Consider the following 57671-nt stretch of genomic DNA (forward strand, 5'->3'; position numbering starts at 1 on the left):
GCCTTGGCGAAGGCCAGCGCGAACTGGTCGGGGTTCTCCAGGAAGCGGCGGGAGATCTTCTCGTACGCCGGGTCGACGCGCAGCGACAGGTCGGTCGTGAGCATCGTCGGCCGGTGCTTCTTCGCCGGGTCGAAGGGATCCGGGATGATCGCCTCGGCGTCCTTGGCGACCCACTGCTTCGCGCCGCCGGGGCTGGTGGTGAGTTCCCACTCGTAGCCGAAGAGGATCTCGAAGAAGCGGTTGCTCCACTGCGTCGGCACGTCGGTCCACGTCACCTCGAGACCACTGGTGATCGTGTCGGCGCCCTTGCCGCTGCCGTGGGTGCTCAGCCAACCCAGGCCCTGCGCCTCCAGCGGAGCGCCCTCGGGCTCCGGGCCCACGTGGTTGTCGGCGACGCCGGCACCGTGGGTCTTACCGAAGGTGTGACCACCGGCGATGAGGGCGACGGTCTCCTCGTCGTTCATCGCCATCCGGCCGAAGGTCTCGCGGATGAAGTGCGCCGCCGCGGCCGGGTCCGCGTTACCGCGCGGGCCCTCCGGGTTGACGTAGATCAGCCCCATCTCGGTCGAGCCGACGCCGGCCGCCATCTCCTTCTCGGAGGCGTAGCGCTCGTCGCCCAGCCAGGTGTCCTCCGGGCCCCAGAAGATCTCCTCGGGCTCCCAGACGTCCTCGCGACCGAAGCCGAAGCCGAAGGTCTTGAAGCCCATCGACTCCAGGGCGACGTTGCCGGCGAGCACGAGCAGGTCGGCCCAGGAGATCTGCTGGCCGTACTTCTGCTTGACCGGCCAGAGCAGCCGGCGGGCCTTGTCCAGGTTGGCGTTGTCCGGCCAGCTGTTGAGCGGCGCGAACCGCTGCCCACCGTCGCCGGCGCCGCCGCGGCCGTCCTCGATGCGGTACGTGCCGGCGGCGTGCCAGCTCATCCGGATCATCAGGCCGCCGTAGTGGCCGAAGTCGGCCGGCCACCAGTCCTGCGAGGTGGTGAGCACCTCGACGATGTCGCGCTTGAGGGCCTCGACGTCGAGCTTCGCGAACTCCTTGGCGTAGCTGAAGTCCTCGCCCAGCGGGTTGCCCTTGGACGAGTGGGCGTGCAGCACCGACAGGTCGAGCTGGTTGGGCCACCAGTCCCGGTTGGTGCGCGGACGACCGCCGGTCTTCGGGGTCGGCGAGTCGATCGCCGGGTTCTCACTCTCGCTGCCGTGCGCGGTCACCGAGTCGTGCGCGACCGGGCAGCCGGCCGCTGCCTTCTGGTCCACGCCCTGCGCACTGACGGGGCCGTTGTCCTGGGTGTCGCTCATGTACTTCCTTCCGAGCTTGCGGATCTCTGGGGCGTGCGGTCGGTCGCGCAGTCGGGGCAGGTGCCCCAGTAGACGACCTCCGCCTCGTCGACCGTGAAACCGTGGTCGCCGGAGGCGGTGAGACAGGGGGCGTGACCGACGGCGCAGTCGACGTCGGCGATGGCGCCGCAGGAGCGGCACACGACATGGTGGTGGTTGTCAGCGATCCGGGACTCGTAGCGGGCGGTCGCCCCGGCCGGCTGGATGCGCCGCACCAGGCCGGCGTCGGTGAGCACGCGCAGCACGTCGTACACCGCCTGGTGCGAGACAGTGGGTTGATCCGCGCGGACCAGCGCGATCACCGCGTCGGTGCCGACGTGCGGGTGGTCGCGCAGCGCCGCGAGCACCGCCAACCGGGGCCGGGTCACGCGCAACGAGACGGCCCGCAGCTGCGCCTCGAAGTCGGACATCACGGGTACGAACATTAGCTCACTATTTTGGAACGAATCAAGTTTTGCGCCCCCCGAGGTACCCCAACGGCGGACGATTCACCCGAGGTTAACCTGCGGGAGGAAAAAAATCGGACAGCGATGTCGAGAAGTGCCGACCGGCTTCGTCCCCGCAGTGAACGTGACCACGATGGGTCGCAGCCAGCACCAAGGAGCATCACGATGGCCAAGTACCTGCTGCTCAAGCACTACCGGGGCACCCCGGCCACGGTGAACGACGTGCCGATGGACCAGTGGACGCCGGCGGAGATCTCGGCCCACATGCAGTACATGCGCGACTTCGCGGCCCGACTCGAGGGCACCGGCGAGTTCGTTGACGCCCAGGCACTCGCCCCGGAGGGGACGTTCGTCCGGTACGACGGCGAGGGCCGCCCGCCGGTCACCGACGGCCCGTTCGCCGAGACCAAGGATCTCATCGCCGGCTGGATGGTGATCGACGTCGACAGCCACGACCGGGCCGTCGAGCTGGCCGGGGAGCTGTCGGCCGCTCCCGGGGCGGGCGGGAAGCCGATCCACGAGTGGCTGGAGCTGCGCCCGTTCCTGAGCGAGCCCCCCACCATCACTGAGTGACGGTTCTGATGGACGAGACGCTGCTGCGCAGCCTCACGCCGAGCGTCCTCGGGATCCTCGTCCGCCGCGGAATCGACTTCGCGGCGGCCGAGGACGCCGTGCAGGACGCCCTGGTCGAGGCGGTCCGGGTCTGGCCGGCCGACCCACCGCGCGACCCGTTGGGCTGGCTGACCACTGTGGCGTGGCGACGGTTCCTCGACGCGGCCCGAGCCGACACCGCTCGCCGTCGGCGTGAGGATCTCGTCGACGAGGAACCGGCGCCAGGGCCCGCTCCCACGGTGGACGACACACTCCAGCTCTACTTCCTGTGCGCCCACCCGTCGCTGACGCCGTCGTCCGCTGTCGCGCTCACGCTGCGCGCCGTCGGTGGGCTGACCACCCGGCAGATCGCGAACGCCTACCTGGTGCCCGAGGCGACCATGGCGCAGCGCATCAGCCGGGCCAAGCGCACCGTCTCCGGGCTGCGATTCGACCGACCCGGCGACGTCGCCACCGTGCTGCGCGTCCTCTACCTGGTGTTCAACGAGGGCTACTCCGGCGACGTGGACCTCGCCGCCGAGGCCATCCGGCTCACCCGGCAGCTCGCGGCCGCGATCGACCACCCCGAGGTGGCGGGGCTGCTCGCCCTCATGCTGTTGCACCACGCCCGGCGCGCCGCCCGGACCGCGCCCGACGGCAGCCTGGTGCCGCTCGCCGAGCAGGACCGCAGCCGCTGGGACACCCGGTCGATCGCCGAGGGCGTCGAGATTCTGCAGGCCGCCCTGGCCCGCGACCAGCTCGGTGAGTTCCAGGCCCAGGCCGCCATCGCGGCGCTGCACGCGGACGCGCCGGCCGCCGCCGAGACCGACTGGGTGCAGATCGTGGAGTGGTACGACGAACTGGCGCGCCTGACCGGGAACCCGGTCGTCCGACTCAACCGCGCGGTGGCGGTCGGTGAGGCCGACGGCCCCCGGGCCGGCCTGAAGGCGCTCGCGGCGGTGGACGACGCGCTGCCCCGGTACACGGCGGTGGCGGCGTACCTGCACGAGCGCGACGGCGACCTGGCAACGGCGGCGCGGCTGTACGCCGAGGCTGCCCAGCAGGCCCCCAACCTCGCCGAACGCGACCACCTGACCCGCCAGGCCGCCCGACTCAACGCCCTGCTGCGTCGCTGACCCCTCGGGCAACGGGGGCGTCTACCCGCGCCGCTGGCCATGGCCGGGGCACCTGGTCCGGAAATACTCCGGAACTTTCGGCAACCCCCACCCCGACCGGTGTGCAGGTGTTGCGACGCCGCGGTGACCGCCCCGGACTCTGATCGACTACTGACCTGGACGGATGCCGCTCCGGTGACGACAGCGGTGTTGCCACCCTGTTTCCGAAAATTGTTGACAAGTAGACGGCTGGGTTAATACGGTCGCCATCGACGGCACTCGATTGTCGTCAGCACCAGCCACCACTACCCCCTTCTCCGATCGTCGTGCAGGACGACCGGCCCCACCACCACCGAGCGGTACGACGCCGTGGCCCTTACCCGACCACCGGCAGCCTGTCGAGGCGTACCGCGCCGCTGGCCCCCGCCAGCCGTCAGAGGAGGCAACAGTTCCATGACCGACACCAGCCACACCAAACCGAGAGGCCGCGGCCGCATGCGGCTGCTCCTGGGCGCCGCATGCGCCGCCGTCGTGGCCGTCGCCGGCACGATGACGGCCACCAACGCGTACGCCGAGGCCGACCGCACCCTCACGTCGAACCTCACCGGCACGCACAACGGGTACTACTTCTCGTTCTGGAAGGACAGCGGCAACGCCAGCATGACGCTGCGCGCCGACGGCCGATACACCAGCAGTTGGGACAGGAGCACCAACAACTGGGTCGGCGGCAAGGGTTGGGCCACCGGCAACCGACGGACGGTCACCTACTCGGGCAGCTACAACCCGGGCAACAACAACACCTACCTCGCCCTGTACGGATGGACGCGCAACCCGCTCATCGAGTACTACGTGGTGGAGAACTTCGGCACCTACAACCCGAGCAGCGGCGCGCAGCGGATGGGCACGGTCACCACCGACGGCGGCACCTACGACATCCTCCGCAGCCAGCGGGTCAACGCCCCGTCGATCGACGGCAACCAGACGTTCTACCAGTTCTGGAGCGTCCGCCAGCAGAAGCGCTCGAGTGGCACCATCACCACCGCCAACCACTTCGACGCCTGGGCCCGGGCCGGCCTGAACCTCGGCACCAACCACAGCTACCAGGTCATGGCCACCGAGGGTTACCAGAGCAGCGGAAGCTCCGACATCACCGTCCGGGAGGGCAGCGGCGGCGGTAACCCGACCACCCCGCCCCCCACCGGCAACCCGGGGACCGGAAACTGCAACGCGACGATCTCCGCCGGCCAGCAGTGGGGTGACCGTTTCAACCTCAATGTCGCGGTCAGCGGCACCAACAACTGGGTCGTCAGCCTCGGCCTCGGTGGCGGCCAGAGCATTCAGAACAGCTGGAACGCCGCCGTCAACGGCAACAGCGGCACCGTCACCGCGACGCCGAACGGCAACGGCAACAACTTCGGCGTAACGATCATGGCCAACGGCAACTGGAACTGGCCGACGATATCCTGTCGCACCAGTTGACCCCGATAGGTTCCTGACACATCGCACCTCTGGCGTGGCGGCCTCGGTCGCCACGCCAGACTGCGTCGCAGGCAACCCCCGTCCGCCTCGGCGTCCATGACGGCCTCGGGCCGACCCCGCTCGACCCGCCCTTTGCTCTGCACCCGCCGAGGCACCACCGGCCTACCGCTGAATGGCGCATCCGCGGGTGCAGAGCAAAGGGCGGACCTTGCGGCACGGCCCAGTTGCGAGAGCATGGCCGCTGCCGCCGTCCGCTACACCTGCGGCACCGTGGTCTCTGCTCCGGCCGTCGATTCCTCCGCCGACGGTTGCGAGGTTGGGTCCGCCGCTGGGTTCTCCGTCGTCCCCGAGGTCGGCGGCGCTGTCGTTCCGCCTGTCGGGGCTGCCGTCGGGGCTTTCGTCGGCTCCGCAGGAGCGCTCTCGGACGCGGTGGGACCGGGCGCATCCGTAGTGCCCCCACCGGACGGCGTCGACGGATCCACCGTCCCCTCGCCCGGGGTGGGCGTCGGGGTCGGAGAGCCGGGCGCCCGGACCGGCATGCCGGCAGAACTGCGGGTGACTGGTTCACCGCCGCCGACGCCGGGGCCCGGTTCCCGCTGGGGCGGCACCGTTGGCGACACCGCGGGCGGCACCACGGGAGGCGTCGACGGTCGCCCGGTCGGGCCGGGCATGATCCCGATGGGATCGACGAGCACCAGGACGGCAGCCGCGGCGGCAAACGATCCGAGAAGCACCGCGAGCGCTCTGGGCCCGGAAGTGACGGCCCGGCCCACCGTGCCGCCGAGGGCATACCGCCGGGCGGCCGTTACCTCGGTTCGCACCCCGACCTCGGTCGCCCCGGTCGCGGTGGACGGCAGGTGGTCAGACGGGGCCGCGAGCGTCTGCGCCGCCCTGGCCATGGCCGCTGCCGTCGGAAAGCGGTGGGCGGGCTCCTTGGCCATCGCGGTGGCGACCACACGCCGGACCTCCGGCGGAACGTCCTCGGGCAGCGGCGACGGTTCCTCTTCGAGATGCCGCAGCGCCACCGCGACGGCATTCTCGCCCTCGTGCGGTGGCCGACCGGCGAGGCAGTGGTAGACGACAGCCCCCAGCGCGTAAATGTCGATCGCCGGTGTGGTCTCGTTCTTCGCGACCTGCTCGGGCGCCATGTACAGGGCGGTGCCGACGATCTGGTTCGTTCCGGTCAGGCTCGTCGCTTCCCGCGTCACCGCAACACCGAAATCGACGAGTACGACGTGCCCGTCCGGCTCGATGATCAGATTGCTGGGTTTGACGTCCCGGTGCACGACACCGGCGTCATGCGCGGCCTGCAACGCACGGGCGGACTGCGCGGCGATGGACATCGTCTCGGCCACGTCCAGCCGGCCGACCTCGGCGATCCGCTCCGACAGGGGCTGCCCCTGCACGCATTCCATCACGATGTAGGCGAGGTCCAGCGCTCCGGACTGGGACACCTCACCGTAGTCGTAGACCTGAGCGACACCTGGGTGACGCAGGGCTGCCATGGCCCGCGCCTCGCGCCGGAACCGCTCGCCGAAGCCGCCGTCGGTAACCAACCGAGGTTGCAGCATCTTGATCGCCACGCAGCGGTCGAGGGTTTCGTCGACCGCCCGCCACACGTCACCCATTCCGCCGCTGGCGATGCTTTCGACCAGGCGGTAACGGTCTCCGACGACTTGCCCCACATTCGGCATAGCTTTCGGTACCCCGGACTCCTCGATCTCAAGCACAGCGAGGCTGGGCACCGCGCCGCGTCGGCGCACCGCACGAGAAACCCGCCCCGCCACTGCCGGCGGGGCGGGTTCGTCGGCCGTCTACGACCCGGTCAGCTGTTCAGCCTGGCAATCAGGGCGGTGGCCATGCCCTGCTCACCTCGGGCGTTGGGGTGGAACGGCGCGGCCGAGTTCTGCGGCACCAGACCCTCGACCCACCGGGTGCCGCTGCCCTTGCACGCGTCGCGGCCGATCGACGGGGTGTAGACGTCGGCGTAGGTGGCGCCATTGGCGCTCGCGACGCTGGCCAGCATCGCGTTGAGCGACTTCTCGACGCCACGCAGGTACGGCACGTCCTGGTAGGCGATCGGAACGACCGGCCAGCAGCCGTAACCGCTGTCCGGCAGGATCGCCGGATAGCCGAGCACCACGACCCGCGCGCCCGGTGCGGCCTGCCGGACCGCCTGGAGCACGGCGGTGATCTTCGGCGTGGCGGCGACGATCCGCGCCTGCAACTGGTCGACACCTCCGGCGGTGTACCGGTTCTTGCACGGAGATCCGAGCGGGCTGCTGACGCTCGCCTCCGCGCAGTCGCCGATGATGCCGGAGAAGCCGATGTCGTTGCCGCCGATCTGCACCGTCACCAGCGACGTGTTCGACGTGACCGCGTTGAGCTGCGGCGGCAACGTGATGCCCAGTTGACCGCTACCGCCATAGAGGATGTCGTCAGTGGTGGCGCCGGAGCAGCTCACGTCGGCGAACGACGACGAGCCGGCGGACGCCGCCACCAGGGACGGGTAGTTGCGGTTGGACCGCAGGCAGTTGAGGTCGACCTGGGTGGGGATCAGCGGACCTGCGGTGTACGAGTCGCCCAACGCGACGTAACGGCCGGTGGGCACGGCGGCGCTGGCGGGGGTGGCGACGGTGAGCAGCACGCCGGCGGTGGCGACGGCGAGTGCGGCCAACCGGGTGGCTGCCCGCAGGCGGGGCAGGCGGGGACGGGTCATGGCGCCTCCCAGGAGGGGATCAGGGTGGTGGTGCCCGAGATCCTGTCGCCGCCGACGTCAACCGTCAATATCGATAGACCTCACTAAATGCCCGTCCGAAGTGTGGGATACATCAGTGGCGATCAATCAAGCGGTGCGTAACCGACCGAAGTCGGTGCCGTGCCCGGCGCGTAGATCAGGCGAAGGACGCCGGTCGGGAACGTCTCCGACGCCACCAGTCGCAGGTGGTACGCCGCGTCGCCCTCGTCGAACAGCTTGCGACCCTTGCGCGCGGCCACCGGATGCACCAGCAGACGCAGCTCGTCGACCAGGCCGGCGGCGAGCAGTTGCTGCACCACGGAGATCGACCCGGGGATGAGGATTCCCCGGACGTCGGCATCGGCCTTGAGCGCGGTCACGGCGTCGATGAGGTCCCCGTCGATCAGCTCGGAGTTGCGCCAGGAGAACTCCAGCGGCTGGCGCGAGGCGACGACCTTGCGCATGTCGCCGAGTTGCTTGGCGAACGGTGCGTCGTCGCCACCGGCGGCCTCCCGGTCGGGCCAGGCCCCGGCGAAGCTGTCGTACGTCTCGCGGCCGATGAGCAGCACGTTGGCGGCGTCATAGTCCTCGGTGACGGCGCGGCCCATGTTCTCGTCGAAGTACGGGAAGTGCCAGTCAGGGTCGATCTCGGCCACACCGTCGGCCGAGATGAACAGCGTGGAGATGACCTTTGCCATCGCGGGGGCCCCTTCGAGTCGGGTGATGTCGGTAGGTCGACCGGCGCATCGTCCCAAACTCGTCAGCCACAGGCCGCCCCGCTGCTGCGTGTCGTATCCCGTCTTTGTCCGGGGCGGGCTCGGCGTGACGCCGAGCCCGCCCGTTACGGATCAGTCGAGCGTGATCAAACCGGGCGCTGCAGGGTCAGCAGACCCGGCCGGTACGGCAGGAGGCCGTAGTCGCCGCCGGAGTTGGGGGAACGACCTTGGTAGAGCAGTTGCAGGTTGCAGGGGTTGACGGTCATCGTCTGGTCGGCGTTGGTGCGCAGCAGCTCACCGTGGCTGATGTCGTTGGTCCAGGTGGCACCGCTGTTGGCCTTGCCGGCGAACGGGTTGCTCTCGCTGGTGGCCTGCGGCGTCCACGAGCCGCCCAGGCTGGTGGCCGTGAACGAGCGGAAGTAGCGTCCCTGCGAGCCGATCGCCTCGACGATCATGAGGTAACGGTTCTGGCCCTGGAGCTTGTAGACCTGAACGGCCTCGAACAGGTTGTTGGTGGTGTCGCTCATGATGGTCGTGTAGTTGGAGCCGAAGCTGCCGGGGAAGTTGCCGATCGGCATGCTGGCCCGGTAGATCTTGCCGTTGTCCCCGGCGAAGAACAGGTACATGTTCTGGTCGTCACCGATGAGAGCCTGGTCGATCGGGCCGGTGCCAGAACCGGTGATGCTTCCGCTGAACAGGGTCTGTGCCGCGGACCAGCCGTTCGGGTTGGTCGGGTTGGTCGAGGTCCGGTAGGAGAACGCGGGCCCACCCCACTGGTAGGCGAGCACCCAGATGTTCTTCGGCGCGAAGAAGAACAGCGACGGCGCGACGGTCGCGTTGTTCATCGCGTTCTGGCTGGCCGAGGCCATCTGCGAGTAGTTGGTGAAGAGGCCGAAGTTCATCGAGCCCCACCGGGTGCCGTTGTCGTGGGTGGTGGCGTAGACGAGTTGCTGGCCGTTGTAGGGGGCGACGGTGAAGTCCTTGAGCGACACCCAGCCGGACCTCGGGGTCGCCAACACCCCGGTGGAGGACCACCGGTACGTCGAGGGAAGGTTGCACGTCGGCGGCGGGTCGGTCGGCGGTGGGGTGGTCGGTGGCGGGGTGGTCGGCGGCGGGTCGGTCGGCGGCGGAGTCGTCGTGCCACCGGTGCAGGTGACACCGTTCAGGGCGAAGCTCGTCGGGTCGGGGTTGCTGCCCGTCCAGGACCCGTTGAACCCGAACGACACAGTGCCGTTGGCCGGGATCGCGCCGTTGTAGCTCACGTTCTTCGCGGTCACCGCCGACCCGCTCTGCGTCAGCGACGTGTTCCAGGCCTGCGTCACCGTCTGTCCGGCGCCGTACGACCAGGTCAACGTCCAACTGCTCAACGGGTCACCCAGGTTCGTGATCGCCACGTTGGCGCCGAAGCCGCCCTGCCACTGCGACGACACGGCGTAGTTCACCGAACAACCCTCGGCCGCGGCACCGGCCGGCAGCGCCGCGACAACTGTCGACGACACCAGTAAGCCGACGCCGGCCGCAACCAGACCGACATTGGTGGCTCTGGATCTGGTCATATAGCACCCTCCTCGCGGGACGGCGGCCTATACATTGGTGGTGGTCGCTGAGCGGTGACCGATTGTGAGCGTTAACAGGCCGCGTCAGGTATGTTACGGGAGCGCTCCCATGCACTCAACAGCATCTATCTCCCGTTCTCAGCTACGTCGACTTCGCCGGCGCGGCTGGCCCGCCAGCGACCTTCCTCAGACGACCGTGAGGGTGAGAACACCGAACTGGTTGCCCCGCTGCACGTAGTGCGGCAGATAGAGCTTCCACGTCACGCTCAGCTCGCGCCCGGCCCGCATCGAGGCCGGCACCTCGGCGACCATTTCGAACACGGCACTGCCGCCGGCGGGGATCTGCGGGAGCGCGCGGCAGTTCAGCCGGTACAGCTGGGCCGAGTTCACCGCGTCGTTTGTCGCGTCGCCGAGAGAGAACCGTTCCATCAGGTAGCCCGGGCAGGGGTCCAGCACGAGGGTGCCGTCGGTCGGGTTGCCCAGCCTCACCCGGAAGGTGAGCCGCGACCCGGCGACGGCGGTCGTCGGCCCCTGAACAGCGACGGTGAGCTTTTCGAGCGGCGACGACGGGGGCTTCGACACCGTCACCGGCTCGGTGAACCCGCTGGCGGACCGCGTCGACGTCCCAGTCCGCCCACCGCAGCAACCGCTGCATCCCGCCCGGCGACACATCACCGGCCTGCTCCGCGAGGGTCCAGCCGTTCTTCCGGCCCAGGCCCGACACCAGGCCGCACAGGTACTGGCGCACCCGCCGCCGCGGTTCCGACCGGCGAAATCGAGGCCCGATCCGGGCATGCAGGCTGTCCAACTCCCCGTGCCAACGATCAACATCAACGTCCGTCACAGGCACACCAACGAACCTGACCCGAAGGCGGTTAGCTACTGCCGTTGCCGCGCTAGCCAACTACGGGGCAGGCAGGTAGTCCTGCCTGCCCCGGCATGGCCCAGCCGTGCTGGCCGGGTTGCGGGCTAGCGCAGCGATCGGAACGTCTCGCGGACGTCTTCCGAAAGCAGCTGCGGCTGTTCCCACGCCGCGAAGTGGCCGCCCCTGTCGTGCTGGGCGTAGTGGACGAGGTTGGGGTACGCCTGCTCCGCCCAGCTCCGGGGCACCCGGTAGATCTCGTCGGCGAAGGTGCTCACGCCGACCGGGACCGTCACTCCCTTGACGGCGAAGAAAGGGAGTTTGCTCTCCCAGTACAGCCGCCCCGAGGACACCCCCGTGTTGGTGAGCCAGAAGAGCGTGATGTTGTCCAGGATGTCGTCGCGCGTGAGGTCGCTCGGATTTTTCAGACGCTTCTCCAGGACCTGCTGAACGATGCCGGGCTGACCGGCCCCGTCGCCGTGGTCGATCATGAAGGCGGCGAGGTCGATCGGTGAGTCGGCCAGCCCGTAGAGCGTCTGCGGGCGCGTCCCCATGATCAGCCCGTACGCCACGTGCGACCCAAAGAACTTGAGCAACTGCTCGTACGTGCTCGACTCCTCGTCGGAGAGACCGGACGGCGCCGGAGTGCCGACGAAGGACGCCACGAAGAGGTCCGGCGGAATCGCGCCGGCCATGTTGGTGTGGATGCCGATCAGCTCCGGCGGCGCCGGCTCGGCGGCCGCCGGGTCAGCGCGGCCGCCGGCCATCGCGTCAACGACGATCGCGCCCCAGTCACCGCCCTGCGCCACGAAGCGCGTGTACCCGAGCCGCTTCATGATCTCGACGTAGGCCTTCCCGATGTGCACGGGATCCCAGCCGGTCGTGGTCGGTTTGCCGGAGAACCCGTATCCGGGCATGGACGGGATCACGACGTGGAAGGCATCTGACGCGCTCGCGCCATGCGCCGTCGGATCTGTGAGCCGGCCGATGAGTTTCAGTTGCTCGATGATCGATCCTGGCCAGCCGTGGCAGACGACGATTGGTAGCGCGTCCTCGTGCTGCGAGCGAACGTGGATGAAGTGGATGTCCAGACCGTCGATCTCGGTGACGAAGTGGGGGAACTCCTTCAGCCGTGCCTCGCACTTGCGCCAGTCGTAATCATTCGCCCAGTAACGAGCGAGGTCCTGCATGAGCGCGAGCGGCACGCCCTGCGAATCATCATCAACGGTCTCCTTCTCAGGCCAGCGCGTGGCCTTGATGCGCGCGCGTAGGTCCTCAAGGTCCGCCTCGGAAACCTCTATCTTGAACGGCCGCACTTCTGCGCCGCCTGTTCGCGCTTGCGTCTTGCCAGCCACGCAGGCTCCCTCCCGCCTAGAATGCCCTTGAAGTCGCCGCCCGACCTTGTGTCAGGCCAGCGCCCCCATTTGCTCAGAGCGTAAGACGCGATCTCCTTGTCCGGAGCCATACGAGCAATCCGCCCGGCCTCGCGGGGAGTCCGGGCATCTCATAACGCAACGGCAGTAGGCGAATCGTCTTCGGGTCGGTCCGTTGGTTGCCTGTGACGGGCGCTGATGATGATCGTTGGCACGAGGAGTTGGACCGGTCGCATGCCCGGATCGGGCCTCGGGTTCGCCGGCCGCGCCGCCTGGTCGCGATGGCGCCGACGACACCAACACCATGCCCGAAACTGCCACTACCGACGACATGGCTACCCCTGACCAACTGCCGTGCAGTACTAGGGCACGCTCGGACCTCGACGGCCCTCCCGCGCAGGCTTTCACCACCGCCCTCAAGGGCAGTACAGCTAGCCCGCATATCGGCAGCCGTGCTCAGCGCCGGTCAGTCTCCGGTGGGCCCGGGGCCCTCGGCGATCGCGACGGGAGTGCCGAGCTCGACGGTACGGGAAACGGTGCACAACCGATCGTGCGACTGCTGCAACGACCGGGGCAGCGCCGCACGGGCCGCGTCGCCCTCCGCGCCCTCGGGGAACGTCACTGTGAACTCGACCCGCAGGTTGCGCATCCGGTTTCCGCCGGCCTCGTCGCGGATCTTGTCGCCGGTGACGGCGACGGCGAACCCGGTCGGCTCGGCACGACGACTGGTGATGTGGTCCACATCGACAGCGGTACAGCCACCGATGGCGGCCAGCAGCAACTCCACCGGCGTGAAACTGCCGTCCTCGCCCGTGCCCAACGACACCGAGCCGCCACGGGAGTTCCGCACGACGTAGTTGCCCAGGCTGGTGCGCTCGATCGCCACCGAACGGAAGGTGTCCTCAGTCATGACAGAAAACTACAGGCCGCCGCGATCACGAGTACATGAGATGCAGCGTCATCCCGGCGTCGGCGTGCGCCAGGTTGTGGCAGTGATTGGCCCACATTCCCGGGTTGTCGGCCCGGAACGCCACCTCCCACACCTCGCCCGGACGGACGTCGAACGAGTCCAGCCACAACGGGCTTCCGGCCGCCGGTTCTCCGTCGCGGGTCAGCACCAGGACGTGGTGGCCGTGCAGGTGCCACGGGTGCACGACCTGCGACCGGTTGACGATCGTGAACCGTACGACGTTGCCCAGGCGTACGACCTGCGGTGGGATGTCCGGGTCGGCCGCGCCGTTGACGGTGTGGGCGTACCGCGGTAGCAGTCTGCGCAGGTCGAGGCCACGATCGAGGACGAGGGTGAACGTCTTGTCGAACCGGGACCAGGGCACCGGAGCGGTCGCGCCGTAGCCGAGCGGATCGAGCACCGGCCAGGCGCCGGTCGCCGTCGACACCGGGCCGGTCGAGTAGACCGCCCGTCCATCGACGAACAGCGCCACCGGGGTCGCCGGCGCGTCGAAGACCAGGTCGTAGCGGCCCCCGGCCGGGATCAGCACGGCGGTGTCCACCAGTGGCGTCGGGCCGCGCAGGTCAACGCCGTCGATCGCGGCCACCCGGAACGCGGTCCCGGCCAGGGCGTACCGGTGCGTCGTGCTGTCGGTGTTGATCAGCCGCAACCGCACCGGCAGGCCGGCGTCGACCTGCTCCACTCTCGGCGCGGGCAACGGACGGCCCGCCAGGGTGTGCACCGGCACTGTGACGTCGAGGCCGGTCACCGGGCCCGGTCGCACCACCAGCACACCGTAGAGACCCATCCGCACGCCGACATCGGAGGCCGAATGCGTGTGGTACCAGTACGTTCCGGCCTGGTCGGCGCGGAACCGGTAGACGAACTCCTGCCCGGGCCGCACCGCCGCCTGCGTCACCCCGGGTACCCCGTCCTGATCGTTCGGCACGTCGTACCCGTGCCAGTGCAGTGTGACCCCGCGCCCGATGTCGCGGTTGCGTAGCGTCACCTCCAGGACGTCGCCGACGGTGGCGGTCAGCTCCGGTCCGGGGACCTGCCCGTTGAACGCCCACGCCGCGACGTTCCGGCCGCCCGCGTCCACGGTGGCGGTTGCGGCGGTCAGGGTGAACCGCCGGGTGGGTTCGTCGGCGATCCGGGCCGCCGGGAAACCATGATCATGCGGTACGGCGGGTGCGGCGCCCGGGGCGACGGTCAGCCCGGTTCCGGTCAGCAGCGCCGCGACCGCCACCACGAGGGCCACCCGGGACACCGTTCGGGACGGGCGCGCACCGAGCGCACGCGCCGAGATCACCGTGGCCGCCACGACCCCGGCGACCGCGAGCAGCCCCGCCCCGGCCGACGCCGGGTAGCCGTGCAGGATCGTCACGAGCAGGGCGCTGCTCGTGGCGTACCCGGCGAAGAGCAGCGGAACCGCGACGGCCCGGATGTCGCCCGGGGCCCGCAGCAACCGCGGACCGGCGACGCCCACCGCCGCGAGCGACAGTGGGGCCGCGATGAGGACCTTCTCCGCGGCGAACCACCAGCCGGCGCGGGCGAGGGCGGTGATCGTGATCGCGCGGGCGAGCGTGGCGAGCAGCGCGACGGCCGCCAGTCCCAGTGCGAGCGGGCGGCGACGGGCGGCGGACGCGGCGCCACCGCCCAGCCAGGCGGCGGACGCGAGGACCGCGATCACGAGGTCGGCCACGAGCAGCGACCCGGTGGTCACGCCGGCTCTCCTTCCCGGGTGACCAGCCGAGCCGCGCCGGCGGGAGCCGGGACGGCCAGCTGTCGCGCCGCGCGATGGACGCCGACCACGACGTGCACCGCGATGATTCCGTTGAGCGCGTGCAACCCACCGATGGTCAGGCCGAGCGGGGTGCTGACACCCGACGCGTCGGTGGACGCCTCGGCCAGCATGGCGATGATCGGCTGGAGGAGGACGAGGCCGATCGGCACGATCGCCAGTCCGATGACCTTTCCTGGCGCCTTCGCCAGCGCGGCGAACACTGCGGTGAGCACTGTGAGAATCGGGATGACCGCCATGCCGTTGACGCTGTGCAGCGCGTACGCGTCGTCACCGGCGGGTCTGGTGAACCCGCCCACGGCGGCGAGGACGAACTGCACTGCGAACGCGACGAGCAGCACGGCGCTGACGATGACGAGAGCCTTGCGCATGGGTTACCTCCTAGAGGCGCGCCGAGGCGAGGGCCCGGGCGACGTGATCGGTGGCCGTGATCGCCCCGTACGCGACCAACCGCACGAGGTCGGCATCGGCGGGGTGGGAGAGCCGCCAGAGAGCGACGTCGCCCGGGCTGATCGCGCTGGGCGCGAACGCCGCCAGCAACGCGATCCGGGTCCCGATGCGGTCCCTGCCGGGCACGTCCCGGACCAGGTCGACGGCCCAGTCCGCGGGCCGGGCCGGGAACCGCCCGTCCTCCCAGCGCACGGTGGCCGTGACGGTCCGGCGCGCCACGTCGCCCAGCAGCAGGTCCCCACCCAGGTTGGCGGCGTTCCGCAGCGACGCGTAGGCGACGCCCACCGGGCTGTCCCCCGCCCAGGCGGGAGGTGATGCCGCCGGGTCGGCGTCGAGAAGCGGAAGGCTCCGGCCGGGCTCCTTCGACTCCCGGGCCGCCTTGGCGTAGAGCCGGCCGCCGACCGAGCGCACCAGCGGGGAGCGTTGCAGGCCGCCGGGGAGCAGATCGGGGTCGAGCAACGCGGAGACGACCCGGTTGATGAAGTGGAAGGCGAGCAGGGTGCCGGTGATCTCCGGGCCGTGGGTGCTGGTCCAGTCGGCGGCTCTGGGGCTGCGGCTCGCCTGCGCCCAGCCGACGAGCGCGGCGTGCCTCGGCTCGGCGGGCGTCTCGCCCCGGGCGACGGCCTCGGCCAGCCTCGGTGCGCCCAGCGCATGCAGCAGCAGCACGTGAGCGTCGACGCAGAACTGACAGCGGTTGGCCCGGGACACCGCAGCCGCGACGAGTTCGCGGTCGACCCGGGGAGCGTCCCCGGCGAGCAGCGCCTCCCGCATCAGCGCCCAGGTCGCCGCCAGCACCTCCGGCACGGCCGAGAGCGCCTGGAAGGTCGGTAACGGCCCGAGAAAGTCGTCGCGCAACTGTTGGTAGACGGCCGCGGTGCGGCCGGTGACCGCCCTCGTCGGCGTGGGGGTGAAGAAGCGGTATGTCATGGGCTCGATGCTTGTTCCGGCGGGCCGGGAAAACGTCGTGCCACCGCAGACACTTGCGCTGCCGCTCATACCGCATCCGTGGTACGCCGCGGGTACCACGCGCGCGGGATGCTCCACCGACGACGGCCGTTCTACAGTGCGACCATGCGCCGTGACCTCCCGTACGCCCTCGGCGGTCTCGCCCTCGGCGTCCTTCTGCTCGGCAACGCCGTGCTCACCCCGGACGCCGGGCCGGTCGAGGTGCTCGACGTCGCCCTGGTCCTGGCCACTGTGGTGGCCCTGGCGGTGTGCCGGCGCTACCCGGTGGTGGCGCTCGGCGTGGTCACCGTCGCCATGCTGGCGGTTCACGTCCGGGTGCACCCCGGGGTGTCCGCCGCGTTCCCCGTCCTCTGCGCGGTCTACGTCAGCGCCTGGCAGGGACACCGGGCGGCCGCCGCCGTGGCCAGCCTCGCCTTCCTCGGCAGTTTCCTGGCCCGCGACATCTCGATGGCGCCGGCCGGCCGGCCAGGTCAACTGGTCGCCGAGCGGACGGCCCTGCTGCTCGGCTGGTTCGTGGCGGCCAACGTCGCCGGGCTTGTCGCCCGGCAGCGTCGGGCGTACCTGGAGCAGGTCGAGCAGCGGGCCATCGAGGCCGAACGCACCCGCGAGGAGATGGCGTTGCGGCGCGCCGGGGAGGAGCGCCTGCGCATCGCCCGAGACCTGCACGACTCCCTGACCCACAGCATCTCGGTGATCAAGGTGCAGGCGGGGATCGCCGTGCACCTGGCCCGCAAACACGGGGAGGAGCCGTCGGCAACGCTGCTGGCGATCCAGGAGGCCAGCGGTGCCGCGATGCGGGAACTCCGCACGACCCTCGACGTCCTCCGCGCACCGACCGACGGCGATCGGGTCGGGCTGGCCCGGGTGGACGAGCTGGCCGAGCGGACCCGGGCGGTCGGCGTACCGGTGCAGGTGACCGTCACCGGCCAGCGCGGGGACCTGCCCGACGAGGTCGACCAGGCCGGGTACCGGGTCATCCAGGAGGCGCTCACCAACGTGGCCCGCCACGCAGGGCCCGCGTCAGCGCACATCCAGGTGGAGTACGCCCCGGCGGGGCTGACCGTCGCGGTCAGCGACGACGGTCAGGCGTCGCCGGCTGAGCCGCTGACCCCGGGCGTGGGCCTGCGCGGCATGCGGGAGCGGGTCAGCGCCCTGGGCGGCACGCTGCGGACCGCCGCGCGCGAGGACCACGGGTTCACCGTACGGGCCACCTTCCCGCTGGACGGCCCGCGATGACCGTCCGACTCCCGGAGGAGCCGGGATGATCCGGGTGCTGATCGCCGACGACCAGGCGCTGATGCGAGCCGGCTTCCGGGCACTGCTCGACGCCGAGGACCATCTGGAGGTCGTCGGTGAGGCGACCGACGGCACCTCGGCCGTCCACCTGTCGCGGTGTCTGCGCCCGGACGTCGTCCTGATGGACGTGCAGATGCCGGGCCTCGACGGTATCGAGGCCACCCGGCGCATCGCCGCCGATCCCGACCTCGCCGCGATCCGCGTTCTCATCCTCACCAACTACGGGCTCGACTCCTATGTGTTCGCCGCCCTTCGCGCGGGCGCCAGCGGCTTTCTTCTCAAGGACGCCGACCCCGCCGACCTGCTGCACGCCGTCACCGTCGTCGCGCGCGGTGACGCGCTGCTCGCGCCGACCGTCACCCGCACCCTGATCAGTGAGTTCGTGGCCGGCCCACCGCCGGCCGTGCCGACGGCCGGACGCGACGTGCTGACCGCCCGGGAGCAGGAGATCGTCGAACTGGTCGCCCGAGGGCTCACCAACGACGAGATCGCCGCGCGCATGGTGATCAGCCCGCTGACCGCCAAGACACACGTCAACCGGGCGATGACGAAGCTGCACTGCCGCGACCGGGCCCAGCTCGTCGTGTGGGCGTACGAGTCGGGGCTGATCACGCCCCGTCGGCGGTGATCGCCGTCTCCGAGACAGGAGTCGACCAACCCCCCGTGGGAACATGAGGGAGGGTCGACGCACTAGCATTGCCGCCGTCCGCGACGGCTCTGCTGAATCGAGGCGACATGCGTTGGCTCCGTCGATTGCTGGGCGGTAGGCGAGTCCAGCTCGACCCGGGACGACAGCAGGCGCTGCTGCACGACGTCCAGTCCCGGTACGGCCCCCACGCGCGGATCCGGTTCAACGAGCAGGTCGAGGCGCTCACCGGTTCACTCGACAGTGACGACGGCCTGGTGGTGGCGACCAGGATCGTGAGTCAGGTCGCCGACGAGGCCCACGTGGACCTTCAGGCCCAGGCCCAGGACATCCACCGACGGACCGGCCGGCGACTGCTGGTGCACCGCCGTAACTACCGGCCGCTGTGGAAGGAGGCGGGCCCGGCCCTGCGCTGGCCGCTGTTCGCACTGCCGTGCGGCTTCCACCCGTACGCGCAGGTGGCCGCCGCCGTCACAGTGCTCGGCAACCGGGCGCCCCGGCTCGACCGGGTGACCGACCCGAACCCGCTGGTGACCCGCGTGTTCGAGGTGCTCGACCTGACCACCTCCGGCTGGGAGTACGGCCGGGTGCGGGTGGACACCGATGCCGCCACCCTGGCCAATCGACTGATCGTCAGTGCCGGGCAGGTCCTCGCGGCCATGGACGATCCGCCGCGACTGCCGCCCGCGGTCCGTGAGCTGATGCGTCGTAACAACACCGTCGCCGTGCACGATCCGGCCGGCCCTCGGGCGGTCGGCGGGATCAACCTGGGCGCGCGGATGCGGGAAGAGTTCCTGGTCTGAGCGCCAGCGGGCGCTACTGCTCGGGGCGCCGGCGGGCGAGATGCACGAGGATGTCGGCGGAAAGCTCGACCGTCTCGGGCAGGATCCGCTCGATCCGACGGAAGACCTGCTCCTGCTTCGAGGTCGGCAGCTCAAGATACGCCGAGATCGTCGACAGGTGCCCGACGTAGTCGCGCGCACTCATCGTCAGTCGACGCTCGATCACGGTCTGCCGCACATCGGTGAACCATTCGGAGCGTTGGAGTTCGGTGCCGGGCCACTGCATGGCCTGCCCCGGGGGCGTGCCGTCGGGAGAGGGAATCTCGTCGCTCTCCAGGAAGGGTGCCCGGACGAGACGGACAGCGTCCGCCACTGCCGGGTCGACCAGCTGGGTTGGTCCACCGAACGAGGCGAACACGCCGCCGGGTTCCAGCAGCGCGGCCACCCGCGACCATCGCCCCTCCGGTGTCGTCCAGTGCAGAGCCGCCGCCGCGTAGACCAGGTCGTACCTCGCGCCCGGCCGCAGGTCCTCGAACGCGGCCCGCACGGTCTCGACGCCTGCTGGCACGTGCTTGCGCAGCTCGGCGAGCATTGCCCCGTCCGGCTCGGTGGCGGTGACAGTGACGCCCGCTGCGGCGAACAGTCGGGTCGCCTTGCCCGTTCCGGCCCCGATCTCCAGCGCCGTTCGAATCGGCCGACCCGCGTAGCTCAGGACCAGGTCGACAAGCTCGGCGGGGTAGCCCGGTCGGTACCGTTCGTACTGCTCCGCCACCATCCCGAAGCTCAGTGCGCGAGCAGGCATGCCGCCAATCCTGTCACCACTCGCGTCGGTGATACCCGATCTTCCAAGCAAACGCACCGCCGTGACGACAACTGCCCGCAACCGCTTGCCGGTCCGTCGAACACCGCTCGACCATGTGCGGATGGGGCCGGAGCGTCGGGTGATCGTCGGTGTCGACGTGGGCCCCACTGCCGTGCGGGCTGTCGCGTTCGCGTTGGACGGCACCGCACGACACGTCGCGACGCGGGAGTACCCACTGCTCGAGCCGATGCCCGGCTGGCAGGTACAGGAGCCCGACGTGCTGATGGCGGCCACCATGGCGGCGATGTCCGCGTGTGTGGCCGGCACCGCCGGGGCGGAGGTGGTAGCCGTCGCGCTGAGCTCCGCCAGGTACGGCCTGATCGGGCTGGACGCGGCGATGACGCCGGTGACGCCACTGCTGACCCGGCGCGACACGCGGTCGTCGGAGGCGGCCCGTGAGTTGCGGTCGTCCGGCCAGAGCCGGGAGCTGCACCGGTTGACTGGCACACCCGTGCACCCGATGAACCCGCTCTGCAAGCTCCTGTGGTTCGCCCGCCACGAGCCGTACCTGTGCATGGCGACGCGGTGGTGGATCGGCCTCAAGGACTACGTGGTCCATCGGCTCACCGGGATGTTGGTGACCGAGTTGTCCTCGGCATCCGGCACGGGGATGTTCGACGTGCACCGTCGGCTGTGGAGTACCGCCGTACTCGATCTTGCTGGGGTGTCCGAGAGCCAGTTGCCCCCGGTGCTGCCGACGACGGCGGTGTTGCGGTTGTCGCCGACGGCCGGGCGAGCGGTCGGCCTGCCGTCGGGCACACCGGTGGTCGTCGGCGCGGGAGACGGCCCGTTGCGCAGTCTGGGCGCGGCGGCGATCGACCCCACCGTGGGTGGCCTGACGCTCGGGGCCACCGGGGCCCTGCGGACGGTCGTCGAGGCTCCCCTCACCGACCCGGCAGAGTCGTTCGCCTGCGGTGCGTTGACCGACGACGCGTGGGTTGTCGGCGGTGCGCTCAGCAACGGCGGCAACGTCGTACGGTGGGCGGGGCGTGTCCTCGGTGACGACAGTGCCGCGCCCGCGCTCCTGGATCTCGCCGAGCGGATCGCACCGGGCAGCGATGGTCTCGTGATGCTGCCCTACCTGCGGGCCGATGAGGCGACGCCGCAGGGCTGCGCCCCGCCGGGCGCGTTCCTCGGGCTGCGCAGCGAGCACTCGCGCGGCCACCTGGTCCGGGCCGCCGTGGAAGGCGTCTGCCTGCAACTCGGTGGTGTCCGGGACCGGCTGGCCGAGCTGACACCGATCGGCAGCGTCCGCCTGACCGGTGGCGCCTTCCGGTCTCCGCTGTGGCGCGCGGTGATGGCGGCGGTGCTGGACTGTCCGGTCCGCGTCGCGGGGGTGGCCGACCACGTCACCCTCGGCGCGGCGGCGCTCGGGCTCTTCGCGATCGGCCACACCTCCGATCTTCAGGAGGCGGTCACCCAGCTCGATCCCGGGGTCGCCGCCGGCGAGCCCGTCGCGGTGGACCCGGCTCTCGCCGCGGCGTATCGCGGTCTGCGGGCGAGGCTGCCCGCGCTCCTCACCGTCGCGAGTCGCCTGGGCGAGATCCTCGACGCCGGCGCCGACCTCAGTGCTCCGGCTCGTCCTTGACCCGCGCCACCAGTTGGGTCGGGTTGACGTAGCGCAGCGCGACGATGAGGAGGACCAGCATCATCGAGGTGTAGATGACCGCCATGGCGTCGACCGACTGCTGGGCCCTGATCCCGGACGCGGACATCGAGTAGTAGAGCGCCACCACCAGGGTCTGCGAGTCCGGACCCGCGGTCAGGAAGGTGAGCTCGAACATGCCCACGGTGCGGACCAGCACGAGGATCGCGGAGGCGAGGATGCCCGGCACGAGCAGCGGCGTGAGGATCCGGAGGAACACCGTCCGCAGGCCCGCGCCGCACATGCGCGCGGCGCTCTCGATCCTCGGGTCGATCTGCTCGATGAACGGGGTCATGGTCAGGATGACGAAGGGCACCGACGGCACGAGGTTGGCGAGCACCACCCCGGACATGTGCCCGGCCAGGCCGAACTTGTAGAGGACTGTCGCCAGCGGGATGCCGTAGGTGATCGGGGGCATCAGGATGGGCAGCAGGAACACCAGGAAGATCAGCCGTTTGCCCGGGAACGAGCGCCGCGCGAGGGCGTAGGCGGCCGGCACGCCGATCACCAGCGAGAGGCCCACGACGAGTACGGAGACCTCCAGCGTCACGACGATGACCTGGAGGAGCGCGAATTCGTCCCAGGCTCGGGCGTACCAGCTGGTGGTGTAGCCGTCCGGGAGCCAGGTGTCGAACCAGCGCTGGCCGAACGAACTGACCAGCACGGACGCCACGACGCCCAGCAGGTTGAGGAAGAAGAAGATGACGACGCCCCAGACGATCCAGGCGGCCGGGCGCGCGACGATGCGCCGCCGCCGGTCGGTGCTGGTGGCGGGGGGCCGCGCTGGTGGGGCCTGGGTGGTCGTTGCCATCAGCCCTTGCCTCCGGTGGAGCCGGTGTAGAAGCGGCTGCGAGCGGCCAGCACCACAGCGATGATGACCAGCTCGACGAAGCCCATGATCATGGCGATCGCCGACGCATACGGGTAGTCGTACTGCTCGTAGGCCGCCTGGTAGGCGGCGAGGGAGATGACCCGGGTCTCCCCGGCCGGGTTGCCGACCAGAACGGCAGACGGGAACACGCTGAACGCCAGGACGAACGTCAGGCAGAAGGTCGTGGCGAGGCCGGGCATCAGCAGCGGCAGGGTGATCCGGGTGAACCGGCGACGCCAGTCCGCGCCCAGCGTCGCGGCCGCGCGTTCCAGGGTCGGGTCGATGCCGGACAGGTACGACAGCACCAGCAGGAACGCGAACGGAAAGCCGGTGATCACCAGCGAGAAGAACACGCCCCAGTAGTTGTGGGTCAGCCGCACCGGCTCGTCGACGAGGTTGCTGGCCAACAGGATCCGGTTGAACCAGCCGGTCGGGCCGAGGAAGTTCAGCAACCCCTGTGCGGTGAGGACCGTGCCGAGCGTGATCGGCACTACCAGCAGCGTGGTGACCAGCCGCTTGCCCCGGAACCGGCCACGCATGCGGTAGGCGATCGGCACCGCGGCGAGGACGTTCAGGAGCGCGGCGGGCAACGCGATCCGCAGCGTGATCCAGATCGTGCCCCGCTCGTAGGAGTCGGAGAAAAACCGGGCGTAGTCGCTGAACGGCCCGCCGTTGGTCGGTTGGAACGAGAGCGTCAGCCCGTAGAAGAACGGGTAGAGGAACAGGGCGACGACGAAGACCAGGGCCGGGACCAGTAACCAGAGCTGACTGTCGATGCCCCGCTCGGCGAGACGGTGCTGCCAGTGCGCCAGCGGCCTCCCGGGCCCGCTCACCGGGTCGTCCCCGCAGCCTCCGGGAGGCGGTCGGTCTCCCGCGCCGCGTCGGCGGGATAGACGAGCAGCCGCTGCGGGTCGACGGCGAGCTTGACCTGGTCGCCCGGCGCGATCCGCTGCTCGGTCCGTAGGTGCAGCAGCAGCCCGGTGTCGGTGCGGGCCTCGGCCGCCAACTCGCGGCCCTGGTACTCCACCACCTCGACCGTCGCCGACATGGCGTTGCGGGTCTCGCCGGGCTGGTCGACGCGGATGTCCTCGGGCCGTACCGCGACCACGGCGTCCGCCCGGGGCTGAAGATCCCCCACCACCTCGCCGAGCAGGCGATGGCCGGACGACTCGACGATGGCCCGGTCGCCGTCGGACTGCTGAACCCGCCCGCGCCACAGGTTGCGGTAGCCCATGAAGTCCGCGACGTGCCAGTTCGCCGGTCGGGTGTGCAGGTCGCGGGGGGAGCCGATCTGCTGCACCCGGCCCTCGCGCAGCACCACCAGCCGGTCGGCCAGGGAGAGCGCCTCCTCCTGGTCGTGGGTCACGTAGACGGTGGTGAGCCCCAGCGACTGGTGCAGCCGGCGGATCTCGGTCCGCATCTCCAGGCGCAGCTTGGCGTCCAGATTGCTCAACGGCTCGTCCATCAGCACCAGCGACGGTTCGAACACCACGGCGCGGGCGATGGCGACGCGTTGTTGCTGACCACCCGAGAGCTGACCGGGCAACTTGTCGACGTGGTCCTCCAGCCGCACCAGCCGCACCGCCTCCTCCGTACGGCGGCGCGTCTCCTCCTTGGGCAGCCGCCGCATCCGCAGCCCGAAGGCGATGTTCGCCCGGACCGTCAGGTGCGGAAAGAGGGCATAGCTCTGGAACACCATCCCGAAGCCGCGCCGCTCCGGTGGGAGCGTGTCGATACGGCGCTCGTCCTGCCAGATGCTCCCCTCCGTCAACGGCAGCAGCCCGGCCAGGCAGTTCAACGCCGTCGACTTGCCGCAGCCGGACGGGCCGAGCAGGGCGATGAACTCCCCCGCCTCGATCGTCAGGTCCAGCTCGGTGAGTGCGGCCTGGCCGCCGAACCGGCGGGACACCCCGTCCAGCCGCAGCTGGGTGAAGGCGCTCATCCCTGCTTGACCTTGCCGCCGCCGATCTCGCGGTCCCAGCGGCTGAACGCCGCCACCAGACTCTTCGCGTCGAGCGGGACCTCGGTCGGGTTTCCGGCGATCAGCGCATCGTACTCGGGACGACCGAACTCCCGGATCGCGTCCTGGCTCTTCTGCGGCGCCGACGAGAGCTGGACCTCCTTGATCGCCGGGCCCGGGTAGAAGTAGCCCTCGTCGTACGCCTTCGCCTGCTGTTCAGGGGTGAGCATGAACGCCAGCAGGGCCAGCACGGCGGCCTGGGTGTCGGTCGACACGCCCTTGGGCAGGACGGCGTAGTGCGCGTCGGTGACCCAGTGGAAGCCGTCGATCGGGGTGATCCTGGCCTCCTTGGGCACCGTGCCGAGCACCCGCGGGTTGATGTCCCAACCGGTTGTGCTGACGATCAGGTGCGCGGTGCCGTTGGCGAGGTTCTTCATCGTCTCGGTGGTGCCGGACGGGTAGTAGTCGACGTACTGGCCCAGCTCCTTGAGGAAGGCCCACGTCTTGTCCCAGCCCGCTGCGGGGTCCTTGGGGTTAGAGTCGCCCAGGATGTAGGGCAGACCCATCAGGAACGTCCGCCCCGGGCCGGAGTTGGCCGGCCGGGCGTACTGGAATTTGCGGGGGTTGGCTCTGGCCCAGGCGAGCAGCGCGTCCGCGCTGGTGGGTGGCGTCGCCAGTCGGGACGGCAGATATTCGAGCAGCGGACCTGACGGGTAGTAGGTGACGGTGACGCCCGCGTTGCCGGCGAGCTTCTGCATCGCGGCGGCCGGCTCCAGGTAGTTGCTCATGCCGCCGAGACGGTCCTGGAAGGTCGGCAACACGTCGATCCAGAGCCCCTGCTCGATCCCGGCGGCCAGGCCGTCGACGCCGGTCAGCACGAGGCCGATGTCCACCCGGTCCGCCCCCTGCTGGGCCTTGATCTTTCCGGCCAGCTCGGGCGCCGGAGCCTTCGAGTAGGTCACCCGGGAGATCACGTCGGGGTTCTTCGAGACGAACTCGTCGATCATCCCCTGGGTCAGCTGGAGGTTGCCCGCCACGTCGAGGACGTTGAGCGTGACGGCCTTACCGGGCCGCTGTGGCACCTCACCGGTGCTGTCGCCAGTGCTGTCGCCGGGGGCCTCGGGTGCCCCGCACCCGACAGTGCCCACCAGGAGCGACGATGCAGTGACCAGGAGAGCGCCGCGCCGCGAGATACCCATGAGCCGTTCCCTCCGCCAGGTGTCATCAGTGCTGATTGAGGCAGCCGGCGCGCCGGGGCGGCAACGGGTTGCCATGTATTGCCTCGCGCGAATGTGATCGGAGCGCCGGATTGTTGCGGGGGCATTGCCGAGTATTCACGGCCGCCATACCATGATCACGGCGCGTAGCCGGGAGGAGCATGCAGATGCCCGACCACACCAGGCCGCCGGGAAAGCGAGTCACGATCTACGACGTCGCCCTCGAGGCGGACGTCTCGCCGTCCACTGTGTCCCGCGCCTTCTCCCGACCGAGTCGCGTCAACTCCGAGACCGCCGAACGGATCCGGCGGGTCGCCGAGCGGTTGGGCTACCGGACCAACCCCCTCGCTCGCGCCCTCACCACGTCCCGCACGCAGATGATCGCGCTGGTCATCGCCGACATCACCAACCCGGTGTACGCCGAGATCGTGCGCGGCGCGCAGGAGGTGGCGGCCGACGGCGAATACACCACCGTGCTGATCGACGCCCAGGAGTCCGACCGCCTGGAACGGGCGGCGGTCGAACGCACCATGTCGACAGTCGACGGCATCGTGCTGGCCAGCAGCCGGATGTCCGACTCGGCCATCCGGATGGTCGCCAAGCAGCGGCCGGTGGTGGTTCTCAACCGCGCTCTCGCCGACGTGCCGTGCGTCGTCACGGACGACCCTCGCGGCGTGCGGCGGGCCGCCGAGCACCTCGGTGAGCTGGGGCACGACCACATCACCTACGTCGCGGGGCCGCAGGCGTCCTGGCCCAATGGTGTGCGCTGGCGCTCGCTGCTCGAGGCGGGGATGGAGCTGGAGATCAAGGTTCGCCAGATCGGGCCGTTCAGCCCCACCCTGGCCGGCGGTGAGCGGGCCGCGCAGGAGCTGTGCACGCGTCCCGCGACGGCGGTCCTGGCCTTCAACGACCAGATGGCCATCGGGATCATCCGCGGCCTCAGCCGGATGGGCGTCAACGTTCCGGGCGACGTCAGCGTCGTCGGCTTCGACAACATCCTCGCCGCCGACATCGTCACCCCCGGGCTCACCACCGTCGCGGCACCGCTCTACGCGGAGGGCTCGGCCGCTACCCGGCACCTGCTCACGATGATCGAGGGGGCACCCGGGCACACCGGCCGGCCGATGGTCCTGCCGGTACGCCTCGTGGTCCGCGACTCGACGGCCGTACGCAACCCGAGCCCCGGTCGGACCCGACCAGCCTGGGTACGACAGCGACCCGTTCCCGGCCCGGCGGCCCAGCTGCCGTGAGGGCCGCGCGGCCCCGCGACAAGAAACGACAACTCGTTGCCGAGGCGGAGCCACGCCGGGAAGGATCGACGCGCATCCATCCAGCAACGTCGTTGCGCTCGCGGGACGGGCCGAACGGCGTCCCCAGCGAACGAACGAGGAGATGGCGATGAACCGAGCTTCGGTACCCCGGCTACGGCGAACCCTCATCGTGCTGGGCACGGCACTGGCCACCGTCGCTGCCACCCTCACGGTCGCCACCACCACGCCGGTCGCCGCGGCCCCGTCGCCGGACGACTACAACGGCTCCGACCTGTGGCTGCGGTACGTGCCGGTCGACGACGCGAAGCTGCTGCGTGACTACCGCCGCGCGGCCACGGCGATCGTGGTCGAGAACGCCGACGCCACGAAGGTCCACCGGCACACGACGGACCTCGCCATGGCCCCCGATTCGCGCGAGAAGCTCGTCGAGACCACGCTGGGCGCCGCCCGGGACGAACTGGTCCGCGGTCTGGGCGGGCTGCTCGGTCGACCGACGCCCGTGGCGACTGTCGACGGCGGCACGGTCCCCGACGGCGCGGTCGTGGTGGGCACGCCGACGAGTTCCCCGCTGGTGGCCCGCACCATCGCGACCCGCGACCTGGCAACTGTGGGCGACGAGGGCTACCTCGTCCGGTCGGTGTCGAAGGGCAGGGCACGCTTCACCGTCATCGCCGGCAACAGCGACCTCGGCGCGCTGTACGGCACCTTCGCCTTCCTCCGGCTGCTGCAGACCCAGAAACCCATCGACCACCTCCGCGTCGCGGAGTCACCGAAGATCAAGCATCGGCTGCTGAACAACTGGGAGACCGAGCGTCTCTACGCGGGCAACAACGCCTCCGGGCTGGGCGGGCTGAACGGGGAGAGCGGGGCGATCTTCAACTTCGCCGCCACCGGCGCCAGCGCCGGCCGGAACCTGCCCGTCATTCTCGACCGCTACCTCGTCATGGCCCGCGCGTTGGCGTCCCTGGGCATCAACGGCATCACCATCAACAACGTCAACGCCGACAACGCGTACCTGACGAGCACCCGCATCGCGCAGGAGGCTGCCCTCGCCGACGCGCTGCGTCCGTACGGGATCAGGCTGGGCCTGTCGATCCGCTACACCGCGCCCACCGACAGCCGGTTCGCCCCCGACACGCTGACCAACAGCCAGCTCGATCCGTACGGCGCGGATTTCCGGGGCTGGTGGCACCGCCGGGCCCAGCAGATCCAGGCCGCGATCCCGGACTTCATGGGCCTCACCGTCAAGGCCAACTCCGAGGGCCAGCCGGGGCCACAGGACTTCGGGTACGACCACGGTGACGGCGCCAACGCCATCGCCGCCGCGGTGGCACCGCTCGGGATGACGGTGCACTGGCGGACGTTCGTCTACAACGCCGAGGTCGACAACGACCGGCTCAAGCGGGCCTACCTGGAGTTCGGGCCGATCGACGACGAGGTGCAGCCGGACGGCAGCCGGGGGCGCTTCGCCGACAACGTGTTCCTCCAGACCAAGAACGGGCCACTGGACTTCCAGGCCCGGGAGCCCATCCACCCGATGTTCGGCCGGATGGAGAACACCAACCAGGCCCTGGAACTCCAGATCACGCAGGAGTACACCGGCCAGAACTGGATGCTGGCCTACCTCGGCCCGATGTACGAGGAGATCCTCAAGACCGACACGTACGCGACCGACGCGAACGGAAAACCGCTCAAGAAGCGCCTGGTCGGCAACATCGTCGACGGGAGCGCTCAGCACCACCCGGACACCGCCATCGTGGGTGTCGCCAACCTCGGCAACGCGGACAACCTGACCGGGCACCACTTCGCCCAGGCGAACCTCTTCGCATTCGGACGTCAGGCGTGGGACTGGACGCTCGACTCGGCGGACATCGCGACCGACTGGACGCGGATGACCTGGAGCAACGACCGGCGCGTCGTCGACACCATCCACAGGATGATGATGGGCTCCTGGGAGTCACTGGTCAGCTACCAGACGCCGCTGGGCATCGGCCACCAGTTCGCCGAGGGCGCCCACTACCGCCCCGACCCCGCCGACTGGGCGGGCCGCGACGACTGGAGCCCGATCTACTACAACAAGGCCGACAGCGTCGGTCTGGGCTTCGACCGCTCCCCCACCGGCAGCAACCTGGCCGCCCAGTACTTCCCCCGGTTGCAGCAGCGCTACGGGAACATCAACTCGGTCCCGGAGAACCTGCTGATGTGGTTCCACCACGTGCCGTGGGGCCATCGGATGGACAACGGCCGGACGTTCTGGGACGAGTTGGTCTACCGCTACCAGATGGGCGTGCAGTACGTGACCTGGATGCGGGAGACCTGGGACGCGCTGCAACCCGACATCGACGCACGCCGGTTCGCGGAGGTACGCGCCAAGCTGGCGGTGCACGAGGCGGACGCCGCCGACTGGCGGGACACCTCGGTGAACTACTGGAAGGAGTTCAGCGGGCGGGACGTCCCGGTCGACGACGCCCCGCTGTCGGCGACGATCGTGGTGAACGGGAAGAGGTTCGGCGGCTTCAACCTGTCGGACACCGCGTACACGATCCCGCTGCCGGCCGGGGCGTCGCCGACCATCACGAAGGTGCGGACGGCCGACCGGAAGGCCCGCTACGAGATCGTCTCCCAGGCGGCCGGCGTACCCGGTCAGGCGGTCGTCAAGGTCACGACGGAGAGCTTCTTCGGGCCCCTGGTGAAGAACTACGTCTTCAACCTGGTGCCCGACACGACGCTGACGGCAGTGCGCGTCGACGGTAAGCGTCTGGAGTCCTTCGCACCGACGGTGCTGCGCTACAACGCCCTCACGCCGGCCGGCACCACGACAGTGCCGACGGTCACCGCCAGCGCCGCCGATCCCGCCGCCACTGTCGCGGTCGAGCAGGCGACCAGCCCCACCGGGCAGGCTCGGGTCACCGTCACCAACGGTGGAGCCTCGTCGGTCTACACGGTGGACCTGAACACCACCATCACCGGCAGCGACGAGTTCGACTCGGCCCAACTCGGCCCGCAGTGGCAGTGGGTCCGGCCGGACGAGAGCAGCCGGCGTCTGGCCGACGGGTCCCTGGTCATCACCGCGCAGCAGGGCGACCTCCAGGGCAACGCCAACACCGCGAGGAACCTGGCCCTGCAGGACGTCGACGGCGACTGGACGGCCGAGTCCAGGGTCGTCTTCTCCCGCCCACTGGCCACCAACAACGAGCAGGGCGGTGTGCTCGGGTACGCGGACGACAACAACTACGTGAAGCTCGCCTGGGAGATAGGCAACGCCACCGCAGCGGTCAACAAGACCCGGATCGTCTTCCTGCGCGAGCAGAACGGCACGGCGTCCACCCTGGAGATCACCGGAGCCGACGCCCAGCGCATCGTCGGGGCCGACGGCGCCATCTGGCTGCGACTGACCAAGATCGGAAACAGCTACCGCGCCTACTACTCCACCGACGGAAGCGTCTACCGCTACATCGGCTCCCAGACGCTGAACGCCGAGGCGACGAAGGCCGGGCTGCTGGCCTTCAACCGGGCCGGCACCTCCACCGACCTCGACGTCGCCTTCGACTACTTCCGGATCGAGAGCCGCGGCGAGCGCATCCGCTGAACCGGTATGTCGATGTGCTGCTGAGCGGTATACCTCAGAGTCATATTCATACCTCTGAGGTATACCGCTCAACACCGCATCCGCCCCGACCGAGGCGACCGACGGTCACCGCCGACCGCCGGCTGCGCCCACAACCCCAGCCAGGTCAGGACCACCGCAGCACCGCAAGCCGCGACCGGGCCCGTCCCCGGTTGGGGACGGGCCCGGTCGTGCTCCCCCGAGCAGGATTCGTTGCCGTCAGCCCCCGATCGCGATGGCGAAGATGTGCATGGTCGGCACGTTCGTGGCCGGCCGGGCGCTGATGTTGGGCAACACGACCGAGGCCACCGCCTTGCTCTGCAAGGCGACACCCACGTAGTAGATGCAGGCGGCGGTGGCCTGGCGGCCGTTGTTGGGCCGGTTCTGGTACGCGGACACGATGGCCGCGGTGCCCCCGGAGTGCGGCCCGCCGTACCAGTCGGGCGTGCTCAACGTGAACGTCTGGCGGGTGCCGTCGGCGTAGACCACAGTGCCGGTCCCCGACACCGCGCCGTAGGTGCCGGTCAGCAGGAAGCCGAGCGTGCTGCCGGTGCCGGTCACGCCGATGGTCTGGCCCGAGGCGATGGCGTTGTCGGCGGCCCCGGAGCTGACGTTGGGCCAGCGGAAGTTGACCCCGTTGCGGCTCACCGTGCCGCCCGGGCTGGCACCGGCCTGCGCCAGGGCCTGCGCGGAGAGCGTGGCCCCGCCGCCGTCGAAGTTCCCGACGTTGGTGTTGCTGTCGCTGGTGATGCCGACGTTGCTGAAGCTCTGCTCCAGCGTCGGCGTGGTGGCACCGGAACTGGTGACCCGGTAGGTGCGTCCGGCCTGCACGGTGACCTCGATCAGGTCGGACTCGATCCGGGTGGTCCGGGCCGCCGTACCGTCTGCGGTGTCGACCACCGTGACGGTGCCGGTCAGGATCCGGGAGCGCAGGCGGACGGTGCCGGCCCGGTCCGGTCGGATGAGGATCTCGGTGGCCAGACCGCTCGCCCAGGTGATGCCGACCGTGTGCCCACCCCGACCGCGCAGGCCGGTCACCCGCCCGCTCGGCCAGGCCGGCGGCAGCGCGGGCAGGACGTGCAGCTCGCCGGTGTGGCTCTGCAACAGCATTTCGGCGATGCCGGCGGTGGCGCCGAAGTTGCCGTCGATCTGGAACGGCGGGTGCAGGTCGAACATGTTCGGCGCGAGCCGCGCGGTGGTGGCGAGGTAGCGGATCAGGTCGTGGGCCCGCTTGCCCTCCTCCATCCGAGCCCAGAAGTTGATTTTCCAGGCCAGCGACCAGCCCGTGCCGTCGTCGCCGCGCAGCGCCAGGGTCCGCCGGGCCGCCTCGAACAGCTGCGGAGTGCCGCGCTTGGTGATCTGGTTGCTGGGAGCCAGCCCGTAGAGGTGCGAGATGTGCCGGTGGTTGGGTTCGGTCTCCACCCAGTCGTAGAGCCACTCCATGATGTTGCCGCGCGAGCCGATCTTCATGGGCGGGAGCCGGTCCCGGGTGGCGCGAACCTGCGCCCGGAAGGTGCTGTCCACGTTGAGGATCTCGCTGGCCCGGGCGCAGGCGTCGAACAGGTCCCGCAGGATCTGGTTGTCCATTGTCGGACCGGCGCACACGCTGGCGTTCGCGTGGTGGCTCAGCTCCGGCGAGTTCGACGGGTTGGTCACCAGGTAGCCGAGGGTCGGCTCGGTCACCAGGGTGTTGAGGAAGAACTGCGCCGCGCCCTTCATGGCCGGGTAGTTCGTCCGCAGGAACTCGATGTCACCGTTGAACAGGTAGTGGTCCCAGATCAACGTGGACAGCCAGGCGCCGCCGGTCTGCCACATGCCCCAGAACGCGCCGTCCACCACAGCGGTGGCCCGCCACGCGTCGGTGTTGTGGTGGGTGACCCAGCCACCGGCGGCGCCGTACTGCACCTGGGCGGTCCGCGCTCCGGCGACGGCGAGATCCCTGACCATGTCGAAGACCGGGTTGTGGCACTCGGCCAGGTTCGTGGTGTTGGCCGGCCAGTAGTTCATCGGCAGGTTGGCGTTGATCGTGTACTTCGAGTCCCACGCCGGGGCCAGCGAGTCGTTCCAGATGCCCTGGAGGTTGGCCGGCTGGGTGCCGGGCCGCGACGACGAGATCAGCAGGTAGCGCCCGTACTGGAACAGCAGCGTGGAGAACTGCGGGTCGTTGACGCTGTTGTGCTGGGCGATGCGGACATCCGTCGTCTGGTCGGCTGCGGACGTGCGGCCCAGATCGAGGGTGACCCGGCCGAACAGCGCCTGGTAGTCGGCCACGTGCCGGCTGCGCAGTTGGTCGTAGCTGCTGGCCCGCGCGGCGGTGAGGCGCTGTCGGGCGATGCCCTGGTAGTCGCCGCCGACGTTGCGGTAGTTGACGTAGCTGGAGCCGATGGAGATCAGTAGGGTCACGCTGTTGGCGTTGGTCACCCGCAGGGTGCCGCCGGAGCTGGACACGCTGCCGCCGCTGACCGTCGCGTTGGCCAGGGCCAGGAAGCGGACCGCGCCGGTGACGCCCTCCATGTTTCCGGAGACACCGTCGAGGCCGATCGTGGTGCCGTCCGGGCTGGACACCGTGGTGCGCTGCGGGCTGTCGAAGGTGGCGGTGAAGCTGATCGAGCCGGTGCGGTCGGCGGTCAGTCGCATCGCGATGACCTGGTCGGGCGCGCTGGCGAACACCTCCCGCTGGTGACGAACGCCGTTCAGCACGTACGACGTCGTCACGGTGGCGGTGGTGAGGTCGAGCGTCCGGTCGTACTGTGACGCTCCGCTGGCGGAACCGAAGGCGAGCCGCAGGTTGCCGACGGTCTGGTAGGCCAACTGGCCGCCGGGGTTGCCCATCATGGTCTGGTTGATCAGATCCTGGGCCTGGGTCCACTGGTTCGCGTTGACCAGCCGCCGGATCTCCGCGAGGGCTCCCGCGCCTCTGGGGTTGCTGGGATCGTGCGGCCCGCCGGCCCAGACGGTGTCCTCGTTGAGCTGAAGTCGCTCGGCGTCGACGTTGCCGAAGACCATGGCGCCGAGCCGGCCGTTGCCGATCGGCAGCGCCCGCAGCCAGTCGGTCCCGGCCCCTTCGTCGTACCAGAGGGCGAGGTCCCCGGCGGCCAACACCTGCGGCGGCGCCACCGAGTCCGCTCGCGCCGCGGCGGTCCAGGGCACCGGCAGGAGAGCACCGCCCGCGCCGGCTGCGCCGACCTTGAGGGCCTGCCGTCGGGTCAGGTCTGACATCGATCCTCCAAACGGTGACCAGTCCGGCCACCCCGAAGCGTGACAACTATGGGACTCGACATGGGGATCCGCTTGGTGGCGCCAACCGGGACCCTGCCTGAGCAGGCCGACGCCGGGCCTTGGCGAGCCAGACATCTGATGTGTTTCGGGAAGGTTACTCCGAGGCCACAGAATAGGCAACGGTCGATCGATGGGTGGACACCCCGCCCCTCTGGCCGGTCAGCGAGACGAATGGACGGGTGCGCAGCGGCGGACCGACGCGGCACAGCACACCAATCCGCCAGAATCACGCCGACGACCACCAACCCAGATGGACATACATCAGATGTACGTGAGCAGGTGGGATCGACGCGCCCGGCGCCCGTACGCAATCGGGTTGTTCTCTGCCGGCCCGCGGGTGACCATGGGCGGCATGGCGGGAGCTCGGGGGTGAGATCGCCTCTTCAAGGTGGACTACCGCCCGGCGGCGCGGTGGTGGTCGGGGCCGTCGTGGAGATCGCCTGCGACGAGTCGGGATTCTCGGGTACGAACCTGCTGCACTCGACAGCCCCGGTGATCACGCACGCGAGCGTCGACCTGGCCGTTCACGAGGCGGTCGCGCTCATCACCGCCCTGCGGTCCGGGTTCCGGTTCGCACCGCACGAGCTCAAGTCCGGTCGGTTCCTGCGCGGCTCGGGTGCGCAGGAGGCACTGGAGTGGTTCCTGGCGGCGCTGGCCGGCCGCGCGCACGTCCACCTCATCGACAAGGAGTTCTTCCTCGTCACCCGGATCGTGGACTTCCTGCTGACCGAGCCGTCGTACGCGGCGGGCACCCGCCTGGCTCGCGAGCACCATCCGGCGGCTCTCGCCCTGCACGAGGCCGGACGCTCGGCCGGAGGTGACTGGGCCGTCTTCCTGTCGGCGTTCGTCGATCTGGTCCGGATGAAGCGGCGGCTTCCGGTCGACCAGACCGTGCAGCGGTTCTTCCAGGCCCGCGACGCGCTGCGGCGACACGGCCTCGGCACGGTGGCCGACGCCGTCCTCGACGGGCTCCGCCCGAGCCACGTGCGGGCCGTGGTGGCCAGGCTCGACGTCGACGACCGCACGGTCCCTCCCCCACTGGAACCGCTGCTGCCGGCGCTGGCGGAGACGGTCCTGTCCTGGAGCGGCGGCCAGCGGCAGGTGCTGGTGACCCACGACGAGCAGAGCGCGCTGACGGCCGACCGGTTGACCCGCCTCCAGCGGGTGTTGGCCGACGACGGCCACCCACCGTCGGCCGGCGTCAACCGGGCCGGGGCGTTGCCGAACGGGGTGTCACCCCTGGCCGGGCTGGTGATGGTCGACTCCCGCGACGATCCGCGCGTGCAGGTAGCGGATCTCCTCGCGGGAGTGGCCCGGCGGATGCCCGGCATCATCGACGACGCGCTCCGTCAGCCGCCGCCCGCTCCCCCGAGGTGACGGACAGCGGCCGAGTCACGACGCGGCACGGGCCCGGAGGGTTTGCGTGGTGGCCGAGTCAGCGGGAAAGAACGCCTCGACGGCCAACCCGGCGACTGTGACATCCCGCGGCGTACCGAAGAGGGTCGTGGTGCTGACGAAGGACAGCTCCTGGTCACCGTGCCGGTAGCGCAGCGGGACGAGAACACGTGAGAGGGCATCGTCTGGCGGTGTCGTGTCGACGTCGCGACCGGGATAGCCGCGAAGCTCCTCGTGCAGGTCGTACAGGATCGGGTCGTTGGTCGTCGCCGCCTGCTGGTGCAGCCGTTTCAGCAGGTGGGCGCGCCACTCGGGCAGGTTGACGATGCGCGGTGCCAGACCGTCGGGGTGCAGGCTGAGGCGCAGCACGTTGATCGGTGGGGTGAGCAGGTGGGGCTGTGCGTCCATGGTGAACAGGGCGACGGCAGGGTTGGCGTCGACGAGGTGCCAGTGCTGGTCCACGAGCAGCGCGGGGTACGGGCTGTGACCGTCGAGGATCTGCCGTACGGCGGCCCGTACCGGTGCCAGCTCGGGGTCGCTCAGTTCGTGGCGGGCGTAGGCGGGCGCGTAACCGCCGGCCAGCAGCATCGTGTTGCGCTCGGCCAGCGGCATCTCCAGGTGTTCGGCCAGCCGCAGGATGAGGTCGGGGCTCGGCCGGGATCGCCCGGTCTCGACGAAGCTCAGGTGCCGGGCCGACACTCCAGCCTCGATCGACAGGTCGAGCTGGCTCATTCCGCGAGTCCGGCGCCAGTCGCGCAGCAGCTCCCCCACTGGTCGCCCGTGCCGGGTCGAGATCGTCACTCACCGACCCTAATTCCGCACCGACAGCCGGGCCATTACCTGCGAGGTAATCGACAGCCCACCACGACAGCGGACATAGTCCTTCCGGCACGACCGGTCCGGTGCCGCGACGCGGCGGCCCACGCCGCGCGCCACCACCGCGACCGACGTCAGAAGACCAAACGCAAAGGCAGGCAATCATGACCGCGTACGCGCTCGCACACCTCCGGAAGGCGCCCGTCCACGCCGAGGTACTGACGTACCTGGAGCGAATCGACGCCACCCTCGCGCCTTTCGCGGGCCGGTTCATCGTCCACGGCGGCACCATCGACGTCCTGGAGGGCGACTGGCCCGGCGACGTGATCGTCATTGAGTTTCCCGACCTGAACCGGGCCCGCTCCTGGTACCAGTCCAGCGCCTATCAGGAGATCAAGCCCCTGCGGACGAGGCACCTCACCGGCGAGGTGATTCTCGTCGACGGAGTCGAGCCGGGCCACGACTCGTCGCAGATGGCCGCGACCATTCGCCGCGGCACCGATCGGTAGCACCTGACCTTCGCCCCCGCCGGGGCACGAGCGCCGTCCCGAAGAACCGGATGGCTCGCCGCCCGCAAGGCACCACGACTCAGGCCAGCCGCCCGTAGTCTCATCGGATGCAGGACATCCAGACGCACACCCTGGTCATTCCCGGCGTCGACCTGGTCTACGACGTCCGCGGCCCGCTACCTCCCACTGGCGCCCATCGTGCGCTGCTCATGATCGGCCAGCCGATGGCGGCGGAGGGATTCGTCCAGCTCGCCCCGCACTTCACGGACCGCACGGTCCTCACCTACGACCCGCGTGGTCTGGGCCGTAGCGTCCGCAAGGACGGTCGGTCCGACCACACGCCGCAGCAGCAGGCCGCCGACCTGCACGCGCTCCTTCAGGCGCTCGACGTCGGTCCGGTCGACGTGTTCGCCAGTAGCGGCGGCGCGGTGACCGCACTCGAACTGGTCGCCACCCACCCCGACGACGTCGCCACCCTGGTGGCGCACGAAGCGCCGATCAACGCCGTGCTCCCCGACGCCACGGCCGCCGAGCGCGCCCGAGCCGGCTTCTACGAGGCGTACCAGGCGAAGGGCTCGGGGGCGGGGATGGCCGCGTTCATCGCCATGACGTCCTGGCAGGGCGAGTTCACCGATGCCTACTTCGCCCAGCCCGCTCCCGACCCGGCGATGTTCGGCATGGCCGCCGACGACGACGGCAGCCGAGACGACCCGCTGCTGTCGCAAAGCTCGTGGGCGATCACCGACTACCGTCCCGACGCGAGCGTGCTCACCGCCGCGCCCACCCGGATCGTGGTCGCTGTCGGCGAGGAGTCGGCCGGCACGTACACCGCTCGCACCGCCCTGGGCCTTGCGGCGCTGCTCGGCCAGGAGGCCGTGGTGTTCCCGAGCCACCACGGCGGATTCCTCGGCGGCGAGTTCGGCTACGCGGGCAAGCCCGAGGAGTTCGCCGCGCGGCTGCGAGAGGTGCTGGACGCCGGCTGACGTCGGTGCCGGCCTCGCACCCGCGCTTCGGCATCGCTCACGGACGGACGGACCTGGCCACGATCGGTCTCAAGTGGCCGACCGGCCGTATGGTGGGACACGGAGACGACGATCCGCCGTCTTCGATCAAACGCCACCTGCGGCGGTCGAGGAGAACGAGATGACTGGTCTGGCGACCGTCGGCGCAGTCGTGGGTGTCCTGCTCGTCGGGCTTGTGGTCCTGGTCCGTAAGCCGACCAACACCCGGTCGGTGCTCAGATGGTCGGCCCTGGCGATCACCGCGCTGGTGGCCGGCGCGCTGGCTCCCTTCACCGTGGACGACTCGGGCGCCGCGGCCAGCTATCTGCTCGGCGTTCCCGTCGTCGCGGCGCTGCTGCCCGTTCTCGCGCAACGGGCCGGTCGGCTGGCCCTGGTCGTCGATCTGGTGGCCGCGCTCGTCCTCACCGGATGGGGTCTGCTGCTCGGGCTGGGCATCGGTGTCGCGTTCCTGCCAGCGGTGATACTCCTGATAGCGAGCGCCGCAGGCACCTGGGCGCCGCGACCGTCCACCACGTGACCCGGTGACTCGCTGTCAGCCGTCCGGGGTGAACAGCCCCTGAACGCCGACGGCGATCGCGATGAGGCCAAAAATCGCGAGCAAGAGCCGGACGCCGGTGGCACCGTCCGACTGCTCGTCGCGGGGCGTCGACCGTCCGGTCAACCGGCCCCACAGCAGGGCGAGCCCCACACCGATCCCCACCACCTCGAAGTGGAACACCCGGGGCCCGGACACCAGGTGGACGATGAGGTAATAACCGCCGGTCACCAGGGCCACGAGGCCGACCACCCACGCGATCGGGGCGGCCCGACCGGCGAGGCGGCCGAGGTCGTCGCCGACCCGCGGCAGCAGCCGCAGCACCGCAACGGCGAGCAGGAAGCCACCGACGATGTTGGCGAGGTCGAGCAGCAGAGCCATAATCACGGGAGTCTCCGTCGATCGGGTGATCAGCCGGTGGGAGCGTACCCACGGACCCGGTCGGTTGAAACGGTCCGGACGACACGCCCCCACGACGGAGTTCGGGCTGGATCGCTCACCCCCTCAGCGTGCGCAGCGCCACACCAGCGGCCGATACGCCTGGTTCTCGTAGACGGCCCCGACCACCGTCAGACCGTCGTCGCTGATCCCCTCGGCCGTGTACGTGCCCGCCTCTGTCGCCCGGACCTCCGGTCGGCCCGGCAACCGGCGGGAGGTGCCGTCCGGGGCCACGACCAGCGGCGCGCCGTCGGCGACCAGCACGTCACCATTGCCGGCGATGCCGCTCGCTCCCGGGAAGGGCAACAGGCTCACCGCCCCGGTGGCGAGATTCCACCGCACCGGCAGCATCTGCACGGCGCCGCTTCGTCGGTCGCCGGGAACGGTGCCGATCGCCCATTCGCCCCGCGCCGAGTCGACCGACGCCCGCGGGTAGCCGTCGGGCACTGCCAGCGCCGCCCCGACGCCCTGCGGCGTCCACCGGTAGGGCCGTTCGCCCACGGTGCCGACGATCGTGCCGTCCTCGGTGATCCCGGTCGCGGACGACCCCCGCTGGCCGACCAGCCGGTGCTTCTCGGGGTGGTCCGTCGACCACCGCACGGCCTGGTGCGAGTCGTCGGACCTGCGGGCGGTGCCGACGATGTCGCCCCGGGCGTTGACGGCGTGCACGAGCACCGCGTCGTAGCCGGGCGGGGTGGCCAGGAAACGCAGCTTCCCGTCCCGGTACAGCCAACCGGTGCCGTCGCCGTTGGTGCCGACCACATCGCCACGGGTGTTGACAGCGGCCGCGTGCCGCGCGGCCGCCGGCAGGACGACCGGCCGGCCGTCGGTCCACAGCACCACCCGTCCGTCCTCGTGCCCGGTGCCGATGTCGCCGACGATGTGCCGTCCGGTGGGATCGACAATGTTGGCCACCGCGACCGGACCGCCGACCGGCTGCGGCAACCACGACGCCTGGCAGGTGACCGGCGGGCGGGGGGCGGCCGACCCGGTCTCCGCCGGTGACACCGCGAGCGCCGGCGTGGTGGGAGCCGGCGGGCTGGTGGTCCCGCCAACCTGGACGGCGCCCACGACACCGACCCCGGCCAGCACCGTCAGCGCGGCGATCCCGCCTACTCGGCGACGCTGGCGGCTCCGCCGGCCGTCGCGGACCGCCCGGCTCAGGTCGACCCGCGGCTCCGGTACCGGCGCCGACCGCAGCAGCTCGGCGATCCGCTGCTCGTCCACCGTGGTCATCTCGGACTCCTCACTGACATCTCGGCGACGTCGAGCACCTGGCGGACGGCCGCCAACGCCCGAGCCGTCTGCGACTTCACGTTGCCTTCGGAGCAGCCCATCGCGGCGGCCGTGTCGGTCAACGACAGGTCGCACAGGAACCGCAGGACCAGCACGGTGCGCTGGCCACGCGGGAGGCGGGCGAGCGCGGCGAGCAGGCTGTCCCGCTCGGCCACGTCGTCGTGCGGCGTGACCGGCGAGCGCTCCGGCGCCGGCGCCGACCCCAGCAGGCGAACCTTCGCCCAGCTCAACCGCTTCTCATCGACGAGCTTTTGCACCAGCATCCGATGTACGTACGCGTCGACGTTGTCGGCCCGGCTGACCCGGCGCCAGTTCACGTAGAGCGCCGTGACCGTCTGCTGCACCACGTCGTCGGCCAGATGGGCGTCGCCGCACATCAGGAACGCGGTCCGATGCAGGCTCGGCAGTCGCGCGGAGACGTACTCCACGAACTCACCCTCGGCATCCACCATCGAGGCTCCCTCCTCCGCAAGCTCGACGGGACCGGACGACCATCAGGTTGCGTCCCCGTCGAAGAACGCTCGAAAGCCCTGCCGCTCGGCCGGGCCGGGGGGGTGTCCCGCCCGGCCCCGGCGGCGGCGGACAGATCAGCCTCGAGTCACCACTGATGTGTCCACTGTGGTCGTACCGGAAGGATTCTCGGAGACCGTTATGGCATTGACCAGTGTCGTTGCGTTTGGTGTCCTCGTCCCGCTCGGAATGAACGGCGAAAGATTGCTGCGGGTGGCCCGCTCATAACCTAGGCTCCCGAATACCCACCTCGACGGCCCGCCCTCATGCCGTGCCAGCCACCGACCTCGCACGCCGGCCATCGCAACCCTCGACGCCGATTGGAGTATTCGATGACCTGGCGTCCAACCATTGCCGTACTGGCCGGCCTGTGCCTTGCGGTCAGCGCCACCCCACTGCCCGCCGGTGCCGCCGCCGACGCTGCGCAGGTCAGCGCTCACGTCGCGCTGGCCGGTCCGCCCGGCGCACCGCCCGGGGCCTGCCCGACGGGGGCCAGTTACGGCCCACCGCTGCCGGCCAGCACCGTGACGGCCCCGCGAATCCAGGGCGGGTTCACGTTCCTCGAAGGGCCGGTCTGGGTCGCCGACGGCGGCTACCTGCTGATGTCCGACATGACCGCCGGCACCGGGCCGTACAACGTCCAGCCGTCGACGATCCGCCGGTTCACCCCGACGGGAAGCTTCGACACGTTCATCGCCGACGCCGGCAGCAACGGCCTGGCACTCAGCGCCGACGGCCAGCAGCTCGTCGCCGCCACCCACGACCAGCGGAACGTGTCCGCGTACCGGTTGAGCGACCGGGCCCGCAGCACCGTCGCGCCGAACCACCAGGGCCGGGCGTTCAACTCGCCGAACGACGTCGCGGTCCGTTCCGACGGCGTCGTCTACTTCACCGACCCCAACTTCCAGCGCGGCAACCGCCCGGACCAGATGAGCGGGCGTACCAGTGTCTTCCGCGTCTCCAACGGGCAGGTGTCGCTGGTCGACGACCGGTTGCGCCAACCCAACGGCATCTCGCTCTCGCCGGACGGGACCGCACTGTACGTGGGCGCCTACTCCGAGAACAAGATTTACAAGTACGCGGTCCAGCCCGACGGCAGCATCGGCGCCCGCAGCGTCTTCGTGAACTACATCGGCGGCCCGGACGGCGGCACGATCGACTGCGCCGGCAACGTGTACTGGACCTCGGGCGGGGACTCCCTGGTCCACGTCTACTCCCCCGCGGGCACCCAGCTCGGCACGATCCGCTCCGGCAACTCCGGCACGACCAACGTGGCATTCGGCGGCCCCGACCGGCAGACCCTCTTCGTCACGTCGGGCCGGTGGGGCGACTCCGGGCTGTACAGCGTGCGACTCAACATCCCCGGATATCCGTACTGACCGACTGTTTGATGGCGCGCCGCTTTCGTCGTAGCCCGACGAGGCGGCGCGCTATCCGGCGGTCGCGGCGATGAACACCACCGCCCCGACCACCACCAGCGCGGCGCCCAGGAAGGTCTGCCGGCGGGCCCGGCGCAACGCCTCCCTGACCTGCCAGGCGTGCGCCGTGGCGAGCAGCCAGCGCAGGTACGGGTCGGTCCGGGCGATGTTGCGGCGCGCGGTGGCGAGCCCTGCCCGGAGGGCGGCCCGCTCCTGCGGCGGGGCCGTCGACAGGCGGCAGGTGATCTCCGCAGCGATCCGGCGATGACGCAGCAGGCCGTCGACGTCACCGGCGTACCCGCCGAAGTGGTACCAGGGCTCGGCTTCCAGCCGCTCGCGCAGGCCGCGCAGCTGCGGCCCGGTGAGCGTCGCCGGCGTGGTCATCGGCGGGACGAGCACCTCGCTGGTCCGCCAGATCGCCCCGGCCACGCCGAGCAGCGTCACCAGTAGACCGCCGCCCGCCCACGCCGCGTGGGCCCAGTCGGTGACCTTGCCGGCGGCGATCAGCGGGCCACCGCCGAGCAGCAGCGCGCCCACCGCGCCGGCCGAGGAGATGATCCATCGTGCCGCCGCCCGACTGTCCGCGACCGAGTCCAACGGGGACGGCAACGCGTCCAACCCCGCGCCGCCCGTCGGCGATTCCCCGGTCATCGGCTGTCGTCGCGGAAGACGACACCCAGCGGGCCGTTCTCGTCGTCGGGCAGATCGGTGTACGGCATCCAGCGCTGGCCGTCGTAGAACTCCAGCTCGCCGCTGTCGTTGATCCGCACGGCGTTGACCTGCACAAGCTCCTCAGGATCGTCAGCCATGGATACAGTATCGGTCAGCCCGGCAATCCATCCCGGCGTCGGGTCGTCCGCCGGGCGACCGCAGGGGGCCTTCGTGATCCGGTTGACAGTCAGCGCGACCGACGTGGTCCTAGCCGTCCGCGGCGACCGGCGCCGACACCCGGTGGGCCCCGCCGATCAACGCACCGCCGACCTGCTCTGGCGACTGCGCGGCGGCCCCTCGGTGGAGCTGTCGTACCAGGTCGGCGTCGCGCTCGGCCGCCGCTTCCTCGACGCCCTCGGCCCGGCCCTGCGCGCTGAACTGACCCGCCCCGGCCGGCACCGGCTCGGCATCGAGGTCGCCGACCCGGCCCTGGCCGACCTGCCCTGGGAGACCCTGGTACTGCCCGGCGAGGAACTGCCGCTGGCGCTGCACCCCGACGTCGACGTCTGCCGGACCGGCCCTGACACACCGGCACCCACGGTCCGGGTGGACGGCCCACTGCGGTTGCTCGCGGCGATCGCGAGCCCGGACGACTCGACCCAGCCGCTGCTGGACCACGAGCGGGAACTCGGTCGGATCCTCGGCGCTGTGGAACCCGGGCATCGGCACGGGGTGCGGGTGCGCGTCCTGGAGTGGGGCAGCGCCGCCGCGATCAGGGCCGCCCTCGCCGAGGAGCCGTTCCACGTCCTGCACGTCTCCAGTCACGCGCGCCCCGGCGCGCTGCTGCTGGAGACCCCCACCGGCGCGGAGGACCGCGTGGACGCCGCGCGGTTCCTGGCCGAGGTGCTGCCGCCGGGCCGGACCGTACCGTTGATCGTGCTGGCCGGCTGCTCCACCGCGCGACAGGATCAACGGGAGCTGCCCGGGCTGGCCGGCGCTCTGCTGACCCACGGCGCGCCGGCGGTGTTGGCGATGAACGGGACGGTCAGCGACGGGTACACCATCGAGTTCTGCGCTCGGCTCTACGAGCGGTTGGCCGCCCGCAGCGAGCCGGAGCTGTTGGCGGAGGTCTCCGCCGTACGCCGCGAGCTGGCCCCGACCTCCGCCGAGTGGTGGATGCCGACGCTGTTCCTGGCCGACCCCGGGCTGCGGCTGGCCGGTGGACGAGGCGGCGCTGCCGTCGCCGTGCCGCCCGGCCAGTCGATCGTCGGGGACGGCGTGGTGCGCGCACCCACGGACTTCGTTGGCCGCCGGGAGATCCTGCGTCGGCTGTCGCGAGGAAAGCTTCGGGTGCTCGTCCACGGCATCGGCGGGATCGGCAAGACGAGTCTCGCCGCCGAACTCGCGCGGCGGTTCCGCGATGTGTGTGGCATCGTCGTGGCGACCCACGGGGACGCCACAGTCGACGGGATCCTCGACGAGCTGCGCCGCCAGGTGGAGAGCCGGTGCGCGGCAGCGGCCCCGGACGACCCGCTGCGGCGATGGCTCGTCGCTCTCGCCGCGCCGGGCCAGGACTGGCGGCGACGGTTGGACTCGATCGGCGCCGGCGGCCCGCCGCTGCTGCTCGTCCTCGACAACGCCGAGGACGCCCTGGACACCGAGCACCGGTTGGCCGACACGGACCTGGCGGCGTTCCTCGCCGCCTGGGCGTCCCACCACGAGCTGGTCGTGACCAGCCGGCACCCGTTCCCGGTCGCCGGTCTGGAAACCTGTCACCTCGGTCCGCTCACCTGGCAGGAGACCCGCAAGCTGCTCTGGCGGCTGCCAGGCGTGGGCCAACTGGCGCCGGCGGAACAACAACGGATGTGGCACCGGCTGGGTGGTCACCCACGCGCGCTGGAATACCTCGACGGCCTGCTGCGCGGCGGCAACGCCCGATCCGACGAGGTGGCCGGCCGACTGGCCGCGGTCGGTGGCGGCCGGGACGCCGGGCCGGCGGAGGTTGGCACGCCGCTGGCCGAGGCCGGCGCGCTGGCCGCCGAGGATGTGCTGCTGCCCCGGCTGCTCGCCGGTCTGGAGGCCGTCCCGGCGGCCCGTCGGTTGCTGCTCGGCGCGGCGGTGTACCGCACCCCGGTCGACCGGACCGGCCTCGCCTGGCAGCTCGCCGACCCGACGGACGGCGACGCCCCACCACCGGAACCGGCGGGGCTGGACGAGTCGGTCCAGACGCTGTCGCAGCTGGGACTGCTCGCCCCGGTGACCGGGGGTCACCTGGTGCACCGGTGGACGGCGGCGAGCCTGCTGCGGATCGCCGGCAGCGACGCGGTGGTCGACGCGCACCGCCGGGCGGGCCGTTACTGGGGCTGGCGGGCCCGGTCCAGCACCGACCAGCACGACTTCATCCGCCGGGTCGTCGAGGCGCGGTACCACCACCTGGCCGCAGGTGACACCGACGAGGTCGTCACCTACTCCGAACTGGCCTGTCAGGAGTTGCACGCGGCCGGGCACTGGGCCTGGGAGGAGAAGATCTGGCGGGAGCTGCTGCCGATGGCGTCGCCGGGCTCGGCGCGCGGGGCGAGCTTCCTCAAGGGACTCGGCGACGTGCACCTCAGCCGGGGCGAATACCCGCAGGCGACGCAGCGCTACGAGGCGGCGCTGGCCGTCTACCGGGATCTCGGCGACGACAGCGGGGTCGGCAAACTCCTGCACCAGTTGGGCCTGGTCGCCGACAACCGGGGTGACCGGGTGACCGCGGACCGGTTGTTCCAGGATGCCTTGACGATCCTGAGCCGGCTCGACGACCGCTCGGCGGTCTCCCGGACCCTGCACCAGCTCGCCGGCATCGCCCGCGGCAACGGCGACGCCGAGCTGGCCATGTCGCGGTACCTGGAGGAGCTGGCGATCGCCCGGGACCTCGACGACCTGGAGGGGATCGCGGCGAGCCACCACCAGATCGGCGTACTCGCCTTCGAGGCCCGCGACCTCGTGAAGGCGGAGCAGTGCATCCAGGTGGCGATCAGCTCCTACGGACGGTTGGGCGTCCGGGTCCAGCAGGGCAGCGGGCTGGTGATGCTCGGGCGGATCGCCCTCGCCCAGTTCGCGTACGAGACCGCCGAGGAGCGGATCCGCGCCGCCCTGAAGATCTTCGAGGAGGTCGGCAGCAACGGTCACATCGCGGAGTGCTCGCTGCTGCTCGGTCACCTCTCGCGCGACCTCGACGACCTCGAATTCGCCGAGAGCTGCTTCGCCCGCGCGCGGACGATCGTCGCGGCCCTCGACGAGGACCCGCTCCTGCGCCGCTGCGACGAACTGCTCGGCGGCGTCCGAACCGTCCTCGGCCGGGCTGCCGAGGCGGTGCCGCACACCCTGAACGCGATCGGCGGGGACGACCAGCCGCCGTTCCAGGCAGCCCTGGAATGGCTGGCCGTGCAGCGCCTGGAACTGGGCGCGCGAGCCTTCTCCGCCCTGCTGGCCCGACACCTCGACCGGCGGCAGGCGGCGCAGCGGGCCGAGTGGGTCGAGGCGTACCTGCGGTTCCGGTTCGACGTTTCCCACCCGACGCCGCTCGGCAGTGGGTACGTCCTGCTCGCCATCGCCGCCGCCCAGGCGGGTGAGTTCGGCACCGCCCGGATGTGCCTGCTGCGAGCGTTGCCGATCTGCGCCGCCGCCGGCCACCAGGCGGGGGTCGCCAAGTGCCACGAGGACCTTGGCCGGGTGGGCCTGGAGACCCGCCGGCTGGCCGAGGCCCGGTCCCGCTACGAGCAGGCGTTGGAGGTCTACCGCGTGCTGCGCCACGAGCCCAACCAGGCCATCGTCCTGCACCAGCTCGGCCGGGTCTGTGAGGAGCAGGAGGACCTAGCCGGTGCGGATGGGTTCTACCGCCGCTCCATCGCGATCAAGAAGCGGCTCGGGAACCTGTCGGGCGTCTCCAACAGCACCTTCCACCTCGGCCGGGTGGCTGGGCTGCGCGGCGACCAGGCGCTGGCCGAGCGGTGCTACCGGACCTGCCTGCGGATCGACCGCGAGCAGGGCAACTGGGAGGAGGTGGCACTGGACCAGGTGGCGATCGGGCAGCTGCGCGTCGAGCAGGGCCACCCGGCGGAGGGCATCCCGCTGATCGTCGAGGCACTGAGCATCGACCGGCAGATCGGGTCGACGAACGCGGCGCTCGACCTCAACGCGCTGCGCGAACTGCGGGCCGGGCTCGGCGACGAGGCGTTCACGGCCATCCTCACCGACACCGTCGGCCCGGCCCACGCCGTCGAGGTGCTCGACCTGATCGCGGTGCTACCGACCACGGCCGAGCCGACCTGACCCACCCGTACACTTGGTTGATGGCGAACCGCCCGCGGCACCGGGGTCGATAGACCGATGAGGGCGTCGACCGCAGACACCGTCACCTGGTTTGGTGGCCAGGGCCCGGGGGTCCCCCGATGAGAGGCCGCTACGACAACCTGACCCGCACCCGTGCTCTCGACCCGGAGCGCGACTACCTGGTCATCTACCAGACCATGCTGCGCTATGAGTTTCCGTGGGACATGAAACTCGGGCTCAACCTCGCCTTCAACCGGTCGTTCTCCATCCCCGCCATTGCCGCCGTGCACACCGCCACTGGCGAGCTGACCGAACGCACCCAGAAGCGGATCGACGACACCGGCCTGCTGATGTACGAGATGGTGCTCAACGGCTTCGAACAGCCCCGGGGCCGCGACGCGTTGCGGCGCGTCAACCAGATCCACCGCCGGTACGACATCAGCAACGACGACTTCCGCTACGTCCTCGGCTGCCTGGTCGTGATCCCCACCCGATGGTTGCAGGAGTACGGCTGGCGCCCGCCCTGCTGCCACGAACGTCACGCCACATACCTGTTCTATCGGGAACTCGGCCGACGGATGGGCATCACCGACATTCCCGGGTCTTACGACGAGTTCGAGACCTGGTTCGACGCGCACGACGCAGCTCACCTTCAGCCCAACGACGACGCGGCGGCCATCGAACGCGCCACCCGCATGCTGATGCTCACCCGGATCCCCCCGATGCTCGCCCCACTGGGAAACGCGCTGGTCAGCGCCCTTTACGACGCGCCGCTGCGGCGTGCAACGCGGGTCGACACGCCGGGCTGGCCGGTCCGGGCGGGGCTGCACCTGGCGTTGAGGACGCGCTCGCGGTTGCAGCGGCGGTTCGGGGCGCCACGGACGACCGCGTTGTTCGCCGACGGCATCAAAGCCAAGAGCTACCCCGACGGGTACGAGATCAGCCAGCTCGGCCCGCACCAGGACCGCGTGCGGGAGTAGCACGTCGTCGTGCTGGCGTCGCCGGCCCAGCTGGGTGCCGGACCCGGTGCTGCCGTGCGAGGTCACCGCGGAGAACCGGCGCGCGAGTGGGGCCGGTCCGCCGACTGTCCGTTGGGGGCAATCGGCGGACCGGCTCTCAGCGCACGTCGGTGGTGGTCCAGCGTGGGGAGGTGTTGGTCACCCGGACGGTGTCACCGACCAGCGTGGTCACCGCCTGGGCATCCCGCCGCGCGCTGGTCCCGACCCACAGCTCGAGGTCGCCGGGCTCCACCACGCGGGTGAACGTACGGTCGGAGAAGGCCAGACGGGTGGTGGGCACCGTCAGCTCGACCGTGACGGACTGGCCCGGTTCCAGACGGACTCGCCGGTAGCCGAGCAGCTGCGCCACCGGTCGGGTCACCGAGGCGACCACGTCACGACCGTAGAGCTGGACCACGTCGTCGCCGACGACCGCGCCGGTGTTCGTCACCCGCACGGTCACCCCTACCGCCCCATCGGTGGGCGTCGTGCCGGGCACGGTGAGCTCGCTGTACGCGAACGTCGTGTAGGACAGGCCGTGGCCGAACGACGCCACGGGCGTCGCCGGCAGGTTGGTCCCCGCGTTGCCCGCACCGAGGGTGGGGTGCAGGTAGGAGTACGGCTGCGCGCCGGCCGACCCGGGCAGGGTGACCGGCAGCCGGCCCGACGGGTTGACCCGCCCGGAGAGCACCCCCGCGATCGCCCCGGCGCCCTCCTCGCCCGGGAAGAACGCCTGCACCACCGCCGCGCAGCGCGGGAGCGCCCAGCCGACCGCGTACGGCCGACCGGTGACCAGCACGAGGACGACCGGTGTGCCGGTTGCCAACACCGACTCGACCAGTTCGCGCTGGACGCCGGGCAACTCCAGGTCGTCCCGGTCGCAGCCTTCGCCGACCGTGCCGCGTCCGAAGAGGCCGGCGTGGTCGCCGACGACCAGGACGGCCACGTCCGCGGCGGAGGCCGTGGCGACGGCCTCGTCGAAGCCGGAACGGTCGTCGGTGTCCACGTCGCAGCCGCGTGCCCAGGTGACGAGATCGCCGCCGAACTCGGCCCGCACGGCGTCGAGCACGGTGGGGACCTCGATGCCGGTCTCCGCGCCGGGGTGCTGGACGAGGACGTGGTTGAGGAATGAGTAGCACCCGAAGAGCGCGCTCTGCCGGTCGGCGTTCGGGCCGATGAGGGCCACCCGTTGCCCGGCGGGCAGCGGCAGCACGTCCCGGTTGGCGACCAGTACGACCGATTCTTCGGCAAGCCGGCGGGCGATCGACCGGTGCTCGGGCGAGTCGAGGTCGATCGCCTGGGGCGGCTCGTCGTCGAAGGTCGCGTCGAGCAGACCCAGGTCCAGCTTCTGGCGCAGTACCCGCAGCACCGCGCGGTCGATGAGCGCCTCGTCGAGCTTGCCCTCCAGCACCGACTCCCGCAGGGTCAGATAGGCGTCGCCGGTCGGCAGTTCGACGTCGAGGCCGGCGCTCAACGCCTGCCCGGCGGCGTCCGCGTGATCGCTCGCCACGTGGTGCAGCAGGTTCAGGAACGCGACCCCGTAGTAGTCGGCCACCACCGTGCCGTCGAAGCCCCACTGGTCCCGCAGGATACCGGTCAGCATGGTCGGGTCGGCGGCGACCGGCACCCCGTCGATCTCGGTGTACGAGTGCATGACGCTGCGCGCGTCGCCGTCGATGATCGCCATCTCGAACGGGGGGAGCAGTACGTCGGCCAGTTCCCGGCGGCCGATGTGCACCGGCCCGAAGTTGCGCCCGGCGCGCGAGGCGGAGTAGCCGGCGAAGTGCTTGAGGGTGGCGTGCACCCCCTGCGACTGCAGACCACGCACGTACGACGTGCCGATGGTGCCGACCAGGTACGGGTCTTCGGCGATGCATTCGTCGACCCGACCCCAGCGGGGGTCGCGGATCACGTCGAGCACCGGAGAGAGCCCCTGGTGCACGCCCAGGGTCCGCATCGAGGCGCCGATCGCCGCGGCCATCTCGGTGACCAGTTCGGGGTCGAACGCGGCACCCCAGGCCAGCGGGGTGGGGAAGGTGGCCGCCTTCCACGCGGACAGCCCGGTGAGGCACTCCTCGTGAACGATCGCCGGGATGCCGAGCCGGGTCCCGGTGACCAGGTCGCGCTGGAACTTCCACAACCAGGCCGCGTGTTCGGCCGCGTCCACGGGGCGGGTGCCGTAGGTGCGGGTGAGGTGACCGAGCCCGTGCCGGGAGAAGTCGTCGAGCGTGACGGCCACGCCGAACTCTCCCTGCATCGGTGCGACCGCCTCGCCGTCCTCCTTTTCCCAGAAGCCGACGAGCTGGGCGATCTTCTCCTCGATCGTCATCCGGCCGAGGAGATCGCGTACGCGGGCCTCGCCGTCTTGCCCGTCCGGTCGTCCGTGCTCCGGCCCTGCCTGAGCCGGTGCCGGGCTGCCCACCACCGCGTGGACCTCAGTCATGCTGTGCCTTCCTGTGGTTGTGCTCGTACCGCTGCCGCTCAGCCCTTGACCGCACCCTGCAGACCACCGACGATCTGCTTCTCCGCGAGCGTGAAGAAGAGCAGTGCCGGCAGCATCGCCAGCGAGGTGAAGGCGAGGACGCCTGCCGTGTCGGTGGTGTACTGGCTGGAGAAGTTCTGCACGCCCAGCGGCAGGGTGTGCAGGTTGACGTCGCTGAGCACGAGCAGCGGCAGCAGGAACGAGTTCCAGCTCGCCACGAACGCCAGGACGCCAACTGTGACGAGCGCGGGCCGCGACAGCGGCATCGCGACGCGCCAGAGGAAGCCGAGCCGACTCGCACCATCGATGGCGGCGGCGTCCTCCAACTCTCTCGGGATGGCCGAGAGGAAGGGACGCAGGATCACGATCGTCAGTGGCAGTGAGAAGGCGACCTGCGGCAGGATCACCGCGTAGTAGGAGTTGATCAGGTTCAGGTCACGCAGCATGAGGTAGAGCGGCAGGATCGCCGCCCCGGCCGGAAACAGCAGGCCGAGGGTGAAGAAGGTGTAGAGCCCTTCCCGCCCGCGGAACCTGTAGCGGGCGAGCACGAACGCGGCGGCCAGTCCGAGCACCACCACGGCCAGCGTGGTGCCCAGGGCGATGACCGCGCTGTTGAACGCCTGTTGCCAGAAGTTGCTCTGGGTCAGCACCCTGGCGTAGTTGTCCCACACGAACGGGTCGGGCAGGCCGGCCGGGTCCGCGACGATCTGCGGGGTGGTGCGGAACCCGCCGATGACCACGTAGATGACCGGGGCGATCGACACCGCCGCGATCGCGAGGGCGAGCGCGTAGGTGAGCGGCGTGCCCCAGGAAACCTGACGGCGTCCGGTGGACGGGGGGAGAACCGAGTTCACGGCCATCGTCACTTCGCCCTTCCGGTGATGGCGCCCTCGATGTCGCGGCGGAGCAGGAACCGCTGGAACAGCAGCGCCGCCACGAAGGAGATGACGAACAGGATTACCGCCACGGCGTTGCCATAGCCCCACAGCCGGGCGAAGAACCCGTTGTCCACCATGTACGTCGCCATGGTGGCCGATGCGCCGAGGGACCGCACCGCGGGCACCGAGGTCACCCAGATCATGTCGAAGATCTGCAGCGAGCCGATCATGGACAGGAACATCCAGATCCGGATCGTCGGGCCGAGCAGCGGGATCGTGACGTGCCGTTGGATCTGCCACCAGCTCGCGCCGTCGATGGCCGCCGCCTCGGTCAGCTCGTCCGGCACATTGGACAGTCCGGCGAGGAGCAGAATGATGGCGAAGCCGACGTATTTCCAGGTGAGGATGGCCAGCAGGGTCCAGATGACCACATCCAGGTCCGCCAGCCAGGCTTGCACCAGGCCGCCCATTCCGAGGGACCGCAGCAGCGCGTCGACGGTGCCTTCGTCGGTCAGCAACAGCTTCCACATGATGCCGACGGTGACCTCGGCCAGCACGTACGGCACGAACACCAGCAGGCGGAACACGGCCCGCCCACGGAAGCGACGGTTGAGCAGCAGGGCGACGCCCAGGGCGATCGGGCCCTGGATCAGCAGCGACCCGAACACGATGATCGCGTTGTTGCGCAACGCGTCGAGGAAGATCGGGTCCTGGAAGGCGAGGGTGTAGTTCCGCAGACCGACGAACTCGGTGGGAGGGCCGACCCCGCGCCACCGGAACAGGCTGTAGTAGACCGCGAAGCCCATCGGCACCAGCACGAACATCACGTAGATCAGAACGGCCGGCGTGGTGAGCCCGATGATCTCGTACCACTTACGGCGGTTGTCGGCGCGGCGGGCATACGGATCTGGTTGGCGGAGGTCACTTGCTTGCGGCCGCCTTCATTGCCGAGACGACCTTCTCAGGCGTCCCGTTGCCGGCGAAGATGGCGACGATCGCGTCGTTCATCGCGTTGCCGACCGTGCTGCCGTACGCCGTGTCCAGCCAGAGCTGGACGTAGCTCGCCCCGGAGGTGGCCTCCAGGATGGACTTCAGCGCGGGGTCCTTCACGGCGTCCGCCGCGCCCTTGGCGACAGGCAGGCCGGTGCCGGTCTCGGCGTAGCCCTTCTGCACCTCGGGGCTCACGATGTACTTGAGGAACTCGACGCACTCCGCCGGGGCGTTCTTGGCGCAGGAGAACCCGTCGCCACCGCCGAGAGCCGCCTTCGGGTCGCCCGGGGAACCGGAGATCGCCGGCACCGGGAACCAGCCGAGGAACGACGCGAGCTTCGCCTTGTCCGTGGTGACGGTGTCCAGCGTGCCGCGGTTCCAGTCACCCATGAGCTCCATCGCGGCCTTGCCGTTGGCGAGCATGCCGTTGGCGCTGGTCGGGTCGTTCTGGCCCGGCGTGGCGATGAAGTTGGGCTGGAACGGCTTGGTGTCGATGAACGCCTTCAGATCCTGGCCGGCCTTCACGAAGCACGGATCGTCGAAGTTCTTCTCCGCGGAGGCCTTCTTGAGGGCGTCGACCGAGCAGGCGCGCAGCGCCATGTTGTACCACCAGTGCGCGGCCGGCCACTTGTCACCGGCACCCACGGCGATCGGAATGACGTTGATCGCCTTGAGCTTGGTGACCGCGGTGTTGAGCTCCTCGAAGGTGGTCGGCGGAGCCGCGATGCCCGCCCTGGCGAACATTTCCTTGTTGTACCAGATGCCCTCGATGCCCATCCGGAACGGCAGGCCGTACTGCTTGCCCTTGACCTGCCAGATCTCCGCGGCGCTGCCGATGTCGCCGACCTCGGTCTTGGTCTGGTCGGTGATCTCCTTGAGGTAGTCGGCCTCCACCTGCTCGCTCATCTCGCCGCCGCCCCAGGCCTGGAAGATGTCCGGCGGGTCGCTGCTCAGCAGCGCGGCAGGGAGCCGGGTGCGCTGGAGCTGGTTCGTCTCGATCGCCTCGATCTCGATCTTGACGGTGGGGTGAAGTGCGGAGAAGTCCTTGGCGACCTTCTCCCAGTAGGTCTTGCCGGGCCCATCCTGTGAGGCGTTGTGCCACCAGCTCAGGGTCACCGGGTCCTTGTACAGCTCGCTCTGAGGGGCCGCCTCTTCGCCGCCGCCGGAACACCCGGCGAGGACGACAACACTTGTCATTAACAGTGCCAGGACGGCACTCGCACGCCGCTTCGTTGCCATCGATGTCTCCTCGACTAGTCAGTCGCGGTACTCGGCCTGCGGCGAAGTTTTACAGTCATGTAACTTGATGTCAATCGGTATCGATAACGTTTTCGAGTCGCTGACGACGGGCCCCCGGCGGGGCCCTATCATCATCGACGTGGTGTTTCAGCAGCGCGTCAAGATGTCGGATGTGGCACGTACTGCCGGCGTCTCGGTCGCGACCGTGTCGAAGGTCGTCAACGGCCGCTACGGCGTGGCCCAGGCAACCGTGGAACGCGTCCAGCAGGTCATCCACGAGCTCGGCTACGAGGCGAGCCTGGGGGCGCAGAGCCTGCGCAGCCACCGCACCAACGTGCTCGGCATCCTGGTCGCCGAGTTCGAGCCGTTCTCGACCGAACTGCTCAAGGGGGCGTCGCAGGAGGTCGCCGGGAGCGGATACCAACTGCTTGCCTACTCCAGCGGGGACGGCGAGGGCGCCGCCGTGGGGTGGGAGCGGCGCTCGCTCGCCCGGCTCTCCGGCACACTCATCGACGGCGCCGTGATCGTCACGCCGACAGTGGTCGAGACCGAACACAGCTTCCACGTCGTGGCCGTCGACCCACACACCGGGCCGTCCGACCTGCCCACCGTCGATTCGGACAACTTCGCCGGCGCGGTGCTGGCGACCAACTACCTGCTGTCCCTCGGCCACACGCGGATCGGGCACATCAGTGGACGCACCGACCTGAAGTCCGCGCAGCTGCGCGAGGCCGGCTTCCGCAGCGCGATGGCCGAGGCCGGCGTGCCGGTGGACGAGCGGCTCGTGCGCGTCGGCGGGTTCCGGATCGAGAGCGCCGCCGGCACGGCCGCGGAGCTGCTCGCCCTCACCGACCGGCCGAGCGCGATCTTCGCGGGTAACGACCTCTCCGCAATCTCCACGATGACCGTGGCCCGCGACATGGGCCTGTCGGTGCCCGACGACCTGTCGGTGATCGGCTTTGACAACGTGCCGGAGTCGGCGCTGGTCAACCCGCCGCTGACGACCATCATGCAGCCGCTGCAACGGATGGGCGCCGAGGCGTTGCGCCTGCTCGTCGACCTGATCGCCGGCGTGGAACGCGACACCCACATCCGGCTCCCCACCGAGATGGTCATCCGTTCCTCCTGCCGCCCGCTGCACTGACGCCCGGGCCAGCCACCGCAGGACCCGGCCGTCGCCGTGGCACGTGGGCGCACGCGACAGGGTGGCAGAACGTGAATCTCACCTAAGTCGACAATTCCTCCCCTATGTTCGGTGCGCAGGACGCAGCCGAACCGGGGAGAGACGTGGACAGCTATCCGGCGATCGAGGATCACGGGCTCATCGGCGACCTGCAGACCGCCGCGCTGGTGACGTGCGACGGGACGGTCGACTGGTTCTGCGCGCCGCGGTTCGACTCGCCGAGCATCTTCGCCGCCCTGCTCGACAAGGAGAAGGGGGGCTACTTCCAGATCGCGCCGCACGACGTGCGGTACGTGACCAAGCAGCTCTACCTGCCCGGCACACCCATCCTGATCACCCGGTTCATCAGCGCCGACGGGGTGGCCGAGGTGACGGACTTCATGCCGGTCACCGGCGAGCGGGCCACCGACGCGCACCGGCTGGTCCGCACCGTCACCATGGTCCGCGGCAGCATGCGCTTCCGGGTGGAGTGCCGGCCGCGGTTCGACTACGCCCGCGAAGAGCATCAGCTTGAGCGCCACCACAACGGTTACGTCTTCCGCAGCCGGTCGGCGACGCTGACGTTCAACCCGGTCGACCCCGTGCGGCGGTTGATCTCCGAACAGGGTGACGTCCACCTTGAGGGCGGCGACCTGGTCGCGTACGGCACGCTGAACGAGGGCGACACCGGCGGAGTGGTCCTGGAGACGGGCGGCGCCGAACCGCGCATCTTCGCGCCGGAAGAGATCCAGGGCATGTTCGAGTGGACCCGGGACTACTGGCGGCGCTGGCTCGAACGTTCCCGCTACACCGGCCGCTGGCGGGAGATGGTCGAGCGCTCGGCCATCACGCTCAAACTCATGACGTACGCGCCGACCGGCGCGATGATCGCCGCACCCACCACCGCGCTGCCCGAACTGGTCGGCGGAACCCGCAACTGGGACTACCGCTACACCTGGGTACGCGACACGTCGTTCTCGGTGCACGCGCTGCTCGGCCTCGGCTTCACCGAGGAGGTCAGCCAGTACATGAACTGGCTGGACGAGCGGATCCGCGAGGCCGGCGACCACCAGGACCCGCTGAAGATCATGTACCGGGTGGACGGCTCCTCCGACCTGCACGAGGAGGTGCTGGACCACCTGGAGGGCTACCGGGGCTCCCGGCCGGTGCGGATCGGCAACGGCGCCGCCGACCAGCTCCAGCTCGACATCCACGGCGAGGCCCTCTACGCCATGCACCTCGCCGACGAGCAGGGCATCCGCGTCTCGCACCAGGTGTGGAAGAGCACCGTCCGGCTGGTCGACTGGCTCTGCCACAACTGGGACCAACCCGACGCCGGCATCTGGGAGAGCCGCCACCACCCCCGCAACTACACCTTCGGTCGGGTGATGTCCTGGGTCGCGCTGGACCGGGCCATCCGGCTGGCCACCCGCACCGGCCGCCCCGGGGACATGACCTGCTGGACCGAGCAGCGCAACCGCATCTACAACCAGGTCATGGAGCGCGGATACGACCGGGCCCGCGGCACCTTCGTGCAGGCGTACGACGAGAACGTGCTGGACGCGGCGCTGCTCGCCATGCCGGCGGTCGGTTTCGTCACGCCGAGCGACCCTCTGTGGCAGTCCACCCTGCAGGCGATCGAGCGCGAGCTGGTCTCCGACAGCCTGGTCCACCGGTACGACCCGGTCCACTCCCCCGACGGACTCCCGGGCCACGAGGGAACCTTCAACATGTGCACCTTCTGGTACGTCGAGGCGCTGGCCCGTGCCGGCCGCCTCGACGACGCCCGACTCACGTTCGAGAAGATGTTCACCTTCAGCAACCACCTCGGCCTCTATGCCGAGGAGATCGCCGTGACCGGGGAGCAGATCGGCAACTATCCCCAGGCGTTCAGCCACCTCTCATTGATCAACTCAGCGCTGACGCTCAACGACCTGCTCGACACCGAGGCCGAGGCCCGCCGCCGCCGGTAGCACCAGCATGTTCCGGTCAGCCGCCGTCGGCGCCGAGCCGACGGCGGGAAGGACTTGACGCACCCCCGCCCATCGCGCATGGTCGATATGCATCGACCATCTCGAATGTATTGACGCTGGAGGAACCGATGAAGGCATTCGTCACCACCATCTCGGTTGCGACAGCGCTGCTCCTGGCCACGGGCGGCGCATCCCACGGCCAGCCAGCGGCCGACCCGCCCTGCACCGGGCAGATCCACCCGAACCCGGGGTTCGAGGGCGGCACCGCCGGCTGGACGGCCGGCCCCCGCATCGTCGTGCTCGGCGACGCGACCCGGCCCGCCCACACCGGCCGCGCGTACGCCACCTTCGCCGGGCTGGACGTGACGCGTGCCGACCTGCTGCGCACCACCGTCACAGTGCCGGCCAACTGCGACCTGACGGTCCGCTTCTGGGTGCGGACCACCACCACGGAGACCAGCCGCGGCGACTACCTGAACGTCGGACTGGCCGTCACCGGGATACCCCCGAAGACGAGGTTCTCGCTGGCCTTCGACGGCGGGGCGCAGTGGCGGCAGTACGTCATGTCGAGCGGAACCGCCGCAACCGAACGCACCGCGACGGTCAGCTTCCTCTCCAGCGAGACGGCCGGCAACGGCGCCACCGCCTTCGACGTCGACGACGCGTCCTTCACGTTGAGCTGACCTACGCGGGACAGCCCTCACCGCCCTTGATGCGACAGTCGACTCCGCCCGGGGTCCGGCTGATAACACCCACCCCCCGGCCGGAGGCCGAAGAGCAACTCCCTGCTCGGAAAGCACCCGCAGAACAGAAGAAGACTCGACTGTCAATAAGAAAATGGCACTGGTGAGGCCACAAGCAACCCCGGAACTGCAAGGCATTGAGATGCCGATCTCTGCCGGCGGATTTCCTGGTCGTTGAGGGGAACCAACTCTATGCTTGCCGCCGAATGCGCTGCGGCTCATCCGGGCCGAGGGTTACCCCGATACAAGGATTCGCGAATGCACCAGAAGTCTGCCCTGAGCAACGGCACCGCTGGCGTCGGCGAAGTAGCACCTGACGGCCAACTGCCGGCCTCTACCGCAGAGGGTGCGGCGCGCCGATCCGCGGTCGCCGAGGAACAGGCATTTCTGGACCTGGCCACCGCCCGGCGCGACAGGCTGGCCGATCACCTACAGGTCGAGCTTTCGTCAGAGCCCCTGGACGCGTTGGAGCGGGCCCGGCAGCGCAT

The 57671-nt window shown here is 70.2% G+C and carries 48 protein-coding genes and 1 pseudogene (2 of these 49 cut by a window edge); 20 read left to right on the forward strand and 29 right to left on the reverse strand.

Going from position 1 to position 57671, the window contains the following annotated elements:
- Together katG and KBX08_RS04115 are read right to left on the reverse strand one after the other, a co-directional pair.
- On the reverse strand, positions 1-1295 hold the 5' portion of the coding sequence (gene katG, locus KBX08_RS04110) for a catalase/peroxidase HPI (protein ID WP_210781178.1). 982 nt of this gene lie to the left of the window's left edge; 1295 of the gene's 2277 nt are visible here — the first part of the coding sequence; the start codon lies at positions 1293-1295; its stop codon lies off the left edge, out of view.
- Positions 1292-1747, reverse strand: a complete 456-nt coding sequence (locus KBX08_RS04115; RefSeq protein WP_307850440.1) for a Fur family transcriptional regulator — start codon at positions 1745-1747, stop codon at positions 1292-1294. Before KBX08_RS04115 ends, katG begins: the two co-directional genes overlap by 4 nt.
- A 198-nt stretch (positions 1748-1945) precedes the next feature.
- Between KBX08_RS04115 and KBX08_RS04120 the strand changes: the two genes are divergently transcribed.
- The 3 genes from KBX08_RS04120 to KBX08_RS04130 all read left to right on the forward strand — a co-directional run bounded on the left by KBX08_RS04120 (position 1946) and on the right by KBX08_RS04130 (position 4965).
- A complete protein-coding gene (locus KBX08_RS04120; protein ID WP_210781180.1) occupies positions 1946-2353 on the forward strand; it encodes a YciI family protein in 408 nt (135 codons plus the stop codon).
- Between the two features lie 8 nt (positions 2354-2361).
- Entirely contained in the window at positions 2362-3507 is a 1146-nt protein-coding gene (locus tag KBX08_RS04125; protein WP_210781284.1) for an RNA polymerase sigma factor, read from the forward strand.
- 432 nt (positions 3508-3939) lie between these two features.
- Positions 3940-4965 carry a glycoside hydrolase family 11 protein gene (locus KBX08_RS04130; RefSeq protein WP_210781182.1) on the forward strand — a complete coding sequence of 342 codons (1026 nt, stop codon included), beginning with the start codon at positions 3940-3942 and terminating at the stop codon, positions 4963-4965.
- Positions 4966-5219: 254 nt separating this feature from the next.
- Here KBX08_RS04130 and KBX08_RS04135 read toward each other — a convergent pair whose 3' ends face one another.
- The 11 genes and pseudogenes from KBX08_RS04135 to KBX08_RS04185 form a co-directional block, all read right to left on the reverse strand.
- Positions 5220-6659 carry a protein kinase gene (locus KBX08_RS04135; RefSeq protein ID WP_210781183.1) on the reverse strand — a complete coding sequence of 480 codons (1440 nt, stop codon included), beginning with the start codon at positions 6657-6659 and terminating at the stop codon, positions 5220-5222.
- A gap of 131 nt (positions 6660-6790) precedes the next feature.
- Positions 6791-7684, reverse strand: coding sequence for an SGNH/GDSL hydrolase family protein (locus KBX08_RS04140; protein ID WP_210781184.1), 894 nt, complete (start codon positions 7682-7684; stop codon positions 6791-6793).
- A 122-nt stretch (positions 7685-7806) separates the two neighbouring features.
- A complete protein-coding gene (locus KBX08_RS04145; protein ID WP_210781186.1) occupies positions 7807-8400 on the reverse strand; it encodes a dihydrofolate reductase family protein in 594 nt (197 codons plus the stop codon).
- 164 nt (positions 8401-8564) lie between these two features.
- Positions 8565-9974, reverse strand: a complete 1410-nt coding sequence (locus tag KBX08_RS04150) for a non-reducing end alpha-L-arabinofuranosidase family hydrolase (protein WP_210781187.1) — start codon at positions 9972-9974, stop codon at positions 8565-8567.
- A gap of 186 nt (positions 9975-10160) precedes the next feature.
- Positions 10161-10556, reverse strand: coding sequence for a hypothetical protein (locus tag KBX08_RS04155; RefSeq protein WP_210781290.1), 396 nt, complete (start codon positions 10554-10556; stop codon positions 10161-10163).
- Between the two features lie 16 nt (positions 10557-10572).
- Positions 10573-10818, reverse strand: a pseudogene (locus KBX08_RS04160) (IS701 family transposase); the annotation flags it as partial.
- 125 nt (positions 10819-10943) lie between these two features.
- Positions 10944-12191, reverse strand: a complete 1248-nt coding sequence (locus KBX08_RS04165) for an epoxide hydrolase family protein (protein ID WP_210781188.1) — start codon at positions 12189-12191, stop codon at positions 10944-10946.
- Between the two features lie 484 nt (positions 12192-12675).
- Positions 12676-13119: an OsmC family protein gene (locus tag KBX08_RS04170; RefSeq protein ID WP_210781189.1), complete on the reverse strand. Its 444-nt coding sequence runs from the start codon at positions 13117-13119 to the stop codon at positions 12676-12678.
- Positions 13120-13144: 25 nt separating this feature from the next.
- Positions 13145-14884 carry a multicopper oxidase family protein gene (locus KBX08_RS04175; RefSeq protein ID WP_210781190.1) on the reverse strand — a complete coding sequence of 580 codons (1740 nt, stop codon included), beginning with the start codon at positions 14882-14884 and terminating at the stop codon, positions 13145-13147.
- On the reverse strand, positions 14881-15333 hold the full coding sequence (locus tag KBX08_RS04180) for a DUF6220 domain-containing protein (RefSeq protein ID WP_210781191.1): 453 nt from the start codon (positions 15331-15333) through the stop codon (positions 14881-14883). Before KBX08_RS04180 ends, KBX08_RS04175 begins: the two co-directional genes overlap by 4 nt.
- Before the next feature lie 10 nt (positions 15334-15343).
- Positions 15344-16339, reverse strand: a complete 996-nt coding sequence (locus KBX08_RS04185; RefSeq protein WP_210781192.1) for a carboxymuconolactone decarboxylase family protein — start codon at positions 16337-16339, stop codon at positions 15344-15346.
- Between the two features lie 144 nt (positions 16340-16483).
- On the opposite strand from KBX08_RS04185, the gene KBX08_RS04190 reads away from it, so the two are divergent.
- The 3 genes from KBX08_RS04190 (at position 16484) to KBX08_RS04200 (ending at position 19123) form a co-directional block, all read left to right on the forward strand.
- A complete protein-coding gene (locus KBX08_RS04190; protein WP_247668847.1) occupies positions 16484-17614 on the forward strand; it encodes a sensor histidine kinase in 1131 nt (376 codons plus the stop codon).
- Positions 17615-17639: 25 nt separating this feature from the next.
- Positions 17640-18302 (forward strand): response regulator transcription factor, encoded by a 663-nt coding sequence (locus tag KBX08_RS04195; protein WP_210781194.1) that lies wholly within the window; start codon positions 17640-17642, stop codon positions 18300-18302.
- A gap of 107 nt (positions 18303-18409) precedes the next feature.
- The gene (locus tag KBX08_RS04200; RefSeq protein WP_210781195.1) at positions 18410-19123 is read left to right on the forward strand and encodes a hypothetical protein; all 714 of its coding nucleotides are present in this window, start codon (positions 18410-18412) and stop codon (positions 19121-19123) included.
- Between the two features lie 13 nt (positions 19124-19136).
- Here KBX08_RS04200 and KBX08_RS04205 read toward each other — a convergent pair whose 3' ends face one another.
- A complete protein-coding gene (locus KBX08_RS04205) occupies positions 19137-19904 on the reverse strand; it encodes a trans-aconitate 2-methyltransferase (protein WP_210781196.1) in 768 nt (255 codons plus the stop codon).
- Between the two features lie 121 nt (positions 19905-20025).
- On the opposite strand from KBX08_RS04205, the gene KBX08_RS04210 reads away from it, so the two are divergent.
- A complete protein-coding gene (locus KBX08_RS04210) occupies positions 20026-21552 on the forward strand; it encodes a gluconokinase (protein WP_210781198.1) in 1527 nt (508 codons plus the stop codon).
- Here KBX08_RS04210 and KBX08_RS04215 read toward each other — a convergent pair.
- The 4 genes from KBX08_RS04215 to KBX08_RS04230 are packed head-to-tail and all read right to left on the reverse strand — an operon-like array spanning position 21530 to position 25639.
- Complete coding sequence (locus tag KBX08_RS04215; protein WP_210781199.1) at positions 21530-22420, reverse strand: ABC transporter permease; 891 nt, start codon at positions 22418-22420, stop codon at positions 21530-21532. The genes KBX08_RS04210 and KBX08_RS04215 overlap by 23 nt on opposite strands.
- The gene (locus KBX08_RS04220) at positions 22420-23313 is read right to left on the reverse strand and encodes an ABC transporter permease (RefSeq protein WP_307850439.1); all 894 of its coding nucleotides are present in this window, start codon (positions 23311-23313) and stop codon (positions 22420-22422) included. Before KBX08_RS04220 ends, KBX08_RS04215 begins: the two co-directional genes overlap by 1 nt.
- Positions 23310-24422 carry an ABC transporter ATP-binding protein gene (locus tag KBX08_RS04225; protein ID WP_210781200.1) on the reverse strand — a complete coding sequence of 371 codons (1113 nt, stop codon included), beginning with the start codon at positions 24420-24422 and terminating at the stop codon, positions 23310-23312. The genes KBX08_RS04220 and KBX08_RS04225 overlap by 4 nt, the downstream gene beginning before the upstream one ends.
- Positions 24419-25639 carry an ABC transporter substrate-binding protein gene (locus KBX08_RS04230; RefSeq protein WP_210781201.1) on the reverse strand — a complete coding sequence of 407 codons (1221 nt, stop codon included), beginning with the start codon at positions 25637-25639 and terminating at the stop codon, positions 24419-24421. Before KBX08_RS04230 ends, KBX08_RS04225 begins: the two co-directional genes overlap by 4 nt.
- 185 nt (positions 25640-25824) lie before the next feature.
- Here KBX08_RS04230 and KBX08_RS04235 point away from each other — a divergent pair, with 185 nt between their 5' ends.
- Both KBX08_RS04235 and KBX08_RS04240 read left to right on the forward strand, forming a co-directional pair.
- A complete protein-coding gene (locus tag KBX08_RS04235; RefSeq protein ID WP_210781202.1) occupies positions 25825-26907 on the forward strand; it encodes a LacI family DNA-binding transcriptional regulator in 1083 nt (360 codons plus the stop codon).
- Between the two features lie 148 nt (positions 26908-27055).
- Positions 27056-30517 (forward strand): alpha-glucuronidase family glycosyl hydrolase, encoded by a 3462-nt coding sequence (locus KBX08_RS04240; protein ID WP_210781204.1) that lies wholly within the window; start codon positions 27056-27058, stop codon positions 30515-30517.
- Positions 30518-30754: 237 nt separating this feature from the next.
- Here the strand turns inward: KBX08_RS04240 and KBX08_RS04245 are convergent, their stop codons facing one another.
- On the reverse strand, positions 30755-33754 hold the full coding sequence (locus tag KBX08_RS04245) for a glycoside hydrolase N-terminal domain-containing protein (protein WP_210781205.1): 3000 nt from the start codon (positions 33752-33754) through the stop codon (positions 30755-30757).
- 429 nt (positions 33755-34183) lie between these two features.
- Between KBX08_RS04245 and KBX08_RS04250 the strand changes: the two genes are divergently transcribed.
- Entirely contained in the window at positions 34184-35191 is a 1008-nt protein-coding gene (locus KBX08_RS04250; RefSeq protein WP_247668848.1) for a hypothetical protein, read from the forward strand.
- 15 nt (positions 35192-35206) lie between these two features.
- Here the strand turns inward: KBX08_RS04250 and KBX08_RS04255 are convergent, their stop codons facing one another.
- Positions 35207-36010, reverse strand: coding sequence for a helix-turn-helix domain-containing protein (locus KBX08_RS04255; protein WP_210781206.1), 804 nt, complete (start codon positions 36008-36010; stop codon positions 35207-35209).
- A 179-nt stretch (positions 36011-36189) separates the two neighbouring features.
- Between KBX08_RS04255 and KBX08_RS04260 the strand changes: the two genes are divergently transcribed.
- The 3 genes from KBX08_RS04260 to KBX08_RS04270 all read left to right on the forward strand — a co-directional run bounded on the left by KBX08_RS04260 (position 36190) and on the right by KBX08_RS04270 (position 38073).
- Complete coding sequence (locus tag KBX08_RS04260) at positions 36190-36534, forward strand: DUF1330 domain-containing protein (protein ID WP_210781207.1); 345 nt, start codon at positions 36190-36192, stop codon at positions 36532-36534.
- A 107-nt stretch (positions 36535-36641) separates the two neighbouring features.
- Complete coding sequence (locus tag KBX08_RS04265; protein WP_210781209.1) at positions 36642-37517, forward strand: alpha/beta fold hydrolase; 876 nt, start codon at positions 36642-36644, stop codon at positions 37515-37517.
- A 160-nt stretch (positions 37518-37677) separates the two neighbouring features.
- Entirely contained in the window at positions 37678-38073 is a 396-nt protein-coding gene (locus KBX08_RS04270) for a hypothetical protein (RefSeq protein ID WP_210781211.1), read from the forward strand.
- A gap of 15 nt (positions 38074-38088) precedes the next feature.
- On the opposite strand, the gene KBX08_RS04275 is transcribed toward KBX08_RS04270, so the two are convergent.
- The 3 genes from KBX08_RS04275 to KBX08_RS04285 form a co-directional block, all read right to left on the reverse strand.
- On the reverse strand, positions 38089-38472 hold the full coding sequence (locus KBX08_RS04275; protein ID WP_238689410.1) for a hypothetical protein: 384 nt from the start codon (positions 38470-38472) through the stop codon (positions 38089-38091).
- A gap of 123 nt (positions 38473-38595) precedes the next feature.
- A complete protein-coding gene (locus KBX08_RS04280) occupies positions 38596-39765 on the reverse strand; it encodes a hypothetical protein (protein ID WP_210781213.1) in 1170 nt (389 codons plus the stop codon).
- Positions 39762-40277 (reverse strand): SigE family RNA polymerase sigma factor, encoded by a 516-nt coding sequence (locus KBX08_RS04285; protein ID WP_210781214.1) that lies wholly within the window; start codon positions 40275-40277, stop codon positions 39762-39764. Before KBX08_RS04285 ends, KBX08_RS04280 begins: the two co-directional genes overlap by 4 nt.
- Positions 40278-40667: 390 nt before the next feature.
- Between KBX08_RS04285 and KBX08_RS04290 the strand changes: the two genes are divergently transcribed.
- Positions 40668-41714, forward strand: coding sequence for an SMP-30/gluconolactonase/LRE family protein (locus tag KBX08_RS04290; protein ID WP_210781215.1), 1047 nt, complete (start codon positions 40668-40670; stop codon positions 41712-41714).
- 51 nt (positions 41715-41765) lie between these two features.
- Here the strand turns inward: KBX08_RS04290 and KBX08_RS04295 are convergent, their stop codons facing one another.
- Both KBX08_RS04295 and KBX08_RS04300 read right to left on the reverse strand, forming a co-directional pair.
- Positions 41766-42404, reverse strand: a complete 639-nt coding sequence (locus KBX08_RS04295) for a hypothetical protein (protein ID WP_210781217.1) — start codon at positions 42402-42404, stop codon at positions 41766-41768.
- Complete coding sequence (locus KBX08_RS04300; protein WP_210781218.1) at positions 42401-42562, reverse strand: hypothetical protein; 162 nt, start codon at positions 42560-42562, stop codon at positions 42401-42403. The genes KBX08_RS04295 and KBX08_RS04300 overlap by 4 nt, the downstream gene beginning before the upstream one ends.
- On the opposite strand from KBX08_RS04300, the gene KBX08_RS04305 reads away from it, so the two are divergent.
- Positions 42561-46718, forward strand: a complete 4158-nt coding sequence (locus tag KBX08_RS04305) for a tetratricopeptide repeat protein (protein WP_210781220.1) — start codon at positions 42561-42563, stop codon at positions 46716-46718. The two genes, KBX08_RS04300 and KBX08_RS04305, sit on opposite strands and share 2 nt — an antisense overlap.
- A 119-nt stretch (positions 46719-46837) precedes the next feature.
- The gene (locus tag KBX08_RS04310) at positions 46838-47698 is read left to right on the forward strand and encodes an oxygenase MpaB family protein (protein WP_210781222.1); all 861 of its coding nucleotides are present in this window, start codon (positions 46838-46840) and stop codon (positions 47696-47698) included.
- A gap of 136 nt (positions 47699-47834) precedes the next feature.
- On the opposite strand, the gene KBX08_RS04315 is transcribed toward KBX08_RS04310, so the two are convergent.
- The 4 genes from KBX08_RS04315 to KBX08_RS04330 all read right to left on the reverse strand — a co-directional run bounded on the left by KBX08_RS04315 (position 47835) and on the right by KBX08_RS04330 (position 53305).
- Positions 47835-50159, reverse strand: coding sequence for a glycoside hydrolase family 3 N-terminal domain-containing protein (locus KBX08_RS04315; protein WP_210781223.1), 2325 nt, complete (start codon positions 50157-50159; stop codon positions 47835-47837).
- Between the two features lie 38 nt (positions 50160-50197).
- Positions 50198-51064, reverse strand: a complete 867-nt coding sequence (locus KBX08_RS04320; RefSeq protein WP_112584412.1) for a carbohydrate ABC transporter permease — start codon at positions 51062-51064, stop codon at positions 50198-50200.
- A complete protein-coding gene (locus KBX08_RS04325; protein ID WP_247668849.1) occupies positions 51061-51900 on the reverse strand; it encodes a carbohydrate ABC transporter permease in 840 nt (279 codons plus the stop codon). Before KBX08_RS04325 ends, KBX08_RS04320 begins: the two co-directional genes overlap by 4 nt.
- Positions 51901-51997: 97 nt before the next feature.
- Positions 51998-53305 carry an ABC transporter substrate-binding protein gene (locus KBX08_RS04330; RefSeq protein ID WP_210781225.1) on the reverse strand — a complete coding sequence of 436 codons (1308 nt, stop codon included), beginning with the start codon at positions 53303-53305 and terminating at the stop codon, positions 51998-52000.
- 139 nt (positions 53306-53444) lie between these two features.
- On the opposite strand from KBX08_RS04330, the gene KBX08_RS04335 reads away from it, so the two are divergent.
- The 4 genes from KBX08_RS04335 to KBX08_RS04350 all read left to right on the forward strand — a co-directional run.
- Positions 53445-54449 (forward strand): LacI family DNA-binding transcriptional regulator, encoded by a 1005-nt coding sequence (locus KBX08_RS04335; protein ID WP_210781227.1) that lies wholly within the window; start codon positions 53445-53447, stop codon positions 54447-54449.
- 143 nt (positions 54450-54592) lie between these two features.
- The gene (locus tag KBX08_RS04340) at positions 54593-56440 is read left to right on the forward strand and encodes a glycoside hydrolase family 15 protein (protein WP_210781229.1); all 1848 of its coding nucleotides are present in this window, start codon (positions 54593-54595) and stop codon (positions 56438-56440) included.
- A gap of 128 nt (positions 56441-56568) precedes the next feature.
- Complete coding sequence (locus tag KBX08_RS04345) at positions 56569-57123, forward strand: hypothetical protein (RefSeq protein WP_210781231.1); 555 nt, start codon at positions 56569-56571, stop codon at positions 57121-57123.
- A gap of 318 nt (positions 57124-57441) precedes the next feature.
- A protein-coding gene (locus tag KBX08_RS04350; protein WP_210781233.1) for a UvrD-helicase domain-containing protein crosses the window boundary here: on the forward strand, positions 57442-57671 show its start. Its footprint extends 1960 nt past the window's final position; 230 of the gene's 2190 nt are visible here — the first part of the coding sequence; the start codon lies at positions 57442-57444; its stop codon lies off the right edge, out of view.

The sequence above is a fragment of the Micromonospora sp. H61 genome (genome assembly GCF_018070325.1).
Lineage (GTDB): Bacteria > Actinomycetota > Actinomycetes > Mycobacteriales > Micromonosporaceae > Micromonospora > Micromonospora salmantinae.

Excerpts from the sequence above, each read along its gene's own strand:
- KBX08_RS04150 (WP_210781187.1), bottom strand. The coding sequence starts at position 9,974 with ATGACCAGATCCAGAGCCACCAATGTCGGTCTGGTTGCGGCCGGCGTC.
- KBX08_RS04245 (WP_210781205.1), bottom strand. The coding sequence starts at position 33,754 with ATGTCAGACCTGACCCGACGGCAGGCCCTCAAGGTCGGCGCAGCCGGC.
- KBX08_RS04195 (WP_210781194.1), top strand. The coding sequence starts at position 17,640 with ATGATCCGGGTGCTGATCGCCGACGACCAGGCGCTGATGCGAGCCGGC.
- KBX08_RS04315 (WP_210781223.1), bottom strand. The coding sequence starts at position 50,159 with ATGACTGAGGTCCACGCGGTGGTGGGCAGCCCGGCACCGGCTCAGGCA.
- KBX08_RS04140 (WP_210781184.1), bottom strand. The coding sequence starts at position 7,684 with ATGACCCGTCCCCGCCTGCCCCGCCTGCGGGCAGCCACCCGGTTGGCC.
- KBX08_RS04295 (WP_210781217.1), bottom strand. The coding sequence starts at position 42,404 with ATGACCGGGGAATCGCCGACGGGCGGCGCGGGGTTGGACGCGTTGCCG.
- KBX08_RS04125 (WP_210781284.1), top strand. The coding sequence starts at position 2,362 with ATGGACGAGACGCTGCTGCGCAGCCTCACGCCGAGCGTCCTCGGGATC.
- KBX08_RS04210 (WP_210781198.1), top strand. The coding sequence starts at position 20,026 with ATGGGGCCGGAGCGTCGGGTGATCGTCGGTGTCGACGTGGGCCCCACT.
- KBX08_RS04190 (WP_247668847.1), top strand. The coding sequence starts at position 16,484 with ATGCGCCGTGACCTCCCGTACGCCCTCGGCGGTCTCGCCCTCGGCGTC.
- KBX08_RS04135 (WP_210781183.1), bottom strand. The coding sequence starts at position 6,659 with ATGCCGAATGTGGGGCAAGTCGTCGGAGACCGTTACCGCCTGGTCGAA.
- KBX08_RS04170 (WP_210781189.1), bottom strand. The coding sequence starts at position 13,119 with ATGACTGAGGACACCTTCCGTTCGGTGGCGATCGAGCGCACCAGCCTG.
- KBX08_RS04330 (WP_210781225.1), bottom strand. The coding sequence starts at position 53,305 with ATGGCAACGAAGCGGCGTGCGAGTGCCGTCCTGGCACTGTTAATGACA.
- KBX08_RS04180 (WP_210781191.1), bottom strand. The coding sequence starts at position 15,333 with ATGCGCAAGGCTCTCGTCATCGTCAGCGCCGTGCTGCTCGTCGCGTTC.
- KBX08_RS04325 (WP_247668849.1), bottom strand. The coding sequence starts at position 51,900 with ATGTTCGTGCTGGTGCCGATGGGCTTCGCGGTCTACTACAGCCTGTTC.
- KBX08_RS04130 (WP_210781182.1), top strand. The coding sequence starts at position 3,940 with ATGACCGACACCAGCCACACCAAACCGAGAGGCCGCGGCCGCATGCGG.
- KBX08_RS04205 (WP_210781196.1), bottom strand. The coding sequence starts at position 19,904 with ATGCCTGCTCGCGCACTGAGCTTCGGGATGGTGGCGGAGCAGTACGAA.
- KBX08_RS04260 (WP_210781207.1), top strand. The coding sequence starts at position 36,190 with ATGACCGCGTACGCGCTCGCACACCTCCGGAAGGCGCCCGTCCACGCC.
- KBX08_RS04145 (WP_210781186.1), bottom strand. The coding sequence starts at position 8,400 with ATGGCAAAGGTCATCTCCACGCTGTTCATCTCGGCCGACGGTGTGGCC.
- KBX08_RS04285 (WP_210781214.1), bottom strand. The coding sequence starts at position 40,277 with ATGGTGGATGCCGAGGGTGAGTTCGTGGAGTACGTCTCCGCGCGACTG.
- KBX08_RS04280 (WP_210781213.1), bottom strand. The coding sequence starts at position 39,765 with ATGACCACGGTGGACGAGCAGCGGATCGCCGAGCTGCTGCGGTCGGCG.
- KBX08_RS04275 (WP_238689410.1), bottom strand. The coding sequence starts at position 38,472 with ATGGCTCTGCTGCTCGACCTCGCCAACATCGTCGGTGGCTTCCTGCTC.
- KBX08_RS04345 (WP_210781231.1), top strand. The coding sequence starts at position 56,569 with ATGAAGGCATTCGTCACCACCATCTCGGTTGCGACAGCGCTGCTCCTG.
- KBX08_RS04240 (WP_210781204.1), top strand. The coding sequence starts at position 27,056 with ATGAACCGAGCTTCGGTACCCCGGCTACGGCGAACCCTCATCGTGCTG.
- KBX08_RS04200 (WP_210781195.1), top strand. The coding sequence starts at position 18,410 with ATGCGTTGGCTCCGTCGATTGCTGGGCGGTAGGCGAGTCCAGCTCGAC.
- KBX08_RS04120 (WP_210781180.1), top strand. The coding sequence starts at position 1,946 with ATGGCCAAGTACCTGCTGCTCAAGCACTACCGGGGCACCCCGGCCACG.
- KBX08_RS04300 (WP_210781218.1), bottom strand. The coding sequence starts at position 42,562 with ATGGCTGACGATCCTGAGGAGCTTGTGCAGGTCAACGCCGTGCGGATC.
- KBX08_RS04270 (WP_210781211.1), top strand. The coding sequence starts at position 37,678 with ATGACTGGTCTGGCGACCGTCGGCGCAGTCGTGGGTGTCCTGCTCGTC.
- KBX08_RS04230 (WP_210781201.1), bottom strand. The coding sequence starts at position 25,639 with ATGGGTATCTCGCGGCGCGGCGCTCTCCTGGTCACTGCATCGTCGCTC.
- KBX08_RS04290 (WP_210781215.1), top strand. The coding sequence starts at position 40,668 with ATGACCTGGCGTCCAACCATTGCCGTACTGGCCGGCCTGTGCCTTGCG.
- KBX08_RS04310 (WP_210781222.1), top strand. The coding sequence starts at position 46,838 with ATGAGAGGCCGCTACGACAACCTGACCCGCACCCGTGCTCTCGACCCG.
- KBX08_RS04265 (WP_210781209.1), top strand. The coding sequence starts at position 36,642 with ATGCAGGACATCCAGACGCACACCCTGGTCATTCCCGGCGTCGACCTG.
- KBX08_RS04215 (WP_210781199.1), bottom strand. The coding sequence starts at position 22,420 with ATGGCAACGACCACCCAGGCCCCACCAGCGCGGCCCCCCGCCACCAGC.
- KBX08_RS04235 (WP_210781202.1), top strand. The coding sequence starts at position 25,825 with ATGCCCGACCACACCAGGCCGCCGGGAAAGCGAGTCACGATCTACGAC.
- KBX08_RS04305 (WP_210781220.1), top strand. The coding sequence starts at position 42,561 with ATGGATACAGTATCGGTCAGCCCGGCAATCCATCCCGGCGTCGGGTCG.
- KBX08_RS04225 (WP_210781200.1), bottom strand. The coding sequence starts at position 24,422 with ATGAGCGCCTTCACCCAGCTGCGGCTGGACGGGGTGTCCCGCCGGTTC.
- KBX08_RS04185 (WP_210781192.1), bottom strand. The coding sequence starts at position 16,339 with ATGACATACCGCTTCTTCACCCCCACGCCGACGAGGGCGGTCACCGGC.